Source organism: Streptomyces sp. NPDC052236 (assembly GCF_044548015.1).
In the GTDB taxonomy this organism is placed as follows: domain Bacteria; phylum Actinomycetota; class Actinomycetes; order Streptomycetales; family Streptomycetaceae; genus Streptomyces.
Window position 1 is genome coordinate 1 of sequence record NZ_JBIUBL010000001.1, and the last position, 57,671, is coordinate 57,671.

Below are 57,671 nucleotides of genomic sequence, written 5' to 3' on the forward strand. Positions count from 1 at the left end.
CGGGGGACCAGCCTGCCCAACACCGTTCGGGGCAGCGCCACCGAGCAGCAGTCCTGGCACCAGGACTCACTCCCGCTCAGTGTCTAGGAACGGTGTATCCCACGACGCTGCTCGGTTCGCTACCGGCGCACGGTGAGAGAGCCGCCGTCGTACCGTCCACAATCTCCGTGGCGTAGCGCAGGGCCGTCTCCCACCAGTGGCCATCGGCCCTCGCCCACTGGGTGGAGGTGAGGTAGCCCGGAGCGGCCGCACGGAGGAACTCGTGTGTCGCAGCGTCGGGGCCGCCCAGTCGGCGGGCGTCGATCGCAGCCTCGACCAAGGCTCGGCCGTAGACGTCTCCACTACGCCAGCGCCGCTCCAGGACCGGGGCGCCCGCGAGGGTCTGGACCAGCCCGAAGTCGGACACCTCGTTCGCCGCGGCGATGCGTGGATCGCGTTTGGCGATCTCTTCGGCGCGTTCCTTCTCGGATGCGCTGAACTCGTCGGCGACGAGAACCGTTTCGGCCAGGTTCAGGATGTCGCGAGCGTCGGACAATGCTGTGTCGGAGGAGTAATCCGCCGCCACCAGGCCGGCGTGACGGTCGTACTGGTCCGGCCAGAGGACTCCTACCACCACCGTCGGCGTTCGCGGGTCGAGCATGCGGACAAGGGCCGACGTCGACAGTGGAGCGCGTGCATCGAGGAAGCGATTCAGATCATCCAGCCAGAGGACCAGTCGGCTCACACCTGACCCCGCAATGTCTTCCACCTCGACCGCGTCCTTCGGACGCAACAGCCACCAGCCCGGCAGCTCGGCCAGCACGCCCTCGTAAGCTGAGCGGCTCTTGCCGGTGGACGGGTTTCCGACGAGGAGCAGCATGCCGCCGGTGGTTGCCATCCGACTCAGCGCGAAACGCAGTTCACGGTCGTGGTCGCGGAGGATGTAGTGCGGCAGATCACCGACGGCACCCAATGCTTCGATGGACGGCTTGATGCCGAGCAGGCGCGGATTCCACTCCTTGACCCGCCGAGCGCGGGAGGCAGGCGCCGGGGCGACGGCTTCGTTGGCGGGGCCGATTGCCCTCAGTACCGCCTGCCCCTGTGCCTGCACGACACCGGCGCGGACAACGCCCGCCCGTCGTTTGGCCTCCGCCGCATGGGCGTGACGCCACAACTCCTCGTCGAGGCATGCTTCGACGTCCAGCGATGCGGCCCCGAGGCTCCGCGCGGCCTGCCGCAGCTCGTGCACCAGTACCAAGACGGCGCGAATGTCCTGAGGGAAGCGCCCACCGCGCAGCCAGACACCAACGGACGTCTGTGACACGCCCGCCCGCCTGGCCAGGTAACGATCGGAGGGCTCGCCCGAGAACCGCTGTGCCCGAAAGACACCCAACGCTTGCATACGGGTAAGGAAATCGGGCTCTCCGTCACCTAACTGCATCGCCCCGCCCCCTGTTGGCCCCGCCCGCCTCGCAGCCATTGCTGTCTGAACTGTCCAATGCCGTGTCCAGTGGTGTCCAGCCAGCGCTGGACACGCGAAAGCGTACGTCCCAGACGTGCGGCGACGGCGTCGCCGTGTCCAACCTGAAGCGGAAGGTAGCGGGACACCTGCCGGGACATCAATCCTCGGCTTCGCACGCCAGAGCAGTGTGCACCCCCGATGGCCGGGGGATCGGGAATCAGCCGGAGGAACGCCGTGAGCCAAGTAGAAGTGCTGTCGTTGTTGATCGCCCTGTCGGTCGCGCTCAACATCGCCTTTGGCGCAGGGTGGGTTGCTCACCGAACCGGTGGAGGGCTGGCCAACGCGGTTCTAGTCGCAGGCGGCACCGCAGGCGCATCACTGGTTATCTTCTTCGCTGGCGTGTCAGCCTTCCGCTGACTGCGTCACCCGAATGCAATGTGATGACCTTTCCATGGCTGGCCTGTAATCGGTCAACCACCAGGTCGTCATGGATGCCGACACCCGATTGATCGTCGCGATCAGCTCCCGCCGCGACGTGAGCGCCTTGCCGTACAACTCCGCGCTAACTATTCACCGACCGTCGTTGCCGCCCCGACTTATGGAAACCCTCCAACGTCGCCGCTGCCGACTGCCCCTCGCGCATGGCCTGCCACCCGTCGGCATGCGGCACGACGGTGCCCTGCTCGCGTGATCGCCCGTCCACCGCTCGGCACTCGTGCTGCACGCTTGTCCACCGGTTGTCCACCGGCGACCCCTGGCAGCGACTGTCAGGCCGCTCAAGCACCACGAGGAAAAGCCAAGGAAAAGGAAAAACCCCAGGTCACGGCGAGTGAGTCCTGGGGCTTTCCGGAGCCGCCTTCGGGATTCGAACCCGAGACCTACGCATTACGAGTGCGTTGCTCTGGCCAACTGAGCTAAGGCGGCAAGCTGCGGATATAACCATCCCCGCAGGGACACGTTCGCATCAGCAGCGGCGCCAAGTCTACAGGGTTCTTTTGGGTGCCCCGCACCACCCGCACCAGGTCCGGGACGCCCCCGGACCTGGTGCCCCCGCTCAGCTGCAGCGCTTGTCGGCCGGTGGGGTCGTGCCCTCCAGGAGGTAGGTGTTGATCGCGGTGTCCACGCAGTCGCTGCCGCGGCCGTACGCCGTGTGGCCGTCACCCTCATACGTGAGCAGCCGCCCGGAGGAGAGCTGCTCGGCCAGGCCCTGCGCCCATTTGTACGGGGTCGCCGGGTCCCGGGTGGTGCCGACGACCATGATCGGGGGTGCGCCCTTCGCCTCGATGCGGTGCGGGGTGCCGGTGGCCGGGGTGGGCCAGTAGGCGCAGTTCAGGGCGGCCCAGGCGAAGCCCCTGCCGAAGACCGGGGACGCCTTCGCGAACTCCGGGAGCGCGGACCGTACCGCCTCGGGCGTGCGGAAGGCGGGCGGCAGGTCGAGGCAGTTCACGGCGGCGTTGGCGTACATCAGGTTGGTGTACGAGCCGTCGCCCTCGCGCTCGTAGTAGGTGTCGGCCAGGGCGAGCAGGCGCTCGCCGTCGCCCTCCATCGCGCCCGCGAGGGCCTCGCGGAGCTGGGCCCAGGCCGCCTGGTCGTACATCGCGGCGATCACTGCGGTCGTGGCCAGGGACTCGCCGAGCTTGCGGCTCTCGCCGGTCGGGACCGGCTGGGCGTCCAGCGCGGCGAAGAAAGCCTTGAGGCGGGTGGAGGCGTCGGCGGCCGACTCCGTGCCGAGCGGGCAGTCCGCCTGCTTGACGCAGTCCGCGGCGAAGGACTGGAACGCCATCTCGAAGCCCGCGGTCTGGTCGCGGTTCATCTGCCTCGCCGGCAGGGACGGGTCCATCGCACCGTCCAGGACGAGGCGGCCCGCCCGGCCGGGGAAGAGCTCGGCGTACGTCGCGCCGAGGAAGGTGCCGTACGAGGCCCCGACGTACGTCAGCTTCTCGTCGCCCAGCACCGCGCGCAGGATGTCCATGTCGCGGGCCGCCTCGACGGTGGAAACATGGGGCAGGATCACGCCCGAGCGCTTCTCGCAGCCCGCCGCGAAGTTCTTGAGGGACGCGGCGAGACGGGCCGTCTCGCTGGCGTTGTCGGGGGTCTGGTCGACCTGGGTGTACGCGTCCATCTCCTTGCCGGTGAGGCATTCCACCGGCTCGCTGCGCTCGACGCCACGCGGGTCGACGGCCACCATGTCGTAGCGGGCGCGGACGGGCGCGGGGTAGCCGATACCCGCGTACCCCTGGAGGTAGCCGACCGCCGAGCCGCCGGGGCCGCCCGGGTTGACCAGCAGGGAGCCGATCCGCTTCCCCGGTCCTGTGGCCTTCTTGCGGGCCACGGCCAGTTCGACCGACTCGCCATCGGGCTTGGCGTAATCGAGCGGCGCCGTCATCGTGGCGCACTCGAAATCGGGGACACCACAGGCCCGCCACTTCAGCTGCTGCGCGTAGTACGGCTTGAGCTCGGCGGCCGGGACGGCTCTGGAGGCGCCGGCTGGGGCGGATGCGGAAGCCGATGCGGAAGCCGACGTGGAGGCCGGGGTGGAGGCTCCGGGCGACGAGCCTTCACCTGTACAGCCGGAAATGAGCATGCCGACCGCGGCCAGTGCGAGGGCCGACGTACGGAGCAGGCGCCTGGTGTCCATCCTTGGAGCGTAGTAGGCGGGTGGCCGGGAATGCCCGCCCGAGCCCGTACGGTGAGCCGGGTCGGACGTACGTACGGACCCGTACGGTCAGCCCGCGCGGAGGGCCACCGTCATCGCCTCCACCGCCAGGAGCGGCGAGACATTCCGGTCCAGCGCCTGGCGGCAGGCGACCACCGCCTCTATCCGGCGCAGGGTCCCCTCCGGGGTCGAATCGCGCGCGATCCGGTCGACAGAGTCCCGTACATCGTCATTGGCGAGCGCGACCCCGCAGCCCAGCTGGAGAACCAGTACATCCCGGTAGAAGCCGGTCAGGTCTGTGAGCGCGAGGTCGAGGCTGTCGCGCTGGCTGCGGGTCCTGCGGCGCTTCTGCTTGTCCTCCAGCTCCTTCATCGCCCCGGCCGTCCCGCGCGGCATCCGGCCGCCGGCGGACGCGCCCAGAGCCGCCTTGAGGTACTCCGTCTCCTTGACGTCGGTCTCATCAGCGACCTCCTTCGCGTCCTCGGCCGCGGCGTCGATCAGCTCCTGCGCCGCCTTGAGGCAGCCGCCTATGTCCGCGACGCGCAGTGGCAGCTTGAGCACGGTGGCGCGGCGGGCGCGGGCCCGCTCGTCGGTGGCCAGTCGGCGCGCCCGGCCGATGTGCCCCTGCGTGGCGCGGGCGACGGAGTGGGCGACATCGGGCTCGATGCCGTCCCGCCGGATCAGAACGTCGGCGACGGCGGCGACCGGCGGCGTACTGAGTGTGAGATGGCGGCAGCGGGAACGGATGGTGGGCAGCACGTCCTCCAGGGCGGGGGCGCAGAGCAGCCATACGGTGCGGGAGGCGGGCTCTTCGACGGCCTTCAGGAGTACGTTGCCCGCGCCCTCGGTGAGGCGGTCGGCGTCCTCAAGGATGATCACCTGCCAGCGCCCGCCCGCGGGGGAGAGCTGGGCGCGGCGGACGAGGTCGCGGGTCTCCTTGACGCCGATGGAGAGCAGGTCGGTGCGGATCACGTCGACGTCCGCGTGCGTACCGATGAGGGCGGTGTGGCAGCCGTCGCAGAAGCCGCACCCCGGCTCACCGCCGAGGGCGCGGTCCGGGCTGGTGCACTGGAGGGCGGCGGCGAAGGCGCGGGCGGTGGTGGAACGTCCCGAGCCGGGCGGTCCTGTGAACAGCCAGGCGTGCGTCATCCTCGACGCGTCGGGGACAGGTTCGCTCCTGGACTGCGCGGTGATGCGGGCGTCGGCGTCCCGGGCGGCGGCGGAGAGCTGCGCCTGGACGCGCTGCTGGCCGACCACGTCGTCCCATACGGTCATGGGCCGTCACCGCCTTTCGTGCTGGGTCTCCCATTGTGGGGGAAGGGTCTGACAGTGCCGGTGCGTGGCGGGCGGGGAAGGGAAGGGGGCTTGCGCCCCCGTACTCCTCCGTCCTCAGCGCCCGTCCCTGCGTCCACCGTTCTCGTCGTCCTCGTCGTGCGGGCCCAGCAGTTCGTCCGCCAGCGTCGGGAGGTCGTCCAGCGGGGTCTCCTCCGCCCAGTCCGGACGGCTGCGTGAGCGGCCCGCGTCCGGGTCGACCTGGGGGAGTTCGCGCGTACGCTCATTCTCGTCGGCCGTCGCGGACTCGCCACGCTCACCGCGTCCGCCACGCTCGTCGCGGAAGATGCCCGGCGGAACCCGGTCCGCCGGATCGCGTACCGGTGGCAGCACCGCCGTCTCGTCCGTCCCCCGAGTCTCCCTGGGCTTCCGAGGCTTCCGCGGCTCCTTCTCACGTTCCGGAACCTTCGGCAGCACCGTCGTCTCGTCCGCGTCCGCGTTCGTGTCCCGGACCCTCGGGACCTCCTGCGTCACCTCGTCCGGCGCGACGTCCGGCGTGACAATCGGCGTCGGCACCGTCAGCTCGTTGGCCGACTCCTCAGAGGCAGCCGCGGCCTCAGCGGCAGCCGCCGCCCTCGCCGCAGCCTCAGCCCTCGCCGCAGCCGCAGCCTGCGCCTCAGCCTCCGCGGCAGCCGCCGCTTCCGCCGCCCGGCGTACCTTCTCCGCCCGCAGCAACGCCTCCTCCGCCTTGCGCTGCTTCTCCAGGCGACGCCCCTCCGCCTCCGCCCGCTGCCGCGCCTCCTCCTCGGCCCGCTTACGGAGCCGTTCCTGCTCCGCCGCTGCCGCCTTCTCCTCGGCCAGCCGGCGCGCCTGCTCCTCCTCGGCCCGCCGCCGTGCGTCCTCGGCCCGCCGCCGGGCCTCCTCCGCCTGCCGCTCGGCCTCCCGCAGCCGCGCCTCCTCCAGCTCGCGGCGCTTGCGCTCCTCCTCCTCGGCGCGGAGCTTCGCGAGCTGTTCCTGCCGCTCGCGCTCGATCCGCTCCTCCTCCGCCTTCCGCGCGGCCTCCTCCTCCGCGCGTCGGCGGGCCTCCTCCTCGGCGGCCTTCCGCGCCTCCTCCTGCGCCTTCACCTCGGCGGCGGACAGCGGAAGCAGCTGGTCGAGCCGGTGTCGTACGACCGTGGTGACCGCACCCGGCTCCTGGCCCGCGTCCACCACCAGGTAATGGCCCGGGTCCGCTGCGGCCAGCGTCAGGAAACCGGTGCGCACCCGCTGGTGGAACTCCGCCGGCTCCGACTCAAGCCGGTCCGGCGCCTCCGTGAAGCGTTCGCGCGCCGCCTCCGGCGAGACGTCCAGCAGCACCGTCAGATGCGGTACGAGTCCGTCCGTCGCCCACCGATTGATACGGGCGACCTCGGTCGGCGACAGATCGCGCCCCGCGCCCTGGTAGGCGACCGAGGAGTCGATGTAGCGGTCGGAGATGACGATCGCGCCACGCTCCAGCGCGGGCCGTACGACCGAGCTGACGTGCTCGGCGCGGTCCGCCGCGTACAACAGCGCCTCCGCGCGGTTCGACAGCCCCGCCGACGACACATCCAGCAGGATCGAACGCAGCCGCTTGCCGATCGGCGTCGCACCCGGCTCACGCGTCACGACAACCTCGTGGCCCTTCGCCCTGATCCACTCCGCGACCGCCTCGACCTGCGTGGACTTCCCCGCCCCGTCGCCGCCCTCGATGGCGATGAAGAAACCGGTCGCGGCCTGCGCCTGCGCCGGGTCGGCCCCGCCGCGCAGCGCCTCGCCCAGATCGCGGCGCAGCGGTACGCCCGCCCGGTCGTCCGCCTTCGCCAGCACCATCGCCGCGACGGGCAGCAGCAGCGCCCCGACCAGCATCAGCGTGAACGCCGCGCCGCCGTGCGCGAAGACGAAGTCGCCGCTCCCGAGCCGGTGCGGCCCGATCCCGGCGGCCAGCAGCGGCGCCGCGATCGCGGCGAGGCCGATCGCGACCCGTACGACCGCCTGGAGGTGCTCGGTCATCCGGGCGCGCCGGAAGTCCTCGGTCTCCTGGTCGATGAGAGCGTGCCCGGTGCCCGCGGCGACACCGGCCGCGAGACCCGCGAGCAGCGCGATGAGCAGCACGGTCGCCGTATCGGGCACCAGGCCCATGGCCAGCAGCGCGACGCCGGTGAAGGCGAGTGCGAGGGCGAGCAGCCTGCGGCGGGAGAGCGTGGGCAGTACGGACCCGGCGCGGCGAATGCCCAGGCCGGTGCCACCGGTCAGCGCGAGGACCAGCAGCGTGAAGGCGACGGGCCCGCCGTCGAGGTCGACTGCGTGCAGTACGGAGACGGCCACGGCGGACGCGATCGCCGCCGCGACCGCCGCGCAGGCCAGGACGAACAGCGGTATGGCGCCGGTACGGCCCCTCTCCACACCGTCGCCCGTGACGGAGCCGGCGGGACCGGCAGAACCGGCAGAACCGGCGGAACTGGACGGACGGCGCAGGCCCTCCAGTGGCGAGCGGGGCCGCGGCGTCTGTACGTCGGGCAGCTCGGCGAAGTACAGCGTCGATACGGACGCGGCGAAGAGACCGGCCGCGACGTACGAACCCAGGGCCGCCTGGTGCAGCGAGAACCAGTCGATGCCCGTACCGAGGAGATTGCTGATCAGCGTGGCCACGAGCAGGGCCGCGGCCCCGACGGGGAGGACCGCGAAGCTCGTACGCAGCCACAGCCGGCGCAACGCGTCCAGGTGGTCCGGCAGCGGGCGTACCGTCGCGCCCTCCAGCGGCGGAGCGGGCAGCAGCGCGGGGGCCGCGCCATCGCGGGCGACCGTCCAGAAGCGCTCGGCGACACCGGCGACGAAGACAGTGATCAGCAGGAGCAGCCACGCCTGGCCGGGCGTCCAGTCGATCCACAGCGGCGCCACAACCATCAGCGCCAGCCGCACCGCATCCGCGCCGATCATGGTCCAGCGGCGGTCGAGCGGCCCCTTGGGCGAGGTGAGCGTCGTCAACGGGCCCAGCAGTACGGCGCCGGAGAGCAGCGTGGCGAGGACCCGGACACCGAGCACGGCGGCGACGGCGACGGCCGCCCCGCGATAGCCGTCCCCGAACGAGCCCTCAAGGGCCGCCGCTTGCACGGTGAACAGCAGAAGCACGAGAACGGCGACGGCATCCCCGATGCCTCCGACGACCTGAGCGCCCCAGAGCCGCCTGAGCGGGGGGAAGCGCAGCAAAGCGCGCACCGCGCGCTCACGTGAGTCTGCGGCAAGGGCATCGGAGTCTGAGGCAGTCACTGAGGCGGTGCTCACGACCGCCTGCTGCCCGGCTGGCTGCTCGGCTCGCGTCATCCGCCCAGCCTATCCGGAGCGCGTTGCTCCCCGGAGGCCGCCCGAACATACGGGCGCTTTGTACGGAGAATGGGGGAAACTCCCCCAACCGCCCGCGCAAAAGCGCCCGTAGCTCTGCCCGTAAGTCTGCCCGTAACTCCGCAGACTCTCCACGAATGGTTACTCGTCCGGCTGTGACGCCTTTGATGACGGTGACGGTGACGCGGACGTCTTCTTCGCCGCGGTCTTCTTGGCCACCGTCTTCTTGGCCGCCACCGTCTTCTTCGCGGCGGCCGTCTTGGCGGGCGCCTTCTTCGCGGGCGCCTTCTTCGCCGGAGCCCTCTTCGCCGTCTTCTTGGCGGGACCCTTGGCGCGCTTCTCGGCGAGCAGCTCGTAGCCGCGCTCCGGCGTGATCTCCTCGACACTGTCGTCCGTGCGCAGTGTCGCGTTCGTCTCGCCATCGGTGACGTACGGACCGAAGCGGCCGTCCTTGACCACCACCGGACGCTCGCTCACCGGGTCCGTGCCCAGCTCCTTCAGCGGCGGCTTGGCGGCTGCCCGCCCCCGCTGCTTCGGCTGTGCGTAGATCGCCAGGGCCTCGTCCAGCGTGATGCTGAAGAGCTGGCCCTCGTTCTCCAGGGAGCGCGAGTCCGTGCCCTTCTTCAGATACGGGCCGTACCGGCCGTTCTGCGCGGTGATCTCGACGCCTTCCGCGTCGGTGCCGACGACGCGCGGCAGCGACATCAGCTTCAGCGCGTCCTCCAGCGTCACCGTGTCCAGCGACATCGACTTGAAGAGCGAGGCCGTCCGCGGCTTGACCGCGTTCTTGCCGGTCTTCGGGGTGCCCTCGGGCAGCACCTCCGTCACATACGGGCCATAACGCCCGTCCCGCGCGATGATCTGGTGCCCGGTGGCCGGGTCCGTGCCCAGCTCGAAGTCGCCGCTCGGCTTGGCGAGCAGCTCCTCCGCGTACTCCACCGTCAGCTCGTCGGGAGCGAGGTCCTCGGGGACATCGGCGCGCTGGTGGCCTTCCGCCTCCTTCTCGCCGCGCTCGACGTACGGGCCGTAGCGGCCGACGCGCAGCACGATCCCGTCGCCGACCGGGAAGCTGGAGATCTCCCGGGCGTCGATCGCGCCGAGGTCGGTGACCAGCTCCTTCAGACCGGCGAGGTGGTCGCCGTTGCCGACTGCGGGCGCTCCGGGGGCCGCACTGGCATCCACGTCGACAGCTTCCACGGCGCCGCCCTTGTCGAAGCCGAAGTAGAAGCGCTTCAGCCACGGCACGGCGCGCGCCTCACCCCGCGCGATGCGGTCGAGGTCGTCCTCCATCCGCGCGGTGAAGTCGTAGTCGACGAGCCGGCCGAAGTGCGTCTCCAGGAGATTCACCACGGCGAAGCTCAGGAACGACGGAACGAGCGCCGTCCCCTTCTTGAACACATACCCGCGGTCGAGGATCGTGCCGATGATCGACGCGTACGTCGACGGGCGGCCGATCTCGCGCTCTTCCAGCTCCTTGACCAGCGAGGCTTCGGTGTAACGGGCCGGCGGCTTGGTCGCGTGGCCGTCGACCGAGATCTCCTCGGCGCCGAGCGCGTCGCCCTCGGCGACCTGCGGCAGCCGCCGCTCACGGTCGTCCAGCTCGGCGTTCGGGTCGTCGGCGCCTTCCACGTACGCCTTCATAAAGCCGTGGAAGGTGATCGTCTTGCCGGACGCGGTGAACTCGGCGTCGCGGCCGTCGCTCGCCCGGCCGGCGATCCTGACGGTGACGGAGTTGCCGACCGCGTCCTTCATCTGGGAGGCGACGGTCCGCTTCCAGATCAGCTCGTAGAGCCGGAACTGGTCGCCGCTCAGGCCTGTCTCGGCGGGGGTGCGGAAGCGGTCCCCGGAGGGGCGGATCGCCTCGTGCGCCTCCTGCGCGTTCTTGACCTTCGCGGCGTAGACACGCGGCTTCTCCGGCAGGTAATTGGCGCCGTACAGCTGCGTGACCTGCGCCCTGGCCGCCGAGATGGCGGTGTCGGAGAGCGTGGTGGAGTCCGTACGCATATAGGTGATGAAGCCGTTCTCGTACAGCTTCTGCGCGACCTGCATGGTGGCCTTGGCCCCGAAGCCGAGCTTGCGGGAGGCCTCCTGCTGGAGGGTCGTCGTACGGAACGGTGCGTACGGAGAGCGGCGGTACGGCTTCGACTCGACCGCGCGGACGGCGAACGCGGCGTCCTGGAGCGCGACGGCCAGGGCGCGGGCGTGCTCCTCGTCCAGGTGGAGCAGCTGGCCGGAGGCGCCGGACTGGCCGGACTTGAGCCGGCCGTCCGGACCGAAGTCGCGGCCCTGGGCGACGCGCTGTCCGTCGACGGTGTTCAGGCGGGCCGTGAGGGTGGCGGGGTCCGAGGTGTCACCGGCGCGGCCGGTGGAGAACGTGCCGGTCAGGTCCCAGTACTCGGCGGAGCGGAAGGCGATGCGCTCGCGCTCCCGCTCGACGACGAGGCGGGTGGCGACGGACTGCACCCGGCCGGCGGACAACCGCGGCATGACCTTCTTCCACAGGACCGGCGAGACCTCGTAGCCGTAGAGACGGTCGAGGATACGGCGGGTTTCCTGGGCGTCGACCATGCGCTGGTTGAGCTCGCGCGGGTTGGCGACGGCCTCGCGGATCGCTTCCTTGGTGATCTCGTGGAAGACCATCCGGTGGACGGGCACCTTGGGCTTGAGGACCTCCAGCAGGTGCCAGGCGATGGCCTCGCCCTCGCGGTCCTCATCGGTGGCGAGGAAGAGCTCGTCGGCCTGCGCGAGCTGCTCCTTGAGGAGCCTGACCTGGGCCTTCTTGTCGGCGTTGACGACATAGATGGGCTGGAAGTCATTCTCGACGTCGACGCCGAGGCGGCGCACCTCGCCGGTGTACTTCTCGGGCACCTCGGCGGCGCCGCTCGGCAGGTCGCGGATGTGCCCGACGCTCGCCTCGACGACATAACCGGGGCCGAGGTAGCCCTTGATCGTCTTCGCCTTGGCAGGAGACTCGACGATCACGAGTCGGCGGCCGCCCTTTGCGGTCTCGCTGGTCGGGGACAACTTCGCTCTTCTCTCCGGTCGACGCTCGATGGATACCTACGGCATATGGATACCTACGGCACAGGGACGGCATACGGCATTCGGACGCATGGTCACGGTTACGCCTCTGCTATCACCTCTGCCGCTGCGGAGTGTGACGGTACAACCCGCCCCCGTGTCAAACGGCAAAAGCCCGCAACGGCCACTCGAACGGTAACCCGAGTCCGGCTATTCCTGCCGCCTCGATCGCCAGGTCCGCGCTCCGGGGCCAGATCAGAGACGGCTGAAGCACCAGAGCCCGAGGGCGAGGGACAGCGCGCCGAAGAGGGCGGAGACGGCGGCGCCCGTGGCGGGACTCACTCCGTGGGCGACGGGGGCGCGGTGGCGGACGCGGGCTCCGGTCCACAGCAGCAGCCCTGCCCCGAACAGCGCGAATGCCGTCCCGGCGAAGATCGCTGGTCCGCTCTCCATGTCCGTACCCCGTTCTTGTCCGATGCCAGGTTCCCCGGCGGGCCGAGGCTGACACCTCCGGGCGTCAGGGGCACGAATTCCGGGTGAACGGCGCGTGGGTTCACCCGGCCGGTCGCGGCCCGGAACGGTTTTCACCGGTGGCGGCCGCGGCCCTTCATCTTGTGGCTGGTTTCACCTCATGGATGACCGAATCACCGGATCACAGAGCACGGGGTGACGGTCACCAGTCGCCGGGCACCAGTCACCGACCGGGCACGGCTCACAGCTCACAGCTCACGGCTCACGGCTCACGGACGCACAGGTTCCAGGAAGCCCTCCTCCACCAGCAGCCGTACGGCCTGCGGCGTACGGTCACGGAGCACCACCGGGTCCTCGTCGATGAGCTGCGCGATCGCGTCCAGGATCCGCCCGGCACTGAGCGTCCCGTCGCACACCCCCGCGAAGCCCGCGCCGACCGTGTCGACCTTGGTGGCGCGCCGCATGCCGCGGTTCTGCCGCAGCACCACATGCTCGGGGTCCTCCGATCCCGGCAGCCCGACCTGCTCCTGCACGACCTCCGCCGCCAGCCGGAAGCTGTCCGCGAGCAGCGCGGCGTCATCGTGTGTACGCAGATAGTCCTGCCGCGTGAAATGCGCCCGCACGCTCTCGCCGAGCGGCTGCTCGACGGGGTGCGGCCACTCCTCCGCGAGGATCGACGGACGCTCGGAACCGGACTTCCTGAGCGTGATCCAGCCGAAGCCGACACCCTTGGTCTTACGCACCTCGAACTCGTCAAGCCACGCGTCGTACCGTGCCGCGTACTCGGCCGGGTCCGAGCGGTGGTCGCCGCTGTCGCGCAGCCACAGCTCGGCGTACTGCGTGGGGTCCTGCACCTCGCGCTGCACGATCCACGCGTCGCAGCCGCGCGGCACCCAGGAGCGCAGCCGCTCCTGCCAGTCCTCCCCCTCCACGTGCTGCCAGTTGGCGAGGAACTGCGCGTATCCCCCGTCGTTCAGCCGGGCTCCCGCCTGCTGAACGAGCGTGCGGCACAGATCGTCCCCGCCCATCCCGCTGTCCCGGTAGGTCAGCCGGGCGGTGCCGGGAGAGATCACGAACGGCGGGTTCGACACGATCAGGTCGTACGTCTCCTTCCCGACCGGTTCGTAGAGCGAGCCCTCGCGCAGATCGACGTCCGGCGCCCCGGAGAGCGCGAGGGTGAGGCGGGCGAAGTGCAGGGCGCGCGGGTTCAGATCGGTGGCCGTGACCCGGGTCGCGTGCTGTGCGGCGTGCAGCGCCTGGATTCCGGAGCCGGTGCCCACATCGAGCGCGGAGGAGACCGGCGTACGCACGGTGATCCCGGCGAGGGTGGTGGATGCCCCGCCGACGCCGAGCACCACGCCCTCGCCGTGCCCGCTCGCGCCCCCCGCGCCGCCGACGGAACAGCCCAGGTCCGAGACGATGAACCAGTCCTGTCCCTCGGGCCCGCCGTACGGCCGTACGTCCACGGTGGCGCGGACCTCGTCGCCGTCGGGCACCAGCCAGCCGCCGGACAGGCACTCGTCCAGGGGCAGGGCTGCACGGGCGCGCCCTGACGCGACGGGGGACCGCAACAGGAAGAGCCGTACGAGCGTCTCCAGGACGCCGTCACCGCGGGTGGCCCGCAGGGCGGGCACGGTCTCGCTGCGGGCGAGCGCGGCATACGCGGGAGCGCCGAGCAGGTCGAGCAGCCCGTCGGCGGTGAAGGCGCCGCCGAGGAGCGCTTCGCGCAGCCGGGGCGCTTGGTCGGTGGACGGGAGGCCTGCAACAGGGCTGTTCGTACTCACTCGCCCATTGTGGCGGCCCCCACTGACAAATACCGACTACGGCTTGCTGGACGCCGATGCCGAGGCCGCGGCTGATGTCGGCGTGGAAGCGGGCTCGTTCGAAGGAGACGGGGACGGGGACGCGGAAGATCCGGCCGGGACGCTCGACGGCTTCACCGTGCGGCAGCCGGGCTGCTTCGCCATCGCCTGGCCGAGCTCGCCGGACTGGAGCTTCTTCAGCGCGTCCTGGTCCATCGTCTCGATCTTCTTCAGACCGTCCGCGACGTTCTGCAGACCGTCCGCGAACTTCTGCTGGTCCTTCGCGTCCAGAGTGTCGATCTGTTTCTTCAGACTCAGGTATGCCGTGGCCGTGCCGTTGAGTTCGGTGACCGCGTCCGTCTGAACCTTCTCCCCGCCGTCGACGGGCGGCGTACCGGCCCCCTGGATGGCGGCGGCGAGCGCCTTGTCCGCGTCGGCGATGTCCTGGAATGCCTTCGAGTCCGCCGCCTGGATGTCGGCCGGTTTGCCGTCGGCCGCCGTCGAGACGATGGTCTGCTGGGCATTGGCCCTCTTCTGGATCTGCGGCTGTGCCTGGTCGCAGACTTTCTTGGCCCAGCCAGTCACCTTGCTCTCGCCATCATCGCCGTCGCTGCTGCTGCTGCTGCAACCCGACAGCGCCAGTACCAGTACCGCACCGCCGGACAGTGCGGCCGTAAGCTTCTTGTTCACCGGATTGGTCCCTTCCAAGGCTCTCGGCCCCGGAACATACACGCCAAGTGGGCGACGCTCACACGCCGTATGACCGATTAATGGGCGATTGAAGCCATTTGCACCAAGAGAGACAAGGCTCACCCGTGGCACGCGAACGGGCGGACGGCGCGTCAGGATGCGCCGTCCGCCCGTCTTTTGAACAGGCGTTACGAAACCACCGCGGGATCGGGTGACTTCGCGCTCCGCTCCGCGGAGTTGCCTTCGTCACCCACAGCGATGCCTCGCCTCTTCGAGACGTACACGGCGCCGGTGATGACGAGGATGGCGAGCACTGCCACCACCGCCCGTACGCCGGCGTTGGCGTCGTCCCCGTAGCTGAACTGCACGACCGCGGGCGCGATGAGCAGCGCCACCAGGTTCATCACCTTCAGCAGCGGGTTGATCGCGGGACCGGCGGTGTCCTTGAAGGGGTCGCCGACGGTGTCGCCGATGACGGTCGCGGCGTGGGCCTCGCTGCCCTTGCCGCCGTGATGACCGTCCTCGACGAGTTTCTTGGCGTTGTCCCACGCGCCGCCGGAGTTGGCCAGGAAGACGGCCATCAGGGTGCCGGTGCCGATCGCGCCCGCGAGGAAGGAGCCGAGGGCTCCCACGCCGAGCGAGAAGCCGACCGCGATCGGGGTCAGCACGGCGAGCAGACCCGGTGTGGTCAGCTCGCGCAGCGCGTCCTTGGTGCAGATGTCGACAACGCGCCCGTACTCCGGCTTCTCGGTGTAGTCCATGATCCCGGGGTGCTCACGGAACTGCCGCCGCACCTCGTAGACCACCGCGCCCGCCGACCGGGAGACCGCGTTGATCGCGAGACCCGAGAAGAGGAAGACGACCGCGGCGCCGAGGACCAGCCCGACCAGGTTGTTGGGCTGCGAGATGTCCATGACCAGGTTCATCGGCGCGCCGTCGCCGACCTTCTCGCCGACTTCCATGGCGGCGGTGGAGATGGCGTCGCGGTACGAGCCGAAGAGCGCCGCCGCCGCCAGTACGGCCGTGGCGATCGCGATTCCCTTGGTGATGGCCTTGGTGGTGTTGCCGACGGCGTCGAGGTCGGTGAGCACCTGCGCGCCCGCGCCGGTGACGTCGCCGGACATCTCGGCGATGCCCTGGGCGTTGTCGGAGACGGGGCCGAAGGTGTCCATGGCGACGATCACGCCGACGGTGGTGAGCAGACCGGTGCCGGCCAGCGCCACAGCGAAGAGCGCGAGCATGATCGACGTACCGCCGAGCAGGAACGCCCCGTACACCGAGAGGCCGATCAGCAGCGCGGTGTAGACGGCGGACTCCATGCCGATGGCGATTCCGGCCAGCACGACCGTCGCGGGTCCTGTCAGCGAGGATTTGCCGATGTCCCTGACAGGACGCCTGGTGGTCTCGGTGAAGTATCCCGTCAGCTGCGAGATCAGGGCCGCCAGGACGATGCCGATGGCGACGGCGACGACCGCCAGCACCCGCGGGTCCCCGCCGTGCGTCTGGATGGCCGCGTCGGTGACGCCGTCGAGCTCGGCGTAGGTGGACGGCAGGTAGAGGTAGACCGCCACCGCCACCAGGACGAGCGAGATCGCCGCGGAGATGAAGAATCCGCGGTTGATGGCAGTCATCCCGCTGCGGTCGGCGCGCCGCGGGGCGACCGCGAAGATACCGATCATCGCGGTGACCACGCCGATCGCCGGGACGATCAGCGGGAAGGCGAGTCCGGCGTCGCCGAATGCCGCCTTTCCGAGGATGAGTGCCGCGACGAGCGTGACGGCGTACGACTCGAAGAGGTCGGCCGCCATGCCCGCGCAGTCACCGACGTTGTCGCCCACGTTGTCCGCGATGGTCGCGGCGTTGCGCGGGTCGTCTTCGGGGATGCCCTGTTCGACCTTGCCCACGAGGTCGGCGCCGACATCGGCGGCCTTGGTGAAGATGCCGCCACCCACACGCATGAACATGGCAATCAGCGCGGCACCGAGACCGAAGCCCTCCAGCACCTTGGGCGCGTCGGCCGCGTAGACGAGAACCACGCAGGAGGCACCGAGCAGGCCGAGGCCCACCGTGAACATGCCGACCACGCCCCCCGTGCGGAAAGCGATCTTCATGGCCTTGTGCGAAACAGCTGTCAGATCTTTTTCCGGCTCTCCCTCCGCGGGCGTCGCTTCACGCGCGGCGGCGGCCACGCGCACATTTGCTCGTACGGCAAGACGCATGCCGATGAATCCGGTGGTCGCCGAGAAACCCGCACCCACCAGGAAGAACACCGAACGTCCAGCTCGCTGTGACCAGTCGTCGGCGGGCAGGAGCAGGAGCAGGAAGAACACCACGACAGCGAAGACGCCGAGGGTGCGCAATTGCCGGGTCAGATAGGCATTCGCGCCCTCCTGCACGGCTGCCGCGATCTTCTTCATGGAATCGGTGCCCTCGTCGGCGGCCAGCACCTGGCGCACCAGCAGCTGGGCGACGGCCAGTGCCGCCAGCGCGACGACCGCGATGACGATCACGATCAGCCGGTTGTCGTCGGTGAGTACCGCGGCTGCGAGAGAAGTGGTGTGGTCGGACAGATCGGACAGTTCTGGATTGACGAGCCCCGCCATTCGTCCTCCTTGACGCTAAGAGCTCAAGATGTGGACGGATTGTAGGTAGCGGAACCTGATCAAAACAGGGCGCAGCAATATGTAATTGACCTTCACTTGCTACTCAGCAAATGATCGCGGTCCGAAAACAACCCCGAAAGTGGTAACGGGGCAAACGCATTGACGTGCAGATAAATGATCTACACAAAACGAAAGAGGCCCTGCTCAGGCAGGGCCTCGTCCGCTCGTCTCACGTCGGAACGATCAGAAAACGATCAGATATCGATCAACCGACCGCCCACGTGATCAGGGCATTACGCAGGAAAACTCGGGGCAGCGCTCAGGGCAGCAGAGTGACGGGGGTCGTCGGCCAGCTCATCCGGATCACCCCGCCGTCCTCCGTCGAGGTGACCTCCACGTCGTCGACGAGACCACTGATGACCGCGAGGCCCATCTCGTCGTCGCTGTCGGCGTCCAGGTCCTCGGCCATGGAGTTCCGCCCGCCCGGGGCGGCGTTGGGCCCACGCCCAGCGCTGCCTGCGGCCGGGACCTCGTCGCCGACCTCGATGGAGAAGGTCTTCTCCTCCTCGGACAGCACCACCTTCACAGGGGCTGTGATGCCATAGCTGCGGTGCAGCCCGACGGCGCGGCTGCACGCCTCGCCGACCGCGAGGCGGACCTCGTCCAGGACCGCCTCGTCGACCCCGGCCCGGCGAGCCACGGCAGCGGCCACCAGACGGGCGGTCCTGACGTGCTCAGGCTGGGCGCTGAAGCGGAGTTCAACGGTGGCGGCCATGCAATCCCCCTAGGACGTTCGGGCGTGCATCTCAGGGGCCCGGGCTGGATGCCCGGTGCCCCTCCTTCCTTCCGGATGTCTCCGGCCGACCGTCAGTCGGTGGCCGCGACAGCCTCATCGACCGTGGTGTGGATGGGAAACACCTTGGTCAGACCTGTGATCCGGAAGATCTTGAGAATGCGCTCCTGGTTGCAGACCAGGCGCAGTGAACCTTCGTGCGCGCGAACGCGCTTCAGGCCACCCACGAGCACGCCAAGACCGGTGGAGTCGAGAAAGTCCACGCCCTCCATGTCGACTACCAAGTGGTAGCTGCCGTCGTTCACCAACTCGACCAACTGCTCGCGCAGCTTGGGCGCGGTATACACATCAATCTCGCCACCGACCTCGACGACCGTACGGTCGCCACCAGGCCCGGACACATTGCGAGTCGACAGGGACAGGTCCACGGATCCTCCAGCAACTTGCTATCGAGCGGCCGCCCTCACAGGTCTCCCCGACGGAGCCGGAGGACGGATCGCCAGCCGCGATGGCATTCAATCACTTACGGGCAGCCATGCACGACGCCTTGGGCCCATTGTCCGTCAGGCCGGTGACACACTCGGTGCCGATGGCCAAGAATCTCCGTCCCAGACAACCTCCCGAGAGCGGGGACACCCGCCCCTCCCCCGGTACGGTCCTCGACCGGCTCGCCGCGGGGCCCGGCCGGGCTACGCGCATCACTCATACCGAGCACTTGCCCCCAAGGCCGGGTCGCCATGCCGTCTGGCCCGATCGCATCCGTCCAGAAGTGATCAACGCCATTCAGCTGGCGGGCATCGAACACCCCTGGACCCACCAGGCGGCCGCCGCCGAACACGCCCTGGACGGAAATTCCGTCGTCATCGCCACCGGCACCGCCTCCGGGAAGTCGCTGGCCTACCTCGCGCCCGTGCTCACCACCCTGCTCGACGGCTCCGAGGCCGCCAACGGCCGCGGCACCACGGCCCTCTACCTCGCCCCGACCAAGGCCCTGGCCGCCGACCAGCGCCGGTCGGTGAAGGCGCTCAGCGCACCGCTGGGCAAGAGTATCCGCCCCGCGGTGTACGACGGCGACACGCCCGTCGAGGAACGCGAGTGGGTCCGGCAGTACGCCAATTACGTCCTCACCAACCCCGACATGCTGCACCGCGGGATACTGCCCTCACATCCCCGCTGGTCCTCCTTCCTGCGCTCTCTGCGCTACGTCGTCATCGATGAGTGCCACACCTACCGGGGCGTCTTCGGCTCCCACGTCGCCCAGGTGCTGCGCAGGCTTCGCCGCGTATGCGCCCGCTACGGTGCGAACCCCGTCTTCCTCCTCGCCTCCGCCACCGCAGCGGAACCCGCGACGGCCGCCGGACGGCTCACCGGCCTGCCCGTCCAGGAGGTCGCCGACGACGCCTCGCCGCGCGGCGAACTCGTCTTCGCCCTCTGGGAGCCCCCGCTCACCGAACTCCACGGCGAGAAGGGCGCCCCGGTCCGCCGCACCGCCACCGCCGAGACAGCCGACCTCCTCACGGACCTGACCGTGCAGAACGTGCGTACGGTCGCCTTCGTACGCTCGCGGCGCGGTGCCGAGCTCATCTCGGTCATCGCCAAGGAACGCCTGGCCGAGGTGGACCGCTCCCTGCCCCAGCGGGTCGCCGCCTACCGGGGCGGCTACCTCCCCGAAGAGCGGCGCGCCCTGGAGCGTGCCCTGCACTCCGGCGAGCTGCTCGGCCTCGCGGCCACCACCGCCCTGGAGCTCGGCATCGACGTCTCGGGCCTGGACGCCGTCCTCATCGCGGGCTACCCGGGCACCAGGGCCTCGCTGTGGCAGCAGGCGGGCCGCGCGGGCCGGTCCGGCCGGGGCGCCCTGGCCATCCTCGTCGCCCGTGACGACCCGCTGGACACCTTCCTCGTCCACCACCCCGAGGCGCTGTTCCAGCAGCCGGTGGAGTCCACGGTCCTCGATCCGGACAATCCGTACGTCCTCGCGCCTCATCTGTGCGCGGCAGCCGCCGAGCTGCCCCTCACGGATGACGACCTCGAGCTCTTCGGCCCGGCGGCCGGTGAACTCATGCCGCAGCTGGAGGCCGCCAAGCTGCTCCGCCGCCGGGCGACCGCGTGGCACTGGACCCGCCGTGAGCGGGCCGCCGACCTCACCGACATCCGGGGCGGAGGCGGCCGGCCCATCCAGATCGTGGAGGCCACCACCGGCCGACTGCTGGGCACGGTGGACGAATCGGCCGCCCACACCGCCGTCCACGACGGGGCGGTCCACCTCCACCAGGGCCGTACATATCTGGTGAAACACCTCGATCTGGAGGACTCGGCAGCCCTTGTCGAGGAGGCCAACCCGCCGTACTCCACCACCGCCCGCGACACCACCTCCATCGCCGTACTCGATACCGACACCGAGATTCCGTGGGGCGACGGACGCCTTTGCTACGGCTCCGTCGAAGTCACCAACCAGGTCGTCTCCTTCCTGCGCCGCAAACTCATCACCGGCGAGGTGCTCGGCGAGACGAAACTCGATCTGCCGCCCCGCACCCTGCGCACCCGGGCCGTGTGGTGGACGGTCACCGAGGGCCAGCTGGACGCCGCCCGGGTGAACCCGGAACAGCTGGGCGGGGCCCTGCACGCCGCCGAGCACGCCTCTATCGGGATGCTGCCGCTCTTCGCCACCTGCGACCGCTGGGACATCGGCGGGGTGTCCATCCCGCTCCATCCGGACACCCTGCTACCGACTGTCTTCGTGTACGACGGCCATCCGGGTGGCGCGGGCTTCGCCGAACGGGCCTTCCACACCGCCCGTGAGTGGCTCACCGCCACCCGTGAGGCGATCGCCTCCTGTGAGTGCGACGCGGGCTGCCCGTCGTGCATCCAGTCCCCCAAGTGCGGCAACGGCAACGATCCGCTGCACAAGCGCGGCGCGGTCCGCCTCCTCACCGAACTGCTCCGGGAAGCCCCGGCGGCCCCGCCCGGGACCTGACCGTCGGGGCGTACAGGCCGAACCGGGCCTGAGCCGTGACCTCGGCGATCTCGCCCCGCACCGCGCACCGCAGCACCGCCGCGCCCTGGGCCCCCGCCACCTCGGCCGCCTTCGCGCAGGCCGTGGCGGTGCCCCACAGGGCGTGGTCCGCCGCGGCCAGCGCCGCCAGGTCCGCGGCGGAACCCGCCCGATGGCGGGCGACCACCGCCTGCCCCATGGCCAGCACGGTGGCGAAGATCACGCAGAGCACGGTCGTCGTCATGGCCACCCATACGGTCGCCGACCCGCGGTCCCGGGTCCTGGCGTTCGTCGCCCCTCTTGCTCGCGCGGCCCGCCCAGCCGTCATGGTCCTCATGGCCGTCCTGATGGCAGTCCTGATGGCCGTCCTGGCCCGGAAAGTGCAGGTCGCGTTGACCGCGTTGACCGCGCTCATGGCGTATCCGGCGTGTCGTGGTCCGGGGCGCTGCTCTGGACTGCCGCCTCATCCTGGCCCACGGTGTCCTCGGCGAGAGCCGCTGCCTCCGCGCTGAGCGTCAGCGCCGGCGCTCCCGGCCCGGGAGCCTTCGCCTCGACCCGTACCCGCCACAGGTCCCCGTCCCGCGTCAGCGTGACCCGTGCACCGCCGGGGGCCGCCGAGCGGGCGGCGGCCAGCGTCACCGCCCGCGGCTCCGACCTGGCAGCCGCCCTCGCCCCCACCCGTGCCGCGTCCACGCACTGGATCTGCGCGGCGGCCGCCATCAGCCCCCACACCAGAGCTATGGCGAACACCACCAGGGCGGGTACCGTGACGGCCGCCTCCGCCGTCACGGATCCCTTGTCGCGCGCCTCAGAACTGCGCATTGAGTGCCTTACCGATCACCGACTGCAGCGCTCCGGAGACGGCCTCGCTGTTGACGACCTTGTACAGGACCGCCGCGAACGCAACGGCCGCGATCGTGCCCATCGCGTATTCGGACGTGGCCATCCCCGCGTCCCCGCGCATCCTGCGCGACCACCTGCGCCGCCATCGCCGCAGCACCGGATGCGAGGTCAGGTTCAGTTCTGCATTCGGATTCAAGTTCCACACATCAACCCCCGAGAGTTCCTTGTTCAGGTGGTTACTCACGCACGTGCTGACGTACTGACCTGCTCAGTTGCCGTGCAGCAGCCCGGCTGCCAGACCGAGCACCACCGGCGCGACCCCGACCGCCAAGAACGCGGGCAGGAAGCACAGCCCCACCGGCGCGGTGATCAGGACCTGCGCCCTGCGGCCCCGGGCCGCGGCGGTCCGCGCCCGTTCCGCCCGGAGGCGCTCGGCCAGCCGCGACACGGGCTCCGCCGCCGGAGCACCCGTGCAGTCGGCCCGCTCCAGACAGCGGGCCAGCGCCGCGGCGTCCGGTATCTGCCCGAGCCACCCCCACGCCTGTGCGGGCTCACCGCCCAGCCGCAGTTCGGCGGCGGCCTTCGCGAGCCGTTCGCCGACCGGCCCGCCGAGCGACTCCCCGACCGCGTCGGCCGCCTCGCGCGGCCCCGCTCCGGCCGAGACACAGGCCGCCAGCAGGTCGGCGGCCAGTGGCAGCTGACGGCGCGCCTCGCGGTCCCTGGCGCCGCGCTCCCCGGCAGTCGCGCCCCGCTTACGGCTCCCCTGCCGGCGCCGTACGCCATACGCCCCGGCGAGCCCCACAACGACCCCGATCACCCCGCCGACCAGCACATACCCGGTGATCAGCGCGCCCAGCGGAGCCGCCCAGCGCCTCGCCCGCACCCCGTACTCCGGGTACTTCAGCCACCACCGCCGCCCTTCGTGCTCCAGGGCCAGCAGCGCCGCGATCCGGTTGCGTCCCCTTCGCTCGCGCTGCCTTCCGGCGACCATGAGCCCCAGAGAGGCGGACGCGGCGAGAAGGGATGCCATTACCCCCAGCCTGTGGACAACTTCCGCGGTCACGCCTTCTCCCCGGCGCGGACGATCCGCGCGGCCCAGTAGACTCCCGCGGCCTCCAGCACCCCGCCGACCGTCAGGCACGCCAGCCCCGCCGGGGTGTGCAGCAGCACCCTCAGGGGATCGGCCCCCAGCGCCCAGCCCATCGCGAGGGCGACCACCGGAAGCAGCGCCAGCAGGGTGACGGTCGACCACGCGCCCGCCAACTGGGACCGCAGGTCCTGCCGTTGGTCCTGCTCGGCCCGTAAGGCGGCCTCCAATCGGTCGAGCCCGGCTGCCAGACCCGCTCCGCCGTCAACGGACACCCGCCAGCAGGCCGCGACTCCGGCGAGGCCATCAGCGCCCGGCTCCCGGGCCGCCTCGCGCAGCGCTTGCGGCACATCACCCCCGAACCGAGCCGCCGCCAACACCGCGGCCTCGGCCCCGTCCAGCGCCCCAGTGGATTCGATAGATCCGGTAGATCCGGCGGCGAGCATCAGTGCCTGTCCCGGTTGCAGCCCCGCGCGCAGCTCCCCCGCGACCGCTCCGCACAAGGTGATCACGCTCTCGGCCCGCCGCTCCTGATCCCGCCGCCGCTCCCGGGCCCGCAGCCACCGCCTCACCAGGGGCACCGCCACCGCCCCCGCGGCCAGCGGCACCACCGACTCCCCCAGCACGGCGAGGACCAGCCCCACCGGCAGACAGAGCCACTCCCGCCGCGCCCCACCCGAAGACCCGAGCAGAGGCCGGAGCGCCCCGGGCAGCCGCTCCCACGACCACCACGGCGCCGCCTCCATCGCACCGCCACCCGCCAGCAGCAGCCGCGCCCGCTTCAGCCCCCTGTCCCGCCCGACCGTCAGCCACGCCGCCGTTCCCGCGCACAGCGCCGCCGCGTACAACGGCTCACCGGCCATCACAGGGCACCCCCGATCAGCGACCGCAGCCGCCCCCAGCCCCGCTCGTACGCGAACGCCTCCACGCCCCACCGCAGCGCGGGCACGGTCACCACCAGCCCCGCCGCGTCCCGCTCCAGCACATGGACCTCGGCAATCCGCCGCTGCCCGCCCTGATCCCGTACGAGATGGATCACCACGGAGAGCGCCGCCGCCAGCTGGCTGTGCAGCGCTGCCCGGTCGAGCCCCGCCGCCGTACCCAGCGCTTCCAGCCGCGCGGGCACGTCCCCCGCCGCATTGGCGTGCACGGTCCCGCAGCCGCTGTGCCCGGTGTTCAAGGCGGCCAGGAGCTCCGTCACCTCAGCTCCTCGCACTTCCCCCACCACCAGCCGGTCCGGCCGCATCCGCAGCGCCTGACGCACCAAGTCCCGCAGCGTCACCCGGCCCGCGCCCTCCTGGTTGGCCGCGCGCGACTCCAGCCGCACCACATGCGGGTGCTCGGGTCTGAGCTCCGCCGAGTCCTCGGCCAGCACGATTCGCTCACGCTCGCCCACCAGCCCCAGCAGGCTGGACAGCAAGGTCGTCTTGCCCGATCCCGTACCGCCGCTGATCAGGAACGACAACCGGGCCTCGATCAGCGCCCGCAGCACCCGGCCCCCGCCCGGCGGCACCGTCCCCGCCGCGACAAGCTCCGCCACCGAGAACGCCCGCGACCGCACCACCCGCAGCGACAGGCATGTCGAGCCGACCGCCACCGGCGGGATCACGGCATGCATCCGGGTCCCGTCCGGCAGCCGTGCGTCCACCCAGGGCCGGGCGTCATCCAGACGCCGCTCCGCCACGGCCGCGAGCCGCTGTGCCAGCCTGCGCACCGACGCCGTGTCCGCGAACGTCACGGCGGTGAGCTCAAGCCCACGGCCCCGGTCGACCCACACCCGGTCGGGCGCCGACACCAGCACATCCGTCACCGCGGGATCGGCGAGCAGCGGTTCCAACGGACCCGTACCCACCAGCTCGCACCGCAACTTCTCGGTGCCGCCCAGCACTTCCGCGTCCCCCAGGAGCCGCCCCTGTGCCCGCAGGGCAGCCGCCACCCTGGCCGGCGTCGGTTCGGCCCCGCTCTCCGCGAGCCGCTGTCGTACGGCGTCCAGCAGCCCCGGCGCGGCGCTCATGAGACACCGCCTCCGGCCAGCGCCCGGTCCCAGAAGGCCGCGCAGAACCTCGCCAGCGGTCCGCGCCCGCTGCTGCCCGGTGGAGCGCCTCCGTCCTGCGCCGCAAGCAGCCCGGCCTCCACGGGCAGTTCGCCCACGAGCGGCAGCCCCAGGGCGCCCGCGACCCATTGCTCGTCCAGTCCGGCGGCGTACGGACCACGCACCACCGCGCGCAGATCCTGGAGCACCATGCCGACCGTCGAAGCCACCCGGTTGGCCGCGGCGACGGCTCGCAGCTCGCCCGGCACCACCAGCAGCCCGAGATCGAGCTGAGCCAGCGCCTCCGCCACGCCCGCGTCGACCCGGCGCGGCAGATCCACGACCACCACCCCGCCGCGCCTGCGCGCCGCCGCGAGCACCGACCGCATGGCCTCCGGCGGGATCACCACCGAATCACCGCGGTCCCAGCTGAGCACCCGCAGCGCATGCAGCTCGGGCAGCGACTCCTCCAGCGCCCCGCCGGCGACACGCCCCTTGGAAGCGGCGAAATCCGGCCAACGTCTGCCTTCCGCTTGCTCTCCCCCGAGCAGCACATCCAGACCGCCGCCCAGCGGGTCCCCGTCGACCAGCATCGTGCGCCGGCCGCCGCGCGCGGCGGTCACCGCCAACGCGCAGGCCAGCGTCGATGCACCGGCCCCGCCGCGCCCGCCGATCACCCCGACGGTCAGCGCCTGCCGCCCGACCCCCTCGACCACATCGGCGATCCGGTCGACGAGCCAGCCCTCCGCATCGGGCAGCCGCAACACGCAGTCGGCCCCGATCTCCACCGCCCGCCGCCAGACATCCGGATCGTCCTGATCGCGCCCGACGAGCAGCACTCCATGCCTGCGGGTGGCCCCGCGGCAGCGCGCCGCGGCGTCGTCGCCGACCAGGACCAGCGGGGCACCTTCCCAGCTTCCCCGGCGCTCCGGCACGGTGTGGTGCACGTCCGGCTCGGCGCCCGCGGCGGCACACAGCCGCAGCAGATCATCGAGCAGTTCCAGGTCTTCGGTGACGATCAGCGGCCCGTCCCGCCGCCCTTCGGCGACCGGTGGCCGTTGAGATGTGATGGTTCCAGCCACGATCTCCACCCCCTCTTACTTCGATCTCTTACTTCGATCTCGCTTCAAAACGAGATCTGTGATTCCTGCGGCCCGCGAACTACGCGAGTGGAATCACCGTGCACCGCATCGGAGAATCGTGTGGATCTTGGTGAAAAACTGTGGACAACTAGCCACTTGTGAATATCTCGGTAGCCCAAACCGGTGACTCTCAGAGCGCAGTGCAACCACTACGCAGAGTGACGACTTTGACGAATATGCGGCCGGTGTCGACACGGCTCGCAAGAGGAAAGATCGATCGGATTCGATCACGGTCAGCGGACAAAAACGCGTCCGGACATGCGACGACCCCCGCCGGGGGGGAGAGCGGGGGTCGTCTCTCCGGCCGACTCGGGGGGGGAGGAGCCGGTCCGGGTTAGCACGGTCGCGAACGATCCGTGACTTCCATGGTGTACCCGAGAGCCTTCTCAGGCAAACCCACACGCCCGAGCGTACGCCGAATGGTGGGCACCTATGCTCAAGCTCGTGGAAAACCACTCCTTGCCGCTCACAGCCGCCTTCTTTGACCTGGACAAGACGGTCATTGCGAAGTCATCGACACTGACCTTCAGCAAGTCCTTCTACCAAGGCGGGCTGATCAACAGGCGCGCCGTGCTGCGTACCGCATATGCCCAGTTCGTTTTTCTCGCGGGCGGCGCCGACCATGACCAGATGGAGGGGATGCGCGAGTACCTCTCCGCGCTCTGCAAAGGCTGGAACGTCCAGCAGGTCAAGGAGATAGTCGCCGAGACCCTCCATGACCTCATCGACCCGATCATCTACGACGAGGCCGCGTCGCTCATCGAGGAGCACCACACCGCAGGCCGGGACGTCGTCATCGTCTCGACGTCCGGCGCCGAGGTGGTCGAGCCGATCGGCAAACTCCTCGGCGCGGACCGAGTAGTGGCCACCCGCATGGTCGTCGGCGACGACGGCTGTTTCACGGGGGAGGTGGAGTACTACGCGTACGGCCCGACCAAAGCCGAAGCGATCAAGGAGCTCGCCGCGTCCGAGGGGTACGACCTGGCGCGTTGCTACGCGTACAGCGACTCGGCCACGGACATCCCGATGCTGGCGTCCGTCGGCCATCCCTACGCCGTCAATCCGGACCGGGCACTGCGCCGCGAAGCGATCACGCGCGGCTGGCCGGTTCTCGTCTTCAATCGTCCGGTCCGCCTTAAACAGCGGCTGCCCGCGTTCTCCATGCCGCCGCGTCCCGCTCTGGTCGCGGCGGCAGCTGTGGGTGCGGCGGCGGCCACGGCCGGGCTGGTCTGGTACGCCAGCCGTCGGCGCGGCTTGCGCAGCGCTGTTGCGCTCGCAGCCGCCGTCAGTGCCACCGCCGGCGTCGCTGCGACCGCTACTGCCGCTACCACCACCGCCTCCGCCGCTGCCACCACACGAGCCACCACCATGTAGCGATTCGCCCCCTTCGGACCTAAAGGTAAAGCCGGGGCGACCAGGGGTTCCGCTTCCCCGGCGGCAGGAGTACAAAGGAGTTAACGGCCCGCGAGACCAAGGACATCCGAGAGGATCAGCCTTAACGCATGGCCCCACGGACCGAGCACGAAAACTGAGCACCCACGCGACGTCGACCCGTCGATTACGGGCCAGCCGCACCAGGTGACGGGCAGAAGCTCCCGACCTGATGGGCAATATTTCGAGGACGCATGGTAACTCGGTGGACGTGCCAGCGGCGGTACCACTCGTTGGTACCGCCGCAACCCTGTCCGGACATTTCATCCAGACACTCCGGGCACTCCAGGAGCCTCAGGCGGCGCCGCGCTGGAGCGCCTCGCACACCGCCGTCGACTCCCTGACCCCGAGTTCCACCGCGCGCCCGCAGTGCGCGATCCACGAGGCCATGCCCTCCGGGGTCCCCGACAGATAGCCGCCGAGAGCCGCGACGTACGCCCCTCGCCCCTGCTCCGCATGGCCTACCTCCGCCGGGCAGATCGCCTTGGGGTCGAGGCCGCTGCCGATCAGGACGATGCGCTCTGCCGCCCGCGCGACCAGGCCGTTGTACGAGCCGAAGGGGCGCAGCGCCAGCAGTTCGCCGTGCACCACTGCCGCCGTCACCAGCGCGGGCGCGGAGCTTCCCGCGATGATCAGTTCCGCCAGTCCGTCCAGCCGCCCGGCCACCTCGCTCGCGTCCGGCAGCGGCGCCTCGATCAGCGGCTCGTGGACCCCTTCGCCCGCGAGACGCGGTCGGCCCACCGTTTCGTCGTCGCCGACGCTGCCCGTGCCGCCCGCCGCGACCAGATGCAGCCGGGCCAGCACCCGTAGCGGCGACTGCCGCCAGATGGAGAGCAGCTGCCCGGCCTCGGCGGTCAGGCGCAGTGCGGCTCCGACCGTACGCGCCTCGGCCTCGACACCGAAGTCAGTACGCCTGCGGACCTCTTCCAGCGCCCAGTCCGCTCCGGACAGCGCTGCGGAACCGCGCGCTCCGCGCAGCGCGGCCTCCGAGGTGACCTCGCTGCCGCGGCGCCGCATGACCCGGTGCCCGTAGACCCGGTCCACGGCCTTGCGTACGGAATCCACGGAATCGGCGACGCCCGGCAGGGCGCCGAGAGCGGCAAGGGGGTCGACCGACGAGTCGTTCGTACTCATGGGTAGCGAGGTTACGCGTCCGGTTCGCGTGCCCCACCTTGGAGTGGTCTTCTTCACGCGCCTGGACCGAACCGTCCGAACTTGGCACTACGCTACTTGAACATGAAGATCGCTTTCGTAGGGAAGGGCGGCAGCGGCAAGACCACGCTGTCCTCGCTCTTCATCCGCCACTTGGCCGCCCATGAAGCCCCCGTCGTCGCGGTGGACGCCGACATCAACCAGCACTTGGGGGCCGCGCTCGGTCTCGACGAGGCAGAGGCCGCCGCGCTGCCCGCGATGGGGGCGCAGCTACCGCTCATCAAGGAATATCTGCGCGGCTCCAATCCCCGTATCACCTCCGCCGACACCATGATCAAGACCACGCCCCCGGGCGAGGGCTCGCAGCTGCTGCGCATCCGGGAGGACAATCCGGTCTACGAGGCGTGTGCCCGCACCGTCCGCCTCGACGGTGGGGACATCCGGCTGATGGCGACGGGCCCCTTCACCGAGAACGATCTGGGTGTGGCCTGCTACCACTCCAAGGTCGGCGCGGTCGAGCTCTGCCTCAACCACCTTGTCGACGGGCCCGACGAATATGTCGTGGTCGACATGACCGCCGGCTCGGACTCGTTCGCGTCCGGGATGTTCACCCGCTTCGACATGACGTTCCTGGTGGCCGAGCCGACCCGTAAGGGTGTATCCGTCTACCGCCAGTACAAGGAGTACGCACGGGACTTCGGCGTCACGCTGAAGGTCGTCGGCAACAAGGTACTGGGCCAGGACGACGTGGACTTCCTGCGCGAGGAGGTGGGCGACGACCTGCTCGTCACCGTCGGGCAGTCCCCGTGGGTCCGGGCGATGGAGAAGGGTCGCCCTGCGCGCTTCGACGAGCTGGAGGCGGAGAACCACCTGTCGCTGCAGACCCTGCGGAATGCCGCCGAGGAGTCGTACGGGAACCGCGACTGGGAGCGCTACACGCGCCAGATGGTGCACTTCCATCTGAAGAACGCGGAGAGCTGGGGGAACGCGAAGACGGGCGCCGACCTGGCCGCGCAGGTGGACCCCGCCTTCGTACTGGGTGAGCGGTCGGCAGTCCCGCAGCCCAGCTGAGAGGTTCGGCAGACACGGGGCGCGAGACACCAGGGGGGCGGACCCGCCGGTCAGGCGGCCGGAGCCGTTGGGTCCGCCATGGCCGTCGGGGCCCTGGCTGCTGTGCTGGGCCGGGCGGTGAGATAGCTCGCCCAGCCTCCCTTCGGCTCCTCGCCGACCTTCAGGGCGCGCATTTTCTCCAGGACTCTCGGGTCCTGGGCGTCCAGCCAGTCGGCGAGCTGCCGGAAGGACACGCACCGCACATCGCGCTGCACGCACACCGCCGCGATCGTCTCCTCGATGGCGCGCATGTACGTGCCACCGTTCCACGATTCGAAGTGGTTGCCGATGATCAGCGGGGCGCGGTTGCCGTGGTACGCGCGGTTGAATGCCTGCAACAGGCCATCGCGCATCTGGTTGCCCCAGTACTCGTGGAGCGCCCGGTCACCCTTGGCCGTGCCCGACTGGTTGACCATGAAGTTGTAGTCCATGGCGATCGTCTCGAAGGCGCGGCCCGGCACCGGGACCATCTGCAGCGACAGGTCCCACAGGCCGAGTTCCTTCTTTGGCCAGATCTGGTCGCTGATGCCGCTGGTGTCGTAGCGGAAGCCCAGCTCGCTCGCGGCGCGCACAAAGTTCGTACGGCCCTCCAGGCAGGGGGTGCGGGCGCCGATGAGCTCCTTGTCGTAATCGAAGGGCAGGGGCTGCTCGGCCCTCAGCCCGGCGTTCGTCTTCCAGTTCTTCACGAAGGACTTTGCCTGGCTGATCTCGCTCTTCCACTCGGCGACGGACCAGTTACCCACCCCGCCGTCCTGGCCGCAGAAGTGACCGTTGAAGTGGGTGCCCACCTCGTTGCCTTCCTGCCAGGCGCCGCGCAGCTGTCGCACGGTGTCCCTGACGCCTTGGATGTCGTTGAAGCCGATGTCGGAGCGACCGGCCGAGTGCTGGGGCGGGTCGTACAGAGTCGCCTTCTCCCTGGGGAGCAGATAGACGCCGCTGAGGAAGTACGTCATCGTCGCGTCGTACTTCCTGCCGACCTTGCGGAAGTGGGAGAACAGCCTCTGGCTGTCCTCGCCGGCACCGTCCCAGGAGAACACCACGAACTGCGGGGGCTGCTGTCCGGGCTTCATGCGCTTCGGCTTGAGCAGTCGCGGCTGAGCTCCGGTGAATGCGGTGGAGCCGTCACCGAGGAGACGGACCGCGCTGTTGGGGGCCAGGGCACCCTTCTTCGCCGGTCGGGCGCCGTTCGCGGGGCCCGGTACGGACCCGTACCCGCCTGAGCCGGAACACCCGGCGAGTCCTGCGAGTCCTGTGAACAGGGCCGTGGCGGCTGCTCCGGCGACGATTCTCCTCGTGGCGGCCAACATCCGCACACCCTCTTTCCCTTTGCCTGTACGACGCGGTTCGTGGGGCGCCGTCAAACTCGCATCACGGGGTGAGGGCCCAGCCGCGACAAGCCGCGATTAAATTACTAATCACTGGAACGGGTGAATGATTGCCCCATTTGCCACGAAAGTCGCCCCGTTTTCTTTACTCTGCATTACGATTCATTTACCTAGAGTTGATGCATCTGGCGAGTCGACCAGTCGATACATCCCGCCGCTGTACGCCGTGACCCACGGCCGCGTCCCCCATTCCGCGACCGCGCTGCCCCGGAGGAGACGGGAACCATGTCAACCTGCGTCCCTACTCACGCCGACGACGCCCCTCGTAAGCCAACCAAGGACTCCACCAAGCACCGCACATCCCCGGAGTACTCCGAGTCGAGCAAGTCCGGCGGCTCCAGCGACTCCGGCGAGACCCGCCGAGGCTCTCAACCCGGCGACGGCCGCCGACGCCGCCGCTTCCGCATCGCGGGTGCCGATCTGTCCGCCTCCATCTCCGTCTTCCTGATCGCGCTGCCGCTCTCCCTCGGCATCGCGCTCGCAACCGGCGCACCGCTCCAGGCCGGGCTGGTGGCTGCGGCTGTCGGCGGTATCGTCGCCGGCCGGCTCGGCGGGGCCCCGCTTCAAGTCAGCGGCCCCGCGGCCGGGCTGACCGTCGTCACCGCCGATGTGATCCAGCAGTACGGCTGGCGCGCCACCTGCGCCATCACCGTCGTCGCCGGACTCACCCAACTCGCGCTGGCGGCGCTGCGGGTGGCCCGCTCGGCCCTCGCCGTCTCCCCCGCGATCGTGCACGGCATGCTGGCCGGCATCGGCGTCACGATCGCCCTCGCCCAACTCCATATCGTGCTCGGCGGCACCCCGCAGAGCTCCGCGATCGACAATGTCCGTGGGCTTCCCGCCCAGTTGGCCGGGCTCCATCCGGCTGCGATCTCGGTCAGCGCCCTGACCGTCGGGGTCCTGCTGGTATGGCCGCGGATTCCGGGGCGTGCGGGCCTGATCGTACGGAAAGTCCCGGCCGCGCTCGCCGCGGTGGCGGGCGCGACGGCCTTCGCGGCGCTCGTCGGGCTGAGCCTGCCGCGCGTGGATCTGCCGTCCTGGAGCAGCCACGCCCTGCCCGCGCTGCCCGAAGGGCCGGCGCTCGCCCTCCTCGCCGCCGTGCTCACCATCACTCTGGTGGGCAGCGTGGAGTCGCTGCTGTCGGCGGTCGCCGTCGACAAGCTGCTTGCCGCCCGCCAGGAACACAAGGGATCCAAGCGCTCCAAGGACACCAAGGACTCCGACAAACGGAAGGAGCCGGAGGTTCGCATTCCGCGCGCGCAACTCGACCGGGAGCTGGCCGGGCAAGGCGCGGCCAATATCGTCTCCGGCGCGCTCGGCGGGCTGCCCGTCACCGGCGTCGCCGTACGCAGCGCCGCCAATGTGTCGGCGGGCGGGGTGAGCCGTAACTCCACAATGCTGCACGGCCTGTGGATCGCGGTCGCCGCCCTCCTGCTGGTGTCCGTGCTCGATCTGATCCCGCTGGCCGCCCTCGCCGCGCTGGTGATGGTCGTGGGCATCCAGATGGTCAACATCACGCATCTGCGCAGCGTGAAGCGGAACCGCGAGTTGTTGGTGTACGCGGTGACGCTGGCCTCGGTCGTCCTCACCGGCGTGCTGGAGGGAGTGGTGATCGGGATCGCGGTGGCGGTCGCGGTCGCGCTGCACCGGCTGACCAAGACCCGAATCACCATCGCCGAGGGAGCGGCAGAGGAAGAAGAGGAGGGCGCCCACCGGGACCGGGACCGGGACCGGCCCCGAATCCAAGTCCGGGTCCAGGTCCGCGGTCAGTTGACCTTCCTTGCCGTGCCCCGACTGAGCCGGATACTGGGGCAGGTCCCCCAAGGTGCCGAGTGTGTCGTGGAGTTGGACGGCTCCTTCATGGACCACGCCGCCTACGAGGCGCTGCACGACTGGCAGACGTCCCATGTGGCGCATGGCGGGACGGTGGAGTTCACCGGCCGGGCCGGAAGCCGGATCAGCGAGCCCGCATCCGTGACGCACGGCTGCTGCCGTCCCTGGACGCCCTGGCGCAACCACCACTGCCAGGACCGGCCATCGCACACCGACACTCATCAACTGGCCAGCGGGCTCAGCTCATTCCAGCGCAATACGGCTCCGCTGGTGCGCGAGGAGCTCGCGCGGCTGGCGCGTGAAGGCCAGCGACCCGCCCAGCTCTTCCTGACCTGCGCCGATTCCCGCCTGGTGACCAGCATGATCACCGCCAGCGGTCCGGGTGATCTGTTCACCGTACGGAATGTGGGCAACCTGGTGCCCCCGCCCGGCGCGGAGAGCAGCGACGACTCGGTGGCGGCGGCGATCGAATACGCGGTCGATGTGCTCAAGGTGGACTCGATCACCATCTGCGGCCACTCCGGGTGCGGAGCAATGCAGGCGCTGCTGAGCAGTCCGCCCGAAGGTGCCCAGACCCCGCTGCGGCGCTGGTTGCGGCATGGGATGCCGAGTCTGGAGCGGATGAGGAGCCAACACCGTTCCCGGGTGAGGATCTCCGGGCGGCTGCCCACCGACGCGGTGGAGCAGCTGTGTCTGACCAATGTGGTCCAGCAGTTGGAGCATCTGCGTGCCCATGAGGCGGTGGCCCGGCGGCTCGCCGAAGGCACGCTGAAGCTGCACGGCATGTACTTCCATGTGGGGGAGGCCCAGGCGTACCTGCTCCCGAGCAGTGACGAGTACAAGGCGAACGAGGTGGACGAGGGAGACGCGATGACCGATGTGGATGAGGTGCATGGGATGGACGAGGTCTTCGACCGGGTTGCCCCCACCCCCTCGGCACTTGAGCGGTCACGCGCCTGACCGGCACCACGCCTGACCGTCAGCGTGCCCGAAGCATGGGCGTGTCCTAAGCAGGAGCGTGTCCGAAGCAGGAGCGCGCCTCAGCCATGACCGTGTCTGAACCAGGGGCGCGCGTCGCACGTGAGAACGTATGGCCCCTCTTTTCCACCGCTCGGGGAAGAGGGGCACCCACAGAACACCCACCGGAGACTCATAGGTCTAAACCAATTTTCGGCAGGCCCTTGTCACCCGGCCCGTCGGCTGATGAGCTATGCCCCGGGACACATACGTACATAGGACGCCCTGGGAAAGGGAGATGTCGTGAGCAACGAAAGCCTGGCCAACCTGCTGAGGGGGGAGATGGAACAGTGAACGAGAATCCTTCCCTCTCCAACCTGCTCAAGGAAGAGCGGCGGTTCACGCCGCCGACCGAGCTGGCCGCGAACGCCAACGTGACCGCGGAGGCGTACGAGCAGGCCGAGGCGGACAGGCTTGGCTTCTGGGCCGAGCAGGCGAGGCGGCTCTCCTGGGCCACCGAACCGACCGAGACCCTCGACTGGACCAATCCGCCGTTCGCGAAGTGGTTCGCCGACGGCAAGCTGAACGTCGCGTACAACTGCGTGGACCGCCATGTCGAGGCGGGCAACGGCGACCGCATCGCGCTCCACTTCGAGGGGGAACCGGGTGACAACCGCACCATCACCTACGCCGAGCTCAAGGACGAGGTCTCGCGCGCCGCGAACGCACTGACCGAGCTGGGAGTGGCCAAGGGCGACCGGGTCGCCGTCTACCTCCCGATGATCCCCGAGGCCGTCGTGGCGATGCTGGCCTGTGCCCGTATCGGCGCGGCCCACTCGGTGGTCTTCGGCGGTTTCTCGGCCGAAGCCGTCGCCTCCCGTATCCAGGACGCCGACGCCAGGCTGGTCATCACCTCCGACGGCGGCTATCGGCGCGGCAAGCCCACCGCGCTCAAGCCCGCGATCGACGAGGCGGTCGCCAAGTGCCCGCAGGTCGAGCATGTCCTGGTGGTCCGGCGTACCGGCCAGGAAACGGCCGTCACCGAGGGCCGGGACGTGTGGTGGCACGACATCGTCGCCCGTCAGTCCGCCGAGCACACCCCAGAGGCATTCGACGCGGAGCACCCGCTCTTCATCCTCTACACCTCCGGCACAACGGGTAAGCCGAAGGGCATCCTGCACACCTCCGGCGGCTACCTCACCCAGGCGGCCTACACCCACAACGCCGTCTTCGACCTCAAGCCGGAGTCGGATGTGTACTGGTGCACCGCCGACATCGGCTGGGTGACCGGCCACTCGTACATCGTGTACGGGCCGCTGGCCAACGGCGCGACGCAGGTGATGTACGAGGGCACGCCCGACACCCCGCACCAGGGCCGTTTCTGGGAGATCGTGCAGAAGTACGGCGTCACAATCCTCTACACGGCCCCGACCGCGATCCGTACGTTCATGAAGTGGGGCGACGACATCCCCGCGAAGTTCGATCTGACCTCCCTGCGGGTGCTGGGATCGGTCGGCGAGCCGATCAATCCAGAGGCCTGGATCTGGTACCGGGAGAACATCGGCGGCGGCAAGACGCCGATCGTGGACACCTGGTGGCAGACGGAGACCGGCGCGATGATGATCTCGCCGCTGCCAGGTGTCACGGCGACCAAGCCCGGCTCGGCGCAGCGGGCGCTGCCCGGGATCTCGGCGACCGTCGTGGACGACGAGGCGAACGAAGTACCCGATGGGGGCGGCGGCTATCTCGTCCTCACCGAGCCGTGGCCGTCGATGCTGCGCACCATCTGGGGCGACGACCAGCGCTTCATCGACACATACTGGTCTCGCTTCCCCGGCAAGTACTTCGCGGGCGACGGCGCCAAGAAGGACACCGACGGCGACATCTGGCTGCTCGGCCGGGTCGATGACGTGATGCTGGTGTCCGGGCACAACATCTCGACGACCGAGGTGGAGTCGGCGCTGGTTTCGCACCCGAAGGTCGCCGAGGCCGCGGTCGTGGGCGCGACGGACGCGACGACCGGCCAGGCGATCGTGGCATTCGTGATCCTGCGCGGTACGGCGAGCGAGGACGAGCACCTCGTGAACGACCTGCGCAACCACGTGTCCAAGGCGCTCGGCCCGATCGCCAAACCGAAGCGGATCCTGCCGGTGGCGGAGCTGCCGAAGACCCGCTCCGGCAAGATCATGCGCCGCCTGCTGCGGGACGTCGCCGAGAACCGTCAGCTGGGCGATGTCACCACGCTCACGGACTCCTCGGTGATGGACCTGATCCAGACGAAGCTGCCGAGCGCCGGCAGCGAGGACTGAGCCTCAAGGACTGGTGAGTGGGCACCCGGCGGCACCACGCCGGGTGCCCACTCGCGTCCGTGCACTTTTCGTTAAACTAACGATCGTGTCCGTCAGCGACACGACAAAGTGGCTTCAAGTAGTTCTAGGTGCGCCGGGAAGTCTGGTCGGCATGTGCTCTGCCCTGCCTACGCGACCGAAGGACCCCCGACGTGACCGCGCCCACCCCCACCCGTACGCCCACTCCCCGTAAATTCCTCGGACGCCTCTCCCTGCCCGAGCGGACCTTCGTGGCGGAGGCGCTGCGCGCCGAGACCGTTGGCGGCGTCCTTCTCCTCGTCGCCGCGATCACCGCCCTCGTCTGGGCGAACACTCCGCTGGGCGACAGCTACGAATCCGTACGCGACTTCCACATGGGCCCCGCCTCCCTCGGCCTCGACCTCTCGCTCCAGCACTGGGCCGCCGACGGGCTGCTCGCCGTCTTCTTCTTCGTCGCCGGCATCGAGCTCAAGCGTGAGCTGGTCGCCGGTGAGCTGCGCGACCCCAAGGCAGCCGCCCTCCCCGTGATCGCCGCCATCTGCGGCATGGCGGTACCCGCGCTCATCTACACCCTGGTCGCCGTCACCGGCGGCGGGTCTACGAACGGCTGGGCCGTCCCCACCGCCACAGACATCGCCTTCGCGCTCGCCGTCCTCGCGGTCATCGGCACTTCGCTGCCGTCCGCGCTGCGGGCGTTCCTGCTGACCCTCGCCGTCGTCGACGACCTCTTCGCGATCCTGATCATCGCCGTCTTCTTCACCAGCGACCTGAACTTCGCGGCGCTCGCCGGCGCCGTGGTCGGTCTCGCCGTCTTCTGGCTGCTGCTGCGCAAGGGCGTACGCGGCTGGTACGTGTACGTACCGCTGGCCCTCGTGATCTGGGGGCTGATGTACAACAGCGGCATCCACGCCACCATCGCCGGGGTCACCATGGGTCTGATGCTGCGCTGCAGCAGGCACGACGGCGAGGAGCACTCCCCCGGGGAGCACATCGAGCACCTCGTACGGCCCCTCTCCGCCGGGCTCGCCGTGCCGCTCTTCGCGCTCATGTCCGCGGGCGTCTCCGTTTCCGGCAACTCGCTCACCGATGTCTTCAGCAAGCCGGAGACCCTCGGGGTCATCCTCGGTCTGGTGATCGGTAAAGCGGTCGGCATCTTCGGTGGCACCTGGCTGGCGGCGCGCTTCACCCGGGCCGAGCTCAACGACGACCTCGCCTGGCCGGACGTCTTCGCCATCGCCTCGCTCGCGGGCATCGGCTTCACCGTCTCCCTGCTCATCGGCGAACTGGCCTTCTCCGGCGACACGGTGCTGACCGATGAGGTCAAGGCCGCGGTGCTGATGGGCTCGCTGATCGCGGCCGTATTCTCCGGGATTCTGCTCAAGCTGCGGGTGCGCACCTACCAGGCGCTGTGCGCGGACGAAGATCGTGACGAGGACCACGACGGCATCCCCGACATCTATGAGGAGGACAACCCCGAGTACCACCTGCGGATGGCGGCGATCTACGAGGAGAAGGCCGAGCAGCACCGTCGGAAGGCAGAACTGGCGGGGGCGTCACGCGATGGGGGCAGCGGTCCGGCATGATCTGACTTCGGACCCGCGGATGATTCCGTGGACAGCTCCGCAGACACAGGCGCAGATGCAGCAGACGTAGACGTAGATGTAGATGTAGACAAGGACGAGGGAGTCAGCGATGAGGGACCCCGGCAACAGCGCGGACAACGCTGTAGGCGCCGACCGCAGTCTGGGCCAGTTGGTCGCCTCGGCGACCGCCGAGATGTCCGCGCTGGTGCATGACGAGATCGCCCTGGCCAAGGCGGAACTGCGGCAGGACGTCAAGCGCGGCGCGATCGGCGGTGCCTCCTTCAGCGTTGCGGGAGTGTTCTTCCTGTTCTCGCTGCCGGTACTGAGTTTCGCCGCGGCGTACGGCATCCACAATCTGGGGCTCGGGCTCGCCTGGTCGTTCCTGATCGTGGGCGGAGGGTATTGGCTGGTGGCAGGGGTGCTCGTGCTGCTGGGCCGTATGAAGTTCAAGAACGGCAAGGAGCCGAGGAAGTCCGTCGCTTCGGCCAAGAAGACGGCCGCCCTCCTGCAGAACGTCAAGCCGCACCCCCGAACGGACCGCCAGAACGCCTCCGTCTGATCGAACGCGTCCGGACTCGCCCGGCCCTCGCCCGTGCCCGCTCGGGACGCGCGCGGGCGCGGTGAGCAGCGGCGGGACCGCGCCGCCACCGTTCCGTGCGCCTTTCGTGTGCCTTTCGTACCCCGCGGTGGCGTCCGCGGGGCGCCCGGTTGTGGCACGCTCGTCTGCATGACGGCCCCTGACCCTGACCCAGATACCAATCCCGGCGCCTTCGGCGGCGGCCTCGGAAGTCCCGTACGCCTCGACGGCCCGTGGACCCACCGCGATGTCGCGGCCAATGGCGCGCGCTTCCATATGGCCGAGCTGGGCGACGGGCCGTTGGTGCTGCTCCTCCATGGGTTTCCGCAGTTCTGGTGGACGTGGCGGCATCAACTGACCGCGCTCGCCGACGCGGGTTTCCGAGCGGTGGCGATGGATCTACGGGGCGTGGGCGGCAGCGACCGTACGCCGCGGGGCTACGACCCAGCGAACCTCGCGCTCGACATCACCGGCGTCGTACGCTCGCTCGGCGAACCGGACGCGGCGCTGGTCGGGCACGACCTGGGCGGGTATCTGGCGTGGACCGCGGCGGTGATGCGGCCCAAGCTGGTGCGTCGGCTCGCGGTCTCCTCGATGCCACATCCGCGCCGGTGGCGTTCGGCGATGCTCGCCGACTTCTCGCAGAGCCGCGCGGGGTCCTACATCTGGGGCTCCCAGCGGCCGTGGCTGCCGGAGCGTCAGCTTGTCGCGGACGACGCGGCCTTGGTGGGCAAGCTGATGCGGGACTGGTCCGGGCCACAGCTGCCGGACGAGACGACGGTCGACACGTACCGGCGGGCGATGTGCATCCCGTCGACGGCGCACTGCGCGCTGGAGCCGTACCGGTGGATGGTGCGGTCGATGGCGCGGCCGGACGGAATCCAGTTCAACCGCCGGATGAAACGCCCGGTGCGGGTGCCGACGCTGCATCTGCACGGATCCCTGGACCCGGTGATGCGGACCCGCAGCGCGGCGGGGTCGGGTGAGTACGTCGAAGCTCCGTACCGCTGGCGCCTGTTCGACGGGCTCGGCCACTTCCCCCATGAGGAGGACCCGGTGGCGTTCTCCACCGAACTCATCAACTGGCTGAAGGACCCCGAACCGGACCGGTGAAGCCGGTGGCCCGGCTGTCGAACGGCGTCCCACCAAGCCCATTGGAACGCTTGTACTACGAACAGCCAAATGCCTCGCGCATAGGCCAATTGGCTGCCCCGGAGGCGGTTACCGACCTTGGGGCAGGGGCACAGGTCCGGGTATGGGCTGGACGCACGACTACGGTGACGCAGCACGCAACCGCCGCTCGGCCGGCGGACCGATCACTCGCGACAGGGGTGGACCCCAGAGCGAGGGCCATGAGCATCCGGAGCAGGGAATCGGCATTCCTCGCATTCTGAGGCGCCGGGCCCGCTGGTTTTCGGCGCGACTGCGGCATACCCGCGGCTGACCCGCCCGGGTACGCGTGCGGCTGACCGATCCGGGCACACCTGTGGCTGACCGACCCGGCTCAGCCTGCGGCTGACTGCCGGCCATCCTGGCCCGGCTGCTCCTCCGCTCGATGCCGCTCGATGCCGCTCAGCGCCGCCCGGCTCGTCCGCCCGGCTCCTCCGCGCCACGTCGCATCCGCGACGCACGCGCACGCCGCCTCCGCGCACGCGCCGCCCCGCGCTGCTTGGGCAGCCGACTACAGCGCGCAGTCCTGGCTGTCGACCTGCTGGTTGGCGGTCCGGCCGAGGGTGATGTCGTCGCGGATCTCGTCGGCCGTCAGGGCGTACCCGGTCTCCGCGTCGTCCAGCGACCTCGCGAAGATGACGCCGTACACCTTGCCTTCCGGCGTGAGCAGCGGGCCGCCCGAGTTGCCCTGACGGACCGTTGTAAAGAGCGAGTAGACGTCGCGCTGCACCGTGTCACGACGGTAGATGTCGGGGCCGTTGGCGTCTATCCGGCCGCGGACGCGCGCCGAGCGTACGTCGTACGCGCCGTTCTCCGGGAAACCCGCGACGATCGCGCTGTTGCCCGTGCGCGCGTCGTCGTCGGCGAACTGGAGCGGCTGCGCCTTGAGGTCCGGCACGTCAAGTACGGCGATGTCGCGCTGCCAGTCGTAGAGGACGACCTTCGCGTCGTACAGCCTGCCCTCACCGCCTATCTGCACGGTGGGCTCGTCAACGCCCCCGACCACATGCGCGTTGGTCATCACCCGGCGGTCGGAGAAGACGAACCCGGTGCCCTCCAGCACCTTGCCGCACTCCTCCGCCGTACCGACGACCTTGACGATGGAACGCTTGGCGTTGGCAGCGACCGGGCTGCCCACGAGCGCCGGGTCCGGGGCCTGGACCTCGGTGATGGGTTCATTGGCGAACGGGCTGAAGACCTGCGGGAAGCCGTTCTGCGCGAGGACGGAGGTGAAGTCCTTGAACCAGGTGGACGCCTGCTCGGGCATTACCTCGTCGACCCCGAGCAGCACTTTGGAACTACGGACTTCCTTGCCGAACGTGGGCACCGCGGTCCCGGCGAGCGCGGAGCCGATCAGCCAGGCGACCAGCAGCATGGCGACCACATTGACCAGCGCGCCGCCGGTGGCGTCCAGGACGCGGGCGGGCGACCAGGTGATGTACCGGCGCAGTTTGTTGCCCAGGTGGGTGGTGAAGGCCTGGCCGACCGAGGCGCAGACTATGACGATCACGACGAAGACGACCACCGCCGTGGTGGACACTTCGGAATCTTCCGTCAGCTCGCCCCAGATGACCGGGAGCAGATAGACCGCGACGAGTCCGCCGCCGAGGAAGCCGATCACCGACAGGATGCCGACGACGAAGCCCTGGCGGTAGCCCACGATCGCGAACCATACGGCGGCGACCAGCAACAGGATGTCCAGCACGTTCACCGTCATTAGCCTCGCTGATTCGTCGCCGGGTGCTCCGTCCGGCAGGGGCGCAGTTGCCTCTTGAAAATGCCGCGCCGTCGGGCGCGGCACAGGGTCAGCCTGTCATGACCGCCAGTCCAACGGGACCTGCTTCGTGCGGTCCCATGGTCTCTCCCACCCCGCGTAATGCAGAATCCGGTCGATCACACCCGCCGTGAAACCCCAGACCAAGACCCCTTCGACCGTGAACGCCGGGCCACTGTGGCCGCTTGGGTGCACGGTGGTCGCGCGGTTGGCCGGGTCCGTGAGATCCACCACGGGCACGGTGAAGACACGGGCGGTCTCCGCGGGATCGACCGCGCCGACCGGGCTCGGCGCTCGCCACCATCCCAGTACGGGCGTCACGACGAAACGACTCACCGGGATGTAGAGGCGGGGCAGTACGCCGAAGATCTGGACGCCCGCCGGGTCGAGGCCGGTCTCCTCCTCGGCCTCGCGCAGCGCGGCACGCAGCGGGCCCGTGGTGGCCGGGTCGCCGTCCTCGGTGTCGAGGGCGCCGCCGGGGAAGGACGCCTGCCCGGCGTGCGAGCGCAGGTTGCCCGCGCGCTCCATGAGCAGCAACTCAGGACCTCTGGGGCCCTCGCCGAGCAGGATGAGGACAGCGGACTGGCGGCCCCGGCCGCTCTCCGGCGGCAGGAAGCGGCTGAGCTGCTCCGCCTCGACGGTGCGGGCGGCGTGCACGACGGGGTCGAGCCACGCGGGCAGGCCGTCGGTCGTGACGGCGACCTCGCCCCCGTACGCGTGCGTCGCGTCGTACGTCTCTTCTCCGGCGCGCGTCATGGGCACCCCCTTCGCTTCACAACGCCTTGGGGCACACGGATCGTTCCGTGAGGTCCGTGAGGTCTGTGAGTTCCGCCGGTTCTGTGAGTTCTGCCGGTTCTGCCGGTTCTGCCGGTTCCGCGAGATCCGTCCGTGCGGTGCCACTGAGGGCTCGGCGTCATACGGCCTCCCTCGGGTCCTCTACGTCCCCCAGGGACGGCGCGGGCTTGCCCGGGTAGTCCGGGGGCGGGTTCAGGCGCTGCCCCGGGTGGCCGCCCATCTCGTACTTCAGCAGCCTCTTCGCCTTCTCGGGGTCCGTCTCGCCCTCGCCGTACGACGGGCAGAGGTGCGTGATGGGGCAGGCGCCGCAGGCCGGTTTACGGGAGTGGCAGACGCGACGGCCGTGGAAGATGATCCGGTGCGAGAGCATCGTCCACTCCGACTTGGGGAAGATCGCGGCGATCTCCGCCTCGACCTTCTCCGGGTCCTGCTGGTCGGTCCACTTCCAGCGCCGCACCAGCCGGCCGAAGTGTGTGTCGACCGTCAGACCCGGTACGCCAAAGCCATTGCCCAGAACGACATTCGCCGTCTTGCGGCCGACACCGGGCAGGGTCACCAGATCCTCCAGCCGGCCCGGGACCTCGCTCCCGAAGTTGTCCCGCAGGGCGGTGGACAGGCCTATGAGCGCCTTCGCCTTGGCCCGGAAGAACCCGGTCGGACGGATGATCGCCTCCAGCTCCTCGGGCGCCGCCGCGGCCATGTCATCGGGCGTGGGGTACTTCGTGAAGAGCGCGGGCGTGGTCTGGTTCACCCTCAGGTCCGTCGTCTGGGCGGAGAGGACCGTGGCGACCAGCAGCTGAAACGGGTTGACGAAGTCGAGTTCCGGATGGGCGTACGGATAGACCTCGGCGAGTTCGCGGTTTATCCGCCGGGCGCGGCGGACCATCGCCAATCGCGATTCCGTTTTGGTAGGTTTTGTCGCTTTCTTGGGGTCGGGTGCGGCATGTTCGCCCACGGCGGAATTCTGCTTTCCGGTCACTCTCCCAGCCCCCTTGGCCTGCGCTCTCACCGGCGAATTGGACACCCGGCCAGCCTAAGGGGCGGCACTGACATCCGCCTCGGCCACCCGCAATCAGGACCCAATCGGGCCCCTGCCGCACGAACCGGCTCGGCCGTGCGTCAAACTTGCTGTGACTGATCGCACGAATTTTTACTTGCCGGGGGTCCGGCCGCGGCACAGACGCTGCGGGTCCAGCCTCCGGCTTCGTGCAGCGCGGTCCGGCATCATGGGGCCACAGTCCGGTCCCCTGAGCAGGTCGACAAGGAGAGAACTCGTGGACGACGTTCTGCGGCGCGCCCCGCTCTTCGCGGCGCTCGATGACGAGCAGGCCGCGGAGCTCCGCGCCTCGATGAGTGAAGTGACGCTCGCCCGCGGCGACGCGCTCTTCCACGAGGGCGACCCGGGCGACCGGCTCTACGTGGTCACCGAAGGCAAGGTCAAGCTCCACCGCACGTCCCCCGACGGCCGCGAGAACATGCTCGCCGTCCTCGGTCCGGGCGAGCTGATCGGTGAGCTGTCCCTGTTCGACCCGGGCCCGCGTACCGCCACCGCCACCGCGCTGACCGAGGTCAAGCTCCTCGGCCTGGGCCACGGCGATCTGCAGCCCTGGCTCAACGCCCGGCCCGAGGTGGCCACGGCGCTGCTGCGCGCGGTCGCCCGTCGGCTGCGCAAGACCAATGACCAGATGTCCGACCTGGTCTTCTCCGACGTGCCGGGCCGGGTGGCCCGAGCGCTCCTCGACCTGTCGCGCCGGTTCGGCGTGCAGTCGGAGGAGGGCATCCACGTCGTGCACGACCTGACCCAGGAAGAGCTGGCCCAGCTGGTCGGCGCGTCCCGGGAGACCGTGAACAAGGCGCTGGCGGACTTCGCGCAGCGCGGCTGGCTGCGGCTGGAGGCGCGTGCGGTGATCCTGCTGGACGTGGAGCGGCTCGCGAAGCGTTCGCGCTGACCACGTCCCGTACGGCTCGTACGCGAGGTGCGAGCCGTACGAACCGTACGAACCGTACGAGCCGTACAGCACTGGATCAGGCCCGCTAGATCAGGCCGTGCTCGCGCAGATACTCCAGTTGCGCCCGCACCGACAGCTCGGCCGCCGGCCACAGTGACCTGTCCACGTCCGCGTACACGTGCGCGACGATTTCGGCGGGGGCGCGGTGGCCGTTCTCGACGGCCGTCTCCACCTGCGCGAGGCGGTGGGCGCGGTGGGCCATGTAGAACTCCACCGCTCCCTGCGCGTCGTCGAGTACGGGCCCGTGGCCCGGCAGCACCGTATGCACCCCGTCGTCGACCGCGAGCGAGCGCAGGCGGCGCAGGGAGTCCAGATAGTCGCCGAGCCGCCCCTCCGGGTGGGCGACGACCGTCGTCCCGCGCCCCAGGATCGTGTCCCCGGTCAGTACGGCGCGGTCGGCGGGGAGATGGAAGCAGAGCGAGTCGGCGGTGTGCCCCGGGGTGGGTACGACGCGCAGCTCAAGCCCGCCGGTGGTGATGACGTCCCCGGCGGCGAGCCCTTCGTCGCCGAGCCGCAGCGCGGGGTCGAGGGCGCGGACATGAGTACGCGTCAGCTCGGCGAAGCGGGCGGCGCCGTCGGCGTGGTCGGGGTGGCCGTGGGTGAGGAGGGTCAGGGCGACCCGCTTGCCCGCCCGCTGGGCGGTGGCGATGACAGCCTTGAGGTGTACGTCGTCGAGGGGCCCGGGATCGATGACGACGGCGAGCTCGGAACCGGGCTCGGAGACGATCCAGGTGTTGGTGCCGTCGAGGGTCATCGCGGAGGCGTTGGGCGCGAGGACATTGACGGCGCGGGCCGTGGCGGGCCCGGAGAGCACGCCACCGCGGGGCTGCCCGGGGAGAGCCGAGGCATCGGTCACCGCACACCTCCAGCTCTGCGGAGTGCGCCGAGTGCCCGGAGACATGTGGCCGTGGAGCGACGCCGTAGCCGCGGCGGCTCGGCCGCACGGCAGGGCCGACACCGCTGCCTGGCGGCGGCCAGGCTTCCGCGAGCATCCCGCACCGGCCCACACCACGGCAGGGCCGACACCGAGCCGCGCGGAAGGCGCCCGAAGAAGGAAGGTGCGAAGAAGGAACGTGCACGGCGGGTGCCGTGAGCCCCCTGACAGGCCGCAGTACCTCCCGCACCTCCCTCACCTGCCGCGTCCACCGCAGCCAGCATGAGCGGCCGGACACGCCTCGCCACAGCACCCGGGGCCGAAGTCCGCGTCGGCCCACCAACCACCGCAGCCCCCCACCGGCACCGCGACACGCGCCCACACACCGCGACCGCACACGTCACCGCTCGCCACCCCCCGTCGGGATGTGCTTCGTGAACTCGTCGTGGCCCGGCCAGCTCAGGATCAGCTCCCCGTCCTCCAGGCGCGCCCGCGCCAGTACTGGTGTCAGGTCCCGTTCCCCCGCCGCCGCGAGCGCCGATGCCGCCGTGGCGTACCCCTGCAGGGCCCGCAGCGTCGAGACCGTCGGCGGCATCATCAGCAGTTCGCCCCTGTCGTAGCCCGCCGCCGCGTCCGACGGGCGGATCCAGACGGTCCGGTCCGCCTCCGTCGACGCGTTACGCGTCCGCTGGCCCTCGGGCAGAGCCGCCACAAAGAACCACGTGTCGTACCGTCTCGGCTCGAATTCCGGGGTGATCCACCGTGCCCACGCACCCAGCAGATCCGAGCGCAGCACCAGCCCCCGCCGTTCCAGGAAGTCCGCGAAGGGCAGCTCCCGGTCGACCAGGGCCTGGCGGTCCGCCTCCCAGTCGTCGCCAGTCGTATCGCCGACGATCGTGTCGGGTGTGAGGCCCGCGAGCAGGACGCCCGCCTCCTCGTACGTCTCGCGCACCGCCGCGCAGACGATGGCCTGGGCCGTACGCGTATCAGCCCCGAGACGAGCCGCCCAGGCATCCAGCGACGGGCCCGCCCACCGCACCAGGTGGTCGTTGTCGCGCTCGTCCACGCCGCCGCCCGGATATGCGTACGCGCCTCCGGCGAAAGCCATGGAGGCGCGTCGGCGCAGCATATGGACGGCAGGGCCGTCCGGCGTGTCGCGCAGCAGCATCACGGTCGCGGCCCGCTTCGGCGTCACGGCGGTGAGCTCGCCGCTCGCGAGCGCGCGAATCCGGTCCGGCCACTCGGGCGGATACCACTGACCATTGGACATGAACGGATGCTATGCGCATCCGCCGCGATGTTCGAGGCAGTCGAGTCCGGACTCAGTCCCGCCTCGGGCCCGCCTCAGTCCCGCCTCGGGCCTGCCTCAGTCCCGGACGAGCTCCACCTGGAACTCGATCTCCACCGGAGCGTCCAGCGGCAGCACCGCGACACCCACCGCGCTGCGCGCGTGCACACCCCTGTCGCCGAGCACCGCGCCGAGCAGCTCGCTCGCGCCGTTGATCACGCCCGGCTGCCCGGTGAAGTCCGCGGCCGAGGCGACAAAGCCGACAACCTTCACGACCCGCTCGATCCGGTCCAGGTCGCCGATGACCGACTTCACCGCGGCCAGACCATTCAGCGCGCAGGTGCGCGCCAGCTCCTTGGCCTCCTCGGCGGTGACCTCGGCGCCCACCTTGCCGGTGACCGGAAGCTTGCCCTCCACCATCGGGAGCTGGCCCGACGTATACACGTACACACCAGAGATCACGGCCGGCTGGTACGCGGCCAGCGGCGGCACGACCTCCGGCAGCGTCAGCCCGAGCTCGGCGAGCTTGGCCTCAACACCGCTCACGGGGTCTTCTCCCGCTTCAGATAGGCCACCAGCTGCTCAGGGTTGTTCGGCCCGGGAACGACCTGGACGAGCTCCCAGCCGTCCTCGCCCCAGGTGTCCAGAATCTGCTTGGTCGCGTGCACGAGAAGAGGCACAGTCGCGTATTCCCACTTGGTCATGGAGCCGACTGTAGTCGCACCGACAGGCAGCCTCGTGCGTAGCCGGCGGCACGACTGGTTACGCTCGAATACGTGAGCAGGCTCCAGGTCGTCAGCGGCAAGGGCGGTACCGGTAAGACGACGGTCGCCGCCGCCCTCGCGCTCGCCCTCGCCACCGAGGGAAAGCGGACTCTCCTCGTCGAGGTCGAGGGCAGACAGGGCATCGCACAGCTCTTCGAAACGGAGGCGCTCCCCTACGAGGAGCGGAAAATCGCCGTCGCCTCGGGCGGCGGTGAGGTGTTCGCGCTGGCCATCGACGCCGAGCGCGCGCTCCTCGACTACCTCCAGATGTTCTACAAGCTCGGCTCGGCCGGCCGCGCCCTCAAGAAGCTCGGCGCGATCGACTTCGCGACGACCATCGCGCCGGGCGTACGGGACGTACTGCTGACCGGCAAGGCATGCGAAGCCGTACGCCGCAGGACGAAGCAGGGCCAGTACGTGTACGACTACGTCGTGATGGACGCCCCGCCCACCGGCCGCATCACCCGCTTCCTGAACGTCAACGACGAGGTCGCGGGCCTGGCGAAGTTCGGGCCTATACACAACCAGGCCCAGGCCGTGATGCGGGTCCTCAAGTCCCCGGAGACCGCGGTGCATCTGGTGACGCTGCTGGAGGAGATGCCGGTCCAGGAGACCGCGGACGGCGTCGCCGAACTGCGCGCCGCCGAACTCCCGGTCGGCAAGGTGATCGTGAACATGGTGCGCCCGCACATCTTGGACGAGGAGGCGGTACGCAGCGCGGCGGGCGACCGGCGTACGGACATCGCCAGGGCGCTCACGGCCGCGGGCGTCAGCGGCTCCGCCAAGCTCGTCGGCCCGCTCCTGGACCAGGCCGCGGATCACGCCCAGCGCGTCGAGCTGGAGCGCGAGCAGCGCGCCGCCCTCTCCTCGCTCGGCCTGCCGGAGTACGAACTCCCCCTACTGAGCGAGGGAGTCGACCTGGCCGGGCTCTACCAAATGTCGAAGGAACTGCGGAAGCAAGGGGCTGCCTCATGACCCTGGACGCGTCGGCGCCTCTTGAAGTCGACCTGCTCTTGGACGACCCGGCCACGCGCATCATCGTGTGCTGCGGCGCGGGCGGCGTCGGCAAGACGACCACGGCGGCGGCTCTCGGCGTACGGGCGGCGGAGCGCGGTCGCAAGGTGGTCGTGCTGACCATCGACCCGGCGCGCCGCCTGGCCCAGTCCATGGGGATCGACTCTCTCGACAACACGCCTCGCCGGGTCAAGGGCATCCAGCCCGGCGGCAACAACAACGGCAACCGAAACAGCAACGGAAACGGCACCGGCGCGAACGCGGGCGAACTGCACGCCATGATGCTCGACATGAAGCGGACCTTCGACGAGATCGTCGAGGCGCACGCGGACGGCGAGCGGGCCCGCGCGATCCTGGAGAACCCCTTCTACCAGTCCCTGTCGGCCGGTTTCACCGGCACGCAGGAGTACATGGCGATGGAGAAGCTGGGCCAGCTGCGCGCCCGCGACGAGTGGGACCTCATCGTGGTCGACACCCCGCCCTCTCGCTCGGCGCTGGACTTCCTGGACGCGCCCAAACGCCTCGGGTCGTTCCTGGACGGGAAGTTCATCAAGCTGCTGATGGCCCCGGCGAAGATGGGCGGCCGGGCCGGGATGAAGTTCCTCAATGTCGGCATGTCGATGATGACCGGCACGCTCGGCAAGCTGCTCGGCGGTCAGCTCCTGCGCGACGTACAGACCTTCGTCGGCGCCATGGACACCATGTTCGGCGGCTTCCGCACCCGCGCCGATGCCACGTACAGGCTGCTCCAGGCACCCGGCACGGCCTTTCTCGTGGTCGCCGCCCCGGAGCGGGACGCGCTGCGTGAGGCGGCGTATTTCGTGGAGCGGCTGGCGGCGGAGGAGATGCCGCTGGCCGGTCTGGTACTCAACCGGGTCCACGGCAGCGGCGCCGCCTGGTTGTCGGCTGAGCGTGCGCTTGCCGCCGCAGAAAATCTTGTCGAGGAGCGCATTGTGGATCATGCGTCTGGGAAGACTGATGTTCGTGACGTCGCGGGCGCCTCTCCCACAGCCCCGCCCGCGGACGACACCGCCGAAGACGAAGATCCAGATGACCAAGCTCATGAATCCCCGGGGGACCACACCACAGAGCAACTGACGGCAGGTCTGCTGCGCCTGCACGCCGAACGGATGCAGGTGCTCGCGCGCGAACAGCGGACACGCGACCGTTTCACCGCACTCCACCCCGAGGTGGCCGTGGCCGAAGTACCCGCCCTGCCCGGCGATGTACACGACCTCGCGGGACTGCGGGCCATCGGCGATCAACTCGCAGCCGGTGGCGGCACCCCGGCCGGAGCTGCGTAAAACCGTAAAACCGCGCGCGTGCAGACATGCGGAAGTGCCCGCACAGCTCATGCACGGCTAGCACAACGTGCACAACTAGCCGCACAGCTAACGGTGATCGGCGAACGGCGAGCGGTTACCCCACCGCCGCGTACGCCTCGTACGTCTCGTCGTCATCCAGGCCCACGGGCAGGATGCCCGCACTGCGCTCGTACTCCGTCCGCGCGGTTTCGAGCAGTCTGCGCCAGGACGTGACCGTGGGGCGCCTGCGCAACAGCGCACGCCGCTCCCGCTCGGTCATTCCGCCCCACACGCCGAACTCGACGCGGTTGTCGAGCGCGTCGGCAAGGCACTCGGTCCGCACCGGGCAACCGGTGCACACCGCCTTGGCCCTGTTCTGCGCTGCCCCTTGTACGAACAGTTCATCCGGATCGGTAGTGCGGCAGGCTGCCTGCGCACTCCAGTCGGTTACCCAGCCCATGCCGGCGCCGTCCTCTCCCGAATCGAGGCTCCCCCACGGCGGCAGCGGCATATTCACCGCTGCCAGTTGAGGACGTTACGGAAGGTGGGCACAGCGCAACACCCCCTTCGGGCCCAATCTTGAATGGCCCGAACGGACTATGCGTATGCGGCAGATCACCCAGGGGAGTGAGCCGAGGGCTTATGTAACTATTCCGGCAAACCGGGATGGTTCAGTTGAGCCACAACGGACACTGGATGACGCATGTGGCGGATTCGGACATGGATCCGCCAGATTCGGGTACAGCGGGGAGTCATGCCAGGAGTCCATGGGCTGGGCCCAGGACTTGATGCGAATCCGCATTGCTGTGACAGTTGAGTGCAGCTTAGGCCAAGGCATATACGCGTGTCCGGCGAATGAGAACGTAGGCTGCACCTATGCCAAAGAAGCGCTCCGGCGGAGGTCTGACTGCGACCCAGCAGGCCGCCAAGTTCCTCGGTGTCAGTGTTCTCTCAGGGGCGGTGCTCGCAGGGATCGCCCTGCCCGCCGCCGGGGCACTAGGACTCGCGGCCAAGGGAACGGTCCAGGGATTCGATGAAATCCCCGCCAACCTCAAGACTCCCCCGCTGAGTCAGCGCACCACCATCCTGGACTCCAAGGGCGGCCAGATCGCCACGGTGTACTCGCGCGACCGCACGGTGGTCGAGCTCAAGGAAATCTCCCCGTACATGCAGAAGGCGATCGTCGCGATCGAGGACTCGCGTTTCTACGAGCACGGGGCGATCGACCTCAAGGGCGTGCTGCGCGCGCTCAACCGCAATGCCCAGTCGGGCGGCGTCTCACAGGGCGCGTCCACGCTCACTCAGCAGTACGTCAAGAACGTCTTCGTGGAGGAGGCCGGCGACGACCCGGACAAGGTCGCCCAGGCCACCCAGCAGACGCTCGGCCGCAAGATCCAGGAACTGAAGTACGCGATCCAGGTCGAGGAGGAGCTGGGCAAGCAGAAGATCCTGGAGAACTACCTCAACATCACCTTCTTCGGCCAGCAGGCGTACGGCGTCGAGGCGGCGGCCAAGCGCTACTTCTCCAAGTCCGCCAAAGACGTGACCCTGGAGGAGGCGGCGCTGCTGGCGGGTCTGGTGCAGTCGCCGAGCCGCTACGACCCGGTCAATGACACACAGGAGGCGACCAAGCGCCGCAACACCGTGCTGCAGCGCATGGCCGATGTCCAGGACATCACCCAGGCGGAGGCGGACGCGGCCAAGGCGGTCCCGATCAAACTGAAGGTCACCCAGCCGAAGAACGGCTGCATCACGGCGGCCAGCGGCGCGGGCTTCTTCTGTGACTACGTACGCGAGGTGTTCCTCTCCGACCCGGTCTTCGGGAAGACCAAGGAGGACCGGGCCAAGGTCTGGAACCAGGGCGGGCTGACGATCAAGACGACGCTGGACCCGCAGGCGCAGAAGTCGGCGCAGGAGTCGATCAAGGAACACGTCTACGAGACGGACAGCGTCGCCACGGCGGTGACCATGGTCCAGCCGGGCACCGGCAAGATCATGGCGATGGGCCAGTCCCGGCCGTACGGCTTCGGCAAGACCGAGACCCAGATCAACTACTCGGTCAACCTGGGGATGGGCGGATCGAACTACGGCTTCCCGGTCGGTTCGACCTTCAAGCCGTTCGTGGCGGCGGCGGCCCTGGAGCAGGGCAAGCCGCCGACGCAGATGTATCCGGCGCCGTTCAAGATGCCGTATCCGAGCACGGTGCCGACCTGTAGCGGACAGCCGTGGGTCAACAAGGGCAACCAGACGCTCGAGAACGAGGACGAGAAGGAGGTCGGACCGTACGCGCTCAGGGAAGCGATGGAGTTGTCGGTCAACACCTACTTCGTCCAGATGATCGGCGAGATCGGCATGTGCCCGGTCGTGGAGATGACCAACAAGCTGGGTGTGGTCCAGGGCAGCGGGAAGAAGCTGCCGGAGGAGCCATCCACGCTGACGCTCGGCTCCGACGGCATCGCACCGCTGACGATGGCAAGCGCGTACGCGACCTTCGCCAATCGCGGAACGTACTGCACTCCGACCGCCATCGAGTCCATCAGGACGGCGGACCGGAAGAACCTGAAGGTGCCGAAGAGCACGTGCACCAAGGCCATGACGGAGCGGACGGCCGACACCATCAATACGCTGCTGAGCGGCGTGGTCGACTCCGGTACGGGGCGGGAAGCGGGTCTGCAGAGCCGGGACAACGCGGGCAAGACGGGTACGACGGACTTCCGGAAGAACGCGTGGTTCGTCGGCTACACCCCGAACCTCTCCGGGGCGGTCTGGGTCGGCAGTCCCACGCAGAAGGTGCGGATGGAGAGAATCACCATCGGCGGCGAGTACCAGGAGAAGGTCTTCGGTGGCCAGGTCCCCGGACCGATCTGGCGGGACGCCATGACGGGGGCGCTGGAGGGGCGCGAAGCTCCGCCATTCGTCACTGTGTCGATCCCGGATCCTCCGAAGCAGGACGAGGAGAAGCCGGACGAGGACGAGGACAACAAGCCCGGTGACAACCAGGGCGGGCAGGGGAACGGCGGGCAGAAGCCGTGGCCCGGCATCTCGATCCCGCCGGATGTGCTGGGCGGCGGCGGCAACCGCGGCGGCCAGGGCAATGGCGGCGGCGGCTGGCCGGACGGCAGGTAGACAATCATGGGAAAGGGGCCCTCGTCGCGTCTGACGAGGGCCCCTTTCCCATGAGGCATGAGGCCGAGCGGGGCCGAGCAAGTGGCTGACGCCCCCGGGGGCGTCAGCCTGCCAGCAGCTGCTTCACCGCCGCGGCCACCCGACCGCCCTCGGCCCGGCCCGCCACCTTCGGGTTCACGATCTTCATCACGGAACCCATGGCCCGCGGCCCCTCCGCGCCGGCGGCCTTCGCCTCCTCGACCGCCTGCGCGACGATCGCGCGCAGCTCGTCGTCGGTCAGCTGCTGGGGAAGGTAGGCGTCGAGCAGTTCGCCCTCGGCCTTCTCCCGCTCGGCGGACTCGGTCCGACCACCCTGCGCGAAGGCCTCGGCCGCCTCGCGGCGCTTCTTCGCCTCCTTCGCGATCACTTTCTGTACCTCGTCGTCCGAGAGTTCGCGAGCGGTCTGGCCCGAGACCTCTTCCTTGGTGATCGCGGTCAGGGTCAGTCGGAGCGTGGAAGAGCGCAATTCGTCGCGCGCCCTGATCGCGGCGATGAGGTCGTCGTGCAGCTGGGCCTTGAGCGTGGTCATGGTTCCTTCTTAGTCCTTGTTCCGGGGACCCGGCAAATGAGATTTCGCAGGTCAGCAACTACTCGGACGGTCTGCGCAGGCCAGCGGGGCGAGCGCGGCCGTACCGACTGGACGGGGGACCCGGCAGGGACGACGGAAGCGGCTGCCCGCCGCTGCCTGCGCCCCGTGGCGTCTGCGACGATGGGCGTATGCGCGCACGCTACGGAGTACCCCTGGGAATCATGGCAGCCGGCGCGGCCGGTCTCGCCTACGCCGCCGGAATCGAGGCCCGATCCTTCCGGCTTCGACGGCTGACGGTGCCGGTGCTGCCGCGCGGAATGCGGCCGCTGCGCGTGCTCCAGGTCTCCGACATCCACATGGTCGGCGGCCAGCACAAGAAGCGCGCCTGGCTGCAGTCCCTGGCGGGCCTGCGCCCCGACTTCGTCGTCAACACGGGCGACAACCTCTCCGACTCGGAGGGTGTCCCCGAGGTCTTGGACGCGCTCGGTCCGCTGCTCGAATTCCCCGGTGTGTACGTCTTCGGCTCCAACGACTACTACGGCCCCAAGCTCCGCAACCCGGCCCGCTACCTCATCGAGAAGTCCCGCGGCAGCCACGGCCTGAACGGCAACCCACCGGCCGTCGGCGTGATCCACAACCCGTGGGAGGACCTGCGGGACGCCTTCGACACGGCGGGATGGGTGGGCCTGACGAACACGCGCGGCCGGCTGAAGCTGGACAGCTGCGAGATCGCTTTCACCGGCCTGGACGACCCGCACATCAAGCGGGACCGCTACGACCGGGTGGCGGGCGGCCCGGAGATGGACGCCGACCTGTCGCTGGCCGTCGTCCACGCCCCGTACCTGCGCACACTCGACGCTTTCACGTCCGACGGCTACCCCCTGATCCTGGCGGGCCACACTCACGGCGGCCAGCTGTGCATCCCGCTGTACGGGGCGCTGGTCACCAACTGCGACCTGGACACGGAGCGCGTGAAGGGCCTCTCCACCCACAGCTCCGGGGGCAATGTCTCGTACCTCCACGTCTCGGCGGGCTGCGGCACGAACCGTTACACGCCGGTACGGTTCGCCTGCCCACCGGAGGCGACGTTGCTGACGCTGACGGCACGCGACTGAGGGGAACGGCCGACCGCGCGGGGCGCCGGCGTCCTCCCGGAGCCTCTCCAGGGCCACCCGAGGCTCGGAGAAACCGGATTTCGCCTCGGAGCGTGGGTGGGCTAAAGTAATCGATGTCGCCGCGACAGTGGTGACATCGGGGTGTAGCGCAGCTTGGCAGCGCGCTTCGTTCGGGACGAAGAGGTCGTGGGTTCAAATCCCGCCACCCCGACAGCTAAGTAGCAGGTCAAAGGCCACCCGGTAACATTACCGGGTGGCCTTTGATCTTGTGCGTGACTAACTGCGTGACTATCGCTTTGGACCGGGGCCGAAGATGCCGTTCATAGCGGTCGCACCAGACTGGATGACCGGGCGAATCTGCTTCCGGTAGACCACCTCCGTCACAGCCGTACTGGAGTGGCCGACCAGCCGGGAGATCTCCTCAATCGGCATCCCGTTGTCCGACAGCAGCGATACGAAGGACGTCCGGGTCTCCCGTGATGTCCACTCGTCCGGGGTGATCCCGTCGACCCGGGCGAGGACCCGCCGGAGCTCACGCCGTACGTTCGCGGCATCCAGCTCCGTGCCCACGGCTGACGTGAAGACGAGTCCGTTCTCCTTCCAGTTGTCACCTGCCGCGAGGCGCTGCCATCCCTGCCGCTCCCACTGGATCCGGAGCGCGTCGATGGCGCGGCCGGGCAGTGCCAGCGTCCGGCGGGACTTCTTCGTCTTCGTGTCTCCGGTACTGCGGACTGAGCGCCACACCGCGATGTGCGGAGGGATCACAGGGTTCGCGTCCGGGGCGCCATCGAGGTCGACGTGATCCCACCGCAAGGGGCGGATCTCTTCGGTGCGGCCACCGGTGAGGAGGGACACCACGATGTACGCGTACAGCGGGGAGTCCTCCGCAGCGACCAACACGGCCTCTGCCTGAGCGAGCGTCAGTGACTTCGACGGGCGTCCGGGCTGGCCGGTGGGGACCGAGCACAGCTCTACGACGTTGCGCTTCACCTTGTCCCGCGCCATGGCCCGCTTCACCGCGCGGTTCAGGCACGAGCGGATCGCTTCCAGGGAACGGGTGCTCAGCACTTTCGCCTTGGCCGCGAGCCACCTATCCACGTCGTCGGCGCTGAGGTCGCGAAGCTTCCTCGCTCCCAGGGCCGGGATGACATGGGTGTTGCAGAGGATCGTGTTGGTGGTGACGGTCCCAGGGTCCCGACCGGCGAGCCCGTAGTTGAGCCAGTCCGTCACCGCGTCCTTGACCGTGTAGCCGGTGGGGGCGATGGCAAGACCGTCCTCATAGTCCCGCAGCACCTCTTTCAGCTTGTCCTTGGCCGCAGTCTTGGTCTTGCCGCGACCTTGGTGCAGCGCTATCCACGTGTCACCCAGGACGATTCGTCACTTTATTGGTAACACCACCTGCTACACCAAGCCCCACGAAGAAGGCCAAAGCTGCAGTCATCCACTGACCATCTGTGATGGTCTCGAAACCTGTGTGCTCCCCCTGGAGGGCTGTTACCAGGGAAGAGAGAAAAGCGATCACGGCGCTGACGATGGCAGCAGCAATAGCTTTCGCATGATTTTTCATATTTCTCCCCTCGCATCGGCGCCCCAGAATTGGCACCAATTTGAACCTTACCCACCCCACACGCTCTCACCCAGAGGAAACACCGGCTACAGATCGACGCAAGGTTATTGATTGAATACTTTGATCCGGTAATCATCGCCATGTGCGCACATAGCCAAGTCGAGAAATTATGCCTCGCTCAGATTGGAAGCCCATCCCGACCGAATATGTGAAAATATTTCCCCAGCTGCCCGATAGTCGGATCTGGGTAATCACGGTGAAATCAGACGGGCCGACGAGGTCGCTTCTCGGCCCTTCGCCCAGGTCATCGCCCGAACCTGCCGTAAATGATCGCAGCTTCCCGAGCTGATGTTTGCCACCGTTCGCCCTGCGCTCCATCTCAAACCAGTGTGTGCCAAGCACCAGTGGGGCGAGCCGAGTCGATGCTCGACCGGCTGCAACACCTCGTGGAGTGTTGCAGCCGGTCTGCGTCGCCGACCCCTGTTAATCCAGGCATCGAAGGCGAATTCCCTTCGACGTGCACTGGTTGACGCGCCCGTCTTTACCGCCGAATGCGCGGCAGGCTTCCGCGGAGCAACTTGACGATCTCAATGGCTCGGCGGGCCTTGCTGTCATCGGAGGTGAACGCTGCGAAGAGGGCGCAGATGGCGACGACTGTCGTGATTAGCAACGGCGAAATAGCGAACAGCCACAGGAAGGACACGGGGGTGACAACTCCATGATGAATGGATGTGTCCCGCCGCCTACGGCTCGCCGGTCCGATCCGGCTTCGTAGTGCTTGGAATGAGTGGCTTCAGCGTCCCTGGGCTGTTGAGGTGCGCTTGAGGCTCGGACCCGACCTCGTACCGCGCGCTTCATCGAGAAGTTTACGCGATTCCTCGATCGTGGGCCCTGAACCCGGGGTACCACTCGCGTGGTGAGCATGGAGACGCCGCAAGGCGGACTGATGGGCCGAAGCCTGGGCCGTCCCTGGGCCGTCCGAGGCCGCTCAACAGTGGCCAATGACGACCAACGACGACCACAAGGCGCACAGGCCCACCGCCCCTGACCAGCAAATACCCAGCTCACCAAGATCCCCGGCAAGACCCAGGGCAAGAAGAAAGGCTTGAGTCGCCCATTGAGACTCCACCACCCTCAAGCGCGTCCCGAAAGTCCGCGACCTGCTTACGCGATCCTGGCTAGCGGAGGGACGGCGGCAGGCCACGGGCTCCATCCCGCTTCGCCCCTTTCAGCTTCGCCCCTTTGAGACGTGCTCCGGTGAAGTCCGCCCCCGTCAGATTCGCGCCGGTCAGGTCTGCGCCCTTTAGGTCCGCTCCCACGAGTACCGCGCCGGTCAAGTTCGCGCTCGTCATGCTTGCATCGGCCAGCTTCGCCCCCTCCAGATCCACGTCGGTCAGATTCGCGGAATTTAGAGACGCGCCGGTCAGGTCTGCGCAGTCGTGCTTGACTCGGCTACCGGTAATAACCCCCAAGCAGAAGGTCGCGCCGGTCAGATTCGCGGTGTCCAGCGTGGCCTCGCGGAGGTTCGCCTGCAACAGGTTCGCAGCCGGGAGCTGCGCGCCCAGCATCCATGCCTCACGGAGGTCGGCGTCGACTAGTTCCGCGCCGCTGAGGTCAGCTTCTTCAAAGTTCGCTTCGCGGAAGTTGATGTTGAGTCCTCGGGCGGACAGGAACGACCCACCCATAGATTGGAGCCCGCGCAAATCGGTGCCGCTCAGGTCGATCATCGTCCCCCTATCGCGG

46 protein-coding genes, 2 tRNA genes and 1 pseudogene (1 of these 49 running past the window's edge) are annotated in these 57,671 nt (G+C 69.3%); 16 read left to right on the forward strand and 33 right to left on the reverse strand.

What is annotated here, in order from left to right:
• Positions 1–76: 76 nt before the first annotated feature.
• A complete protein-coding gene (locus ACIHCQ_RS00005; protein WP_399656137.1) occupies positions 77–1,459 on the reverse strand; it encodes a hypothetical protein in 1,383 nt (460 codons plus the stop codon).
• A 216-nt stretch (positions 1,460–1,675) separates the two neighbouring features.
• Here ACIHCQ_RS00005 and ACIHCQ_RS00010 point away from each other — a divergent pair, with 216 nt between their 5' ends.
• Positions 1,676–1,858, forward strand: coding sequence for a hypothetical protein (locus ACIHCQ_RS00010; protein ID WP_399656140.1), 183 nt, complete (start codon positions 1,676–1,678; stop codon positions 1,856–1,858).
• A gap of 433 nt (positions 1,859–2,291) precedes the next feature.
• Here the strand turns inward: ACIHCQ_RS00010 and ACIHCQ_RS00015 are convergent.
• The 11 genes from ACIHCQ_RS00015 to ACIHCQ_RS00065 all read right to left on the reverse strand — a co-directional run bounded on the left by ACIHCQ_RS00015 (position 2,292) and on the right by ACIHCQ_RS00065 (position 18,537).
• Positions 2,292–2,365 (reverse strand) — tRNA-Thr (locus ACIHCQ_RS00015).
• Positions 2,366–2,495: 130 nt separating this feature from the next.
• Positions 2,496–4,079: an alpha/beta hydrolase gene (locus tag ACIHCQ_RS00020; RefSeq protein ID WP_399656142.1), complete on the reverse strand. Its 1,584-nt coding sequence runs from the start codon at positions 4,077–4,079 to the stop codon at positions 2,496–2,498.
• Between the two features lie 87 nt (positions 4,080–4,166).
• Positions 4,167–5,372, reverse strand: a complete 1,206-nt coding sequence (locus ACIHCQ_RS00025; RefSeq protein WP_399656144.1) for a DNA polymerase III subunit delta' — start codon at positions 5,370–5,372, stop codon at positions 4,167–4,169.
• A 114-nt stretch (positions 5,373–5,486) separates the two neighbouring features.
• Positions 5,487–8,711: a dTMP kinase gene (gene tmk / locus ACIHCQ_RS00030; RefSeq protein WP_399656146.1), complete on the reverse strand. Its 3,225-nt coding sequence runs from the start codon at positions 8,709–8,711 to the stop codon at positions 5,487–5,489.
• Between the two features lie 159 nt (positions 8,712–8,870).
• Complete coding sequence (gene topA / locus ACIHCQ_RS00035) at positions 8,871–11,753, reverse strand: type I DNA topoisomerase (RefSeq protein ID WP_399656148.1); 2,883 nt, start codon at positions 11,751–11,753, stop codon at positions 8,871–8,873.
• Between the two features lie 252 nt (positions 11,754–12,005).
• Positions 12,006–12,203, reverse strand: a complete 198-nt coding sequence (locus ACIHCQ_RS00040) for a hypothetical protein (protein WP_399656150.1) — start codon at positions 12,201–12,203, stop codon at positions 12,006–12,008.
• 287 nt (positions 12,204–12,490) lie between these two features.
• Positions 12,491–14,005, reverse strand: coding sequence for a methyltransferase (locus tag ACIHCQ_RS00045; protein ID WP_399656152.1), 1,515 nt, complete (start codon positions 14,003–14,005; stop codon positions 12,491–12,493).
• Between the two features lie 36 nt (positions 14,006–14,041).
• Positions 14,042–14,713, reverse strand: coding sequence for a small secreted protein (locus ACIHCQ_RS00050; RefSeq protein ID WP_399656154.1), 672 nt, complete (start codon positions 14,711–14,713; stop codon positions 14,042–14,044).
• A gap of 188 nt (positions 14,714–14,901) precedes the next feature.
• Positions 14,902–17,316: a sodium-translocating pyrophosphatase gene (locus ACIHCQ_RS00055; protein WP_399656156.1), complete on the reverse strand. Its 2,415-nt coding sequence runs from the start codon at positions 17,314–17,316 to the stop codon at positions 14,902–14,904.
• Positions 17,317–17,635: 319 nt separating this feature from the next.
• Positions 17,636–18,091, reverse strand: a complete 456-nt coding sequence (locus tag ACIHCQ_RS00060) for an ATP-binding protein (protein WP_399656158.1) — start codon at positions 18,089–18,091, stop codon at positions 17,636–17,638.
• 92 nt (positions 18,092–18,183) lie between these two features.
• Positions 18,184–18,537: an STAS domain-containing protein gene (locus ACIHCQ_RS00065; protein WP_003967428.1), complete on the reverse strand. Its 354-nt coding sequence runs from the start codon at positions 18,535–18,537 to the stop codon at positions 18,184–18,186.
• A gap of 80 nt (positions 18,538–18,617) precedes the next feature.
• Here ACIHCQ_RS00065 and ACIHCQ_RS00070 point away from each other — a divergent pair, with 80 nt between their 5' ends.
• A complete protein-coding gene (locus ACIHCQ_RS00070) occupies positions 18,618–21,083 on the forward strand; it encodes a DEAD/DEAH box helicase (protein ID WP_399656160.1) in 2,466 nt (821 codons plus the stop codon).
• Here ACIHCQ_RS00070 and ACIHCQ_RS00075 read toward each other — a convergent pair.
• The 7 genes from ACIHCQ_RS00075 to ssd form a co-directional block, all read right to left on the reverse strand.
• Positions 21,037–21,438, reverse strand: a complete 402-nt coding sequence (locus ACIHCQ_RS00075; protein ID WP_399657512.1) for an Rv3654c family TadE-like protein — start codon at positions 21,436–21,438, stop codon at positions 21,037–21,039. The genes ACIHCQ_RS00070 and ACIHCQ_RS00075 overlap by 47 nt on opposite strands.
• Positions 21,439–21,512: 74 nt before the next feature.
• Complete coding sequence (locus tag ACIHCQ_RS00080) at positions 21,513–21,923, reverse strand: TadE family type IV pilus minor pilin (RefSeq protein ID WP_399656162.1); 411 nt, start codon at positions 21,921–21,923, stop codon at positions 21,513–21,515.
• Entirely contained in the window at positions 21,910–22,122 is a 213-nt protein-coding gene (locus ACIHCQ_RS00085) for a DUF4244 domain-containing protein (RefSeq protein ID WP_399657515.1), read from the reverse strand. Before ACIHCQ_RS00085 ends, ACIHCQ_RS00080 begins: the two co-directional genes overlap by 14 nt.
• Positions 22,123–22,212: 90 nt before the next feature.
• The gene (locus ACIHCQ_RS00090) at positions 22,213–22,974 is read right to left on the reverse strand and encodes a type II secretion system F family protein (protein ID WP_399656164.1); all 762 of its coding nucleotides are present in this window, start codon (positions 22,972–22,974) and stop codon (positions 22,213–22,215) included.
• A 29-nt stretch (positions 22,975–23,003) separates the two neighbouring features.
• Entirely contained in the window at positions 23,004–23,894 is an 891-nt protein-coding gene (locus ACIHCQ_RS00095) for a type II secretion system F family protein (RefSeq protein ID WP_399656166.1), read from the reverse strand.
• A complete protein-coding gene (locus ACIHCQ_RS00100) occupies positions 23,894–25,045 on the reverse strand; it encodes a TadA family conjugal transfer-associated ATPase (protein ID WP_399656168.1) in 1,152 nt (383 codons plus the stop codon). The genes ACIHCQ_RS00095 and ACIHCQ_RS00100 overlap by 1 nt, the downstream gene beginning before the upstream one ends.
• Positions 25,042–26,145, reverse strand: coding sequence for a septum site-determining protein Ssd (ssd, locus tag ACIHCQ_RS00105; RefSeq protein WP_399656170.1), 1,104 nt, complete (start codon positions 26,143–26,145; stop codon positions 25,042–25,044). Before ssd ends, ACIHCQ_RS00100 begins: the two co-directional genes overlap by 4 nt.
• A 492-nt stretch (positions 26,146–26,637) precedes the next feature.
• Between ssd and ACIHCQ_RS00110 the strand changes: the two are divergent.
• A pseudogene (locus ACIHCQ_RS00110) lies at positions 26,638–27,474 on the forward strand (HAD family hydrolase); the annotation flags it as partial.
• Between the two features lie 456 nt (positions 27,475–27,930).
• Here ACIHCQ_RS00110 and ACIHCQ_RS00115 read toward each other — a convergent pair.
• Complete coding sequence (locus ACIHCQ_RS00115; RefSeq protein WP_399656172.1) at positions 27,931–28,770, reverse strand: oxidoreductase; 840 nt, start codon at positions 28,768–28,770, stop codon at positions 27,931–27,933.
• 102 nt (positions 28,771–28,872) lie between these two features.
• Here ACIHCQ_RS00115 and ACIHCQ_RS00120 point away from each other — a divergent pair, with 102 nt between their 5' ends.
• Positions 28,873–29,859: an ATP-binding protein gene (locus ACIHCQ_RS00120; RefSeq protein WP_399656174.1), complete on the forward strand. Its 987-nt coding sequence runs from the start codon at positions 28,873–28,875 to the stop codon at positions 29,857–29,859.
• A 50-nt stretch (positions 29,860–29,909) separates the two neighbouring features.
• Here ACIHCQ_RS00120 and ACIHCQ_RS00125 read toward each other — a convergent pair whose 3' ends face one another.
• Positions 29,910–31,205, reverse strand: coding sequence for a hypothetical protein (locus ACIHCQ_RS00125; protein ID WP_399656176.1), 1,296 nt, complete (start codon positions 31,203–31,205; stop codon positions 29,910–29,912).
• Between the two features lie 303 nt (positions 31,206–31,508).
• Here ACIHCQ_RS00125 and ACIHCQ_RS00130 point away from each other — a divergent pair, with 303 nt between their 5' ends.
• The 6 genes from ACIHCQ_RS00130 (at position 31,509) to ACIHCQ_RS00155 (ending at position 40,004) form a co-directional block, all read left to right on the forward strand.
• Positions 31,509–34,076 (forward strand): bifunctional SulP family inorganic anion transporter/carbonic anhydrase, encoded by a 2,568-nt coding sequence (locus ACIHCQ_RS00130; protein WP_399656178.1) that lies wholly within the window; start codon positions 31,509–31,511, stop codon positions 34,074–34,076.
• A gap of 347 nt (positions 34,077–34,423) precedes the next feature.
• Positions 34,424–36,382 (forward strand): acetate--CoA ligase, encoded by a 1,959-nt coding sequence (gene acs / locus ACIHCQ_RS00135; RefSeq protein WP_399656180.1) that lies wholly within the window; start codon positions 34,424–34,426, stop codon positions 36,380–36,382.
• A 191-nt stretch (positions 36,383–36,573) separates the two neighbouring features.
• A complete protein-coding gene (gene nhaA / locus ACIHCQ_RS00140; protein WP_399656182.1) occupies positions 36,574–37,983 on the forward strand; it encodes a Na+/H+ antiporter NhaA in 1,410 nt (469 codons plus the stop codon).
• A 109-nt stretch (positions 37,984–38,092) separates the two neighbouring features.
• Positions 38,093–38,542: a phage holin family protein gene (locus ACIHCQ_RS00145; RefSeq protein ID WP_399656184.1), complete on the forward strand. Its 450-nt coding sequence runs from the start codon at positions 38,093–38,095 to the stop codon at positions 38,540–38,542.
• A 168-nt stretch (positions 38,543–38,710) separates the two neighbouring features.
• Positions 38,711–39,673 (forward strand): alpha/beta fold hydrolase, encoded by a 963-nt coding sequence (locus ACIHCQ_RS00150; protein WP_399656186.1) that lies wholly within the window; start codon positions 38,711–38,713, stop codon positions 39,671–39,673.
• A gap of 142 nt (positions 39,674–39,815) precedes the next feature.
• Positions 39,816–40,004 carry a hypothetical protein gene (locus ACIHCQ_RS00155; RefSeq protein WP_399656188.1) on the forward strand — a complete coding sequence of 63 codons (189 nt, stop codon included), beginning with the start codon at positions 39,816–39,818 and terminating at the stop codon, positions 40,002–40,004.
• A 237-nt stretch (positions 40,005–40,241) separates the two neighbouring features.
• Here the strand turns inward: ACIHCQ_RS00155 and ACIHCQ_RS00160 are convergent, their stop codons facing one another.
• The 3 genes from ACIHCQ_RS00160 to nth form a co-directional block, all read right to left on the reverse strand.
• Positions 40,242–41,441, reverse strand: a complete 1,200-nt coding sequence (locus ACIHCQ_RS00160; protein ID WP_399656190.1) for a MarP family serine protease — start codon at positions 41,439–41,441, stop codon at positions 40,242–40,244.
• A gap of 102 nt (positions 41,442–41,543) precedes the next feature.
• Positions 41,544–42,260 carry an NUDIX hydrolase gene (locus ACIHCQ_RS00165; protein ID WP_399656192.1) on the reverse strand — a complete coding sequence of 239 codons (717 nt, stop codon included), beginning with the start codon at positions 42,258–42,260 and terminating at the stop codon, positions 41,544–41,546.
• 157 nt (positions 42,261–42,417) lie between these two features.
• Positions 42,418–43,254: an endonuclease III gene (gene nth / locus ACIHCQ_RS00170; RefSeq protein ID WP_399656194.1), complete on the reverse strand. Its 837-nt coding sequence runs from the start codon at positions 43,252–43,254 to the stop codon at positions 42,418–42,420.
• Positions 43,255–43,573: 319 nt separating this feature from the next.
• On the opposite strand from nth, the gene ACIHCQ_RS00175 reads away from it, so the two are divergent.
• On the forward strand, positions 43,574–44,248 hold the full coding sequence (locus tag ACIHCQ_RS00175) for a Crp/Fnr family transcriptional regulator (protein ID WP_017947815.1): 675 nt from the start codon (positions 43,574–43,576) through the stop codon (positions 44,246–44,248).
• Positions 44,249–44,333: 85 nt separating this feature from the next.
• Here ACIHCQ_RS00175 and ACIHCQ_RS00180 read toward each other — a convergent pair whose 3' ends face one another.
• The 4 genes from ACIHCQ_RS00180 to ACIHCQ_RS00195 form a co-directional block, all read right to left on the reverse strand.
• Entirely contained in the window at positions 44,334–45,164 is an 831-nt protein-coding gene (locus ACIHCQ_RS00180; RefSeq protein ID WP_399656196.1) for an MBL fold metallo-hydrolase, read from the reverse strand.
• Between the two features lie 418 nt (positions 45,165–45,582).
• Entirely contained in the window at positions 45,583–46,452 is an 870-nt protein-coding gene (locus ACIHCQ_RS00185; RefSeq protein ID WP_399656198.1) for an NUDIX hydrolase, read from the reverse strand.
• Positions 46,453–46,548: 96 nt separating this feature from the next.
• The gene (locus ACIHCQ_RS00190; protein ID WP_399656200.1) at positions 46,549–47,016 is read right to left on the reverse strand and encodes a RidA family protein; all 468 of its coding nucleotides are present in this window, start codon (positions 47,014–47,016) and stop codon (positions 46,549–46,551) included.
• On the reverse strand, positions 47,013–47,174 hold the full coding sequence (locus ACIHCQ_RS00195; protein ID WP_307661985.1) for a DUF4177 domain-containing protein: 162 nt from the start codon (positions 47,172–47,174) through the stop codon (positions 47,013–47,015). Before ACIHCQ_RS00195 ends, ACIHCQ_RS00190 begins: the two co-directional genes overlap by 4 nt.
• A gap of 72 nt (positions 47,175–47,246) precedes the next feature.
• Here ACIHCQ_RS00195 and ACIHCQ_RS00200 point away from each other — a divergent pair, with 72 nt between their 5' ends.
• Positions 47,247–48,209 carry an ArsA family ATPase gene (locus tag ACIHCQ_RS00200; protein ID WP_399656202.1) on the forward strand — a complete coding sequence of 321 codons (963 nt, stop codon included), beginning with the start codon at positions 47,247–47,249 and terminating at the stop codon, positions 48,207–48,209.
• Complete coding sequence (locus ACIHCQ_RS00205; protein WP_399656204.1) at positions 48,206–49,552, forward strand: ArsA family ATPase; 1,347 nt, start codon at positions 48,206–48,208, stop codon at positions 49,550–49,552. Before ACIHCQ_RS00200 ends, ACIHCQ_RS00205 begins: the two co-directional genes overlap by 4 nt.
• A gap of 115 nt (positions 49,553–49,667) precedes the next feature.
• Here ACIHCQ_RS00205 and ACIHCQ_RS00210 read toward each other — a convergent pair whose 3' ends face one another.
• Entirely contained in the window at positions 49,668–50,012 is a 345-nt protein-coding gene (locus ACIHCQ_RS00210; protein ID WP_187283156.1) for a WhiB family transcriptional regulator, read from the reverse strand.
• 416 nt (positions 50,013–50,428) lie between these two features.
• Here ACIHCQ_RS00210 and ACIHCQ_RS00215 point away from each other — a divergent pair, with 416 nt between their 5' ends.
• On the forward strand, positions 50,429–52,678 hold the full coding sequence (locus ACIHCQ_RS00215) for a transglycosylase domain-containing protein (protein ID WP_399656207.1): 2,250 nt from the start codon (positions 50,429–50,431) through the stop codon (positions 52,676–52,678).
• A gap of 103 nt (positions 52,679–52,781) precedes the next feature.
• On the opposite strand, the gene ACIHCQ_RS00220 is transcribed toward ACIHCQ_RS00215, so the two are convergent.
• A complete protein-coding gene (locus ACIHCQ_RS00220; RefSeq protein WP_399656210.1) occupies positions 52,782–53,246 on the reverse strand; it encodes a GatB/YqeY domain-containing protein in 465 nt (154 codons plus the stop codon).
• A gap of 188 nt (positions 53,247–53,434) precedes the next feature.
• Between ACIHCQ_RS00220 and ACIHCQ_RS00225 the strand changes: the two genes are divergently transcribed.
• Positions 53,435–54,361 (forward strand): metallophosphoesterase, encoded by a 927-nt coding sequence (locus ACIHCQ_RS00225; protein ID WP_399656212.1) that lies wholly within the window; start codon positions 53,435–53,437, stop codon positions 54,359–54,361.
• 137 nt (positions 54,362–54,498) lie between these two features.
• A tRNA-Pro gene (locus ACIHCQ_RS00230) sits at positions 54,499–54,572 on the forward strand.
• A 77-nt stretch (positions 54,573–54,649) separates the two neighbouring features.
• Here ACIHCQ_RS00230 and xerC read toward each other — a convergent pair.
• The 3 genes from xerC to ACIHCQ_RS00245 all read right to left on the reverse strand — a co-directional run.
• Positions 54,650–55,729: a tyrosine recombinase XerC gene (xerC, locus tag ACIHCQ_RS00235; RefSeq protein ID WP_399657518.1), complete on the reverse strand. Its 1,080-nt coding sequence runs from the start codon at positions 55,727–55,729 to the stop codon at positions 54,650–54,652.
• Complete coding sequence (locus tag ACIHCQ_RS00240) at positions 55,722–55,928, reverse strand: hypothetical protein (RefSeq protein ID WP_399656214.1); 207 nt, start codon at positions 55,926–55,928, stop codon at positions 55,722–55,724. Before ACIHCQ_RS00240 ends, xerC begins: the two co-directional genes overlap by 8 nt.
• A 1,178-nt stretch (positions 55,929–57,106) precedes the next feature.
• On the reverse strand, positions 57,107–57,671 hold the 3' portion of the coding sequence (locus ACIHCQ_RS00245; RefSeq protein WP_399656216.1) for a pentapeptide repeat-containing protein. The gene runs 296 nt beyond the window's last position; the window shows 565 of its 861 coding nt (coding positions 297–861); its start codon lies off the right edge, out of view; the stop codon is at positions 57,107–57,109.

Bases quoted from the DNA above. Each gene is read 5' to 3' on its own strand.
- ACIHCQ_RS00005 (WP_399656137.1), bottom strand. From the start codon at position 1,459: ATGGCTGCGAGGCGGGCGGGGCCAACAGGGGGCGGGGCGATGCAGTTA.
- ACIHCQ_RS00020 (WP_399656142.1), bottom strand. From the start codon at position 4,079: ATGGACACCAGGCGCCTGCTCCGTACGTCGGCCCTCGCACTGGCCGCG.
- ACIHCQ_RS00025 (WP_399656144.1), bottom strand. From the start codon at position 5,372: ATGACCGTATGGGACGACGTGGTCGGCCAGCAGCGCGTCCAGGCGCAG.
- tmk (WP_399656146.1), bottom strand. From the start codon at position 8,711: ATGACGCGAGCCGAGCAGCCAGCCGGGCAGCAGGCGGTCGTGAGCACC.
- ACIHCQ_RS00040 (WP_399656150.1), bottom strand. From the start codon at position 12,203: ATGGAGAGCGGACCAGCGATCTTCGCCGGGACGGCATTCGCGCTGTTC.
- ACIHCQ_RS00055 (WP_399656156.1), bottom strand. From the start codon at position 17,316: ATGGCGGGGCTCGTCAATCCAGAACTGTCCGATCTGTCCGACCACACC.
- ACIHCQ_RS00060 (WP_399656158.1), bottom strand. From the start codon at position 18,091: ATGGCCGCCACCGTTGAACTCCGCTTCAGCGCCCAGCCTGAGCACGTC.
- ACIHCQ_RS00070 (WP_399656160.1), top strand. From the start codon at position 18,618: ATGGCATTCAATCACTTACGGGCAGCCATGCACGACGCCTTGGGCCCA.
- ACIHCQ_RS00075 (WP_399657512.1), bottom strand. From the start codon at position 21,438: ATGAGGACCATGACGGCTGGGCGGGCCGCGCGAGCAAGAGGGGCGACG.
- ACIHCQ_RS00080 (WP_399656162.1), bottom strand. From the start codon at position 21,923: ATGCGCAGTTCTGAGGCGCGCGACAAGGGATCCGTGACGGCGGAGGCG.
- ACIHCQ_RS00090 (WP_399656164.1), bottom strand. From the start codon at position 22,974: ATGGCATCCCTTCTCGCCGCGTCCGCCTCTCTGGGGCTCATGGTCGCC.
- ACIHCQ_RS00095 (WP_399656166.1), bottom strand. From the start codon at position 23,894: ATGGCCGGTGAGCCGTTGTACGCGGCGGCGCTGTGCGCGGGAACGGCG.
- ACIHCQ_RS00100 (WP_399656168.1), bottom strand. From the start codon at position 25,045: ATGAGCGCCGCGCCGGGGCTGCTGGACGCCGTACGACAGCGGCTCGCG.
- ACIHCQ_RS00115 (WP_399656172.1), bottom strand. From the start codon at position 28,770: ATGAGTACGAACGACTCGTCGGTCGACCCCCTTGCCGCTCTCGGCGCC.
- ACIHCQ_RS00120 (WP_399656174.1), top strand. From the start codon at position 28,873: ATGAAGATCGCTTTCGTAGGGAAGGGCGGCAGCGGCAAGACCACGCTG.
- ACIHCQ_RS00125 (WP_399656176.1), bottom strand. From the start codon at position 31,205: ATGTTGGCCGCCACGAGGAGAATCGTCGCCGGAGCAGCCGCCACGGCC.
- ACIHCQ_RS00130 (WP_399656178.1), top strand. From the start codon at position 31,509: ATGTCAACCTGCGTCCCTACTCACGCCGACGACGCCCCTCGTAAGCCA.
- ACIHCQ_RS00145 (WP_399656184.1), top strand. From the start codon at position 38,093: ATGAGGGACCCCGGCAACAGCGCGGACAACGCTGTAGGCGCCGACCGC.
- ACIHCQ_RS00150 (WP_399656186.1), top strand. From the start codon at position 38,711: ATGACGGCCCCTGACCCTGACCCAGATACCAATCCCGGCGCCTTCGGC.
- ACIHCQ_RS00155 (WP_399656188.1), top strand. From the start codon at position 39,816: ATGGGCTGGACGCACGACTACGGTGACGCAGCACGCAACCGCCGCTCG.
- ACIHCQ_RS00165 (WP_399656192.1), bottom strand. From the start codon at position 42,260: ATGACGCGCGCCGGAGAAGAGACGTACGACGCGACGCACGCGTACGGG.
- ACIHCQ_RS00185 (WP_399656198.1), bottom strand. From the start codon at position 46,452: ATGTCCAATGGTCAGTGGTATCCGCCCGAGTGGCCGGACCGGATTCGC.
- ACIHCQ_RS00195 (WP_307661985.1), bottom strand. From the start codon at position 47,174: ATGACCAAGTGGGAATACGCGACTGTGCCTCTTCTCGTGCACGCGACC.
- ACIHCQ_RS00205 (WP_399656204.1), top strand. From the start codon at position 48,206: ATGACCCTGGACGCGTCGGCGCCTCTTGAAGTCGACCTGCTCTTGGAC.
- ACIHCQ_RS00210 (WP_187283156.1), bottom strand. From the start codon at position 50,012: ATGGGCTGGGTAACCGACTGGAGTGCGCAGGCAGCCTGCCGCACTACC.
- ACIHCQ_RS00215 (WP_399656207.1), top strand. From the start codon at position 50,429: ATGCCAAAGAAGCGCTCCGGCGGAGGTCTGACTGCGACCCAGCAGGCC.
- ACIHCQ_RS00220 (WP_399656210.1), bottom strand. From the start codon at position 53,246: ATGACCACGCTCAAGGCCCAGCTGCACGACGACCTCATCGCCGCGATC.
- ACIHCQ_RS00225 (WP_399656212.1), top strand. From the start codon at position 53,435: ATGCGCGCACGCTACGGAGTACCCCTGGGAATCATGGCAGCCGGCGCG.
- ACIHCQ_RS00240 (WP_399656214.1), bottom strand. From the start codon at position 55,928: ATGAAAAATCATGCGAAAGCTATTGCTGCTGCCATCGTCAGCGCCGTG.